Origin of the sequence: Lamprocystis purpurea DSM 4197, assembly GCF_000379525.1 — a bacterium.
GTDB lineage: Bacteria > Pseudomonadota > Gammaproteobacteria > Chromatiales > Chromatiaceae > Thiodictyon > Thiodictyon purpureum.
This window is the reverse complement of sequence record NZ_KB902524.1, coordinates 1-50966: the sequence shown is the minus strand read 5'-3', so window position 1 is coordinate 50966 and position 50966 is coordinate 1. Positions and strand designations below refer to the sequence as shown.

Here is a 50966-nt window from a genome sequence, read left to right as displayed (position 1 = left end):
GTCGCCGCGCGGCGGCGCATTCACCAGACACAGCAGCCGCTCGCGGCCATCGCCTGAAAGGTTGCCAAGATCATCGCGATCCTGCGCGCAGATGTAGACGGTCGCCTCGTCGGGCAGGCGACCGCGCTTGAAGATGGCGTCGAATTCGGCCACATAGTCGCGGCAGAAGAAAACGTTGTGCCGCACCAGCGGTAACCCCGTGGTCCGCGTATACAGGTTCCAAGTCACCGCCGACAACGAGCGCGACGCAACCGGCGTCGCACGCGCCGCGCGCTTGACATCCGGACCGAATAACCCGGCCGCGAGGGTGGCCACATCGGCATTGCAGACGATACCGTCAGCTTCAAGGCATTCTCCGTTGCTCAGTTGAACGCTGCGCGCCCGCCCCCGGCCGACGTCGATCGCACACACGTCAATCCCGTAGCGAAACCTGACGCCGCGCGCGGCGGCCAAGGCTGCCAGCGCTTGCGGTAAACGGTAGGTACCGCCGTCAATCATCCAGACACCGGCTAACTCCACGTGGGCTACGATACCGAGCGTCGGCGGGGCCTGGAACGGTGATGAGCCCACATAAGTCGCGTAGCGGCCGAACAACTGGCGCAAGCGTTGATCGGGAAAATAGCGGCCGAGATCGCGCCAGAGCGTCGAGTAGGGTCTAAGCCTGGCGACATTGAAGAGTCCGGAATCCAGCACCAGCGACAGCGGGGTCGGATTGGCCCGGTGGATAAACGCCTGCTCAAGGGTCCGGTACATGTCGCTTGCACGCGCGCAGAACGCGCGAAAGAGCAGCGCCTGTTTGACGCCCGCAAAGCGGCCGATGGCGTCGGCAGAGCACTCGACATCGGCGTACAGGTCCAGTCGCTCATCCTCGCTCCACGCGTGCCGTGCAAGGATTTCGGCGCGGCGTAACGTCACATGCGCGTCCAGGGAGGTGCCGGCATAGGCAAACAGCTCCTCGAACACGGGCCGCATCGTGACCACGGTTGGTCCGGCATCCATCGCCGCCGCGCCAACCATGACTTGGCGAATCTTGCCCCCAGGGTATGCGGTGCGTTCAACCAGCGTGACATCCAACCCACGCGCCGCCAGGCGCAATGCCGCAGCCAATCCGCCGATCCCAGCCCCGATGACGACAATGCGTTTCTCAGACATCGCTTCGACATTCCCCTTGCGGCCCCTCGATGGCGGCCGCGGTACGTCTGAGTCGGGTTGAGCAGTTCCAACCGGTCGCGCTATCGCTGACCGGGCAGGTTAAAGAGTCTGAGTCCAGCCTCACTGCGACGCCTTTTAGTCCCCAGCAAGATCCTCGAGCACGGTGGCGGCCGCGATGCCGCCCGAGATGGCCGCCATTGGTATACCGGCCCCCGGATGGACGGTCCCGCCCGCCAAGTACAGGCCGGGGATGCGGGTCTTGGCACCGGGGCGGTCAAACGATGCGCGCCAACCATGGGAGGCCCGCCCGAATACGGCACCGCCGGAGGCCGGGTAGCTCCGCTCAAAGTGCGCGGGCGTCGTGATCACGGCCTCACACGTTTGCTCCAAGGTCAGGCCGCAGTGCTCCAGCAGGCCAAAGACCCGCGCTTCGCACCGGCGAATCTCACTGTCGGCAATGGTTTGGGTATCGCCCCGGGCCGGCGCATTGACTACCAGCAGTAGCCGCTCGGGACCTTGGGGAGCGGCAGCGTCGGGATTGTCTCGATCCTGCGCGCAAATGTAGACAGTCGGGTCCGACGGCAGCCGCAGCTCATCGAACACGGCATGAAACTCCTGCGCGTAGTCCGGCGGGAAAAAAACGTTATGGTACTGGAGCGGGAAGCCCTGCGGCTTGGCCACAAGATTCCATGTGACCACCGAATGAGAGCGCTTGCCGGCAGCGACCGGCGGGATCGCACGGCTCACCTGCCGGCCCATCAACCCGGCCCCGATGGCCGCCGCGTCACCGTTAAACACGACCACATCGGCCTCAAGATGCTCACCGCTGGCAAGCCGCACGCCAGCCACCCGCCCGCCCCGCACGACGATTTCAGCGGCCGGCTCGCTATACCGGAACGTCACGCCGTGCTGCGCACCAAGCACGGCCAGCGCCTCCGGCAAGCGGTGAATTCCCCCCTCAATGGCGTGCACGCCACGGCTTTCGACATCCGCGATCAGCATCAGCGTGGCCGGCGAAAGATACGGCGACGAGCCGACATAGGTCGCATAGCGCCCGAACAACTGGCGCAGCCGTTCATCTTTGAAAAAATCACCCAAGGCGCTCCACAGCGACGTGAGTGCTTTGATCTGCATCAGCTCGCCAAGATCACTCACACCAAAACGGCCGAAGATCGAGATTGGGGTCGGCCGCGACGAGAGCATGAACGGGCCCTCCAGCGCGCGGAATACCCGCTTGGCATGTCGGGCAAACCGGAGAAAACCCGCGGCTTCGGCCGCGCCCGCAAACTCACCGATGGCCTGCGCCGAACGTTCGTGGTCTGTGTATAGGTCCAGCCGCTGATCCGGACCCCAAGCGTGGCGGGCAAGCACCACGGCGCGGTTCAACACGACGTGGTCGCGAAACACCGCACCGGCCTCGGCGAAGATCTTCTCGAACACCCAGGGCATGGTCAGGACGGTGGGGCCGGTATAGTAGCTGCGCTCGCCACTTTGCTGCTCGCGGAGCTTTCCGCCGCAGTGCGTACCGCGCTCCACCAGCGTCACGTTGAGTCCGTGGACCGCCAGCTTGAGCGCGGCGGTCAGGCCACCCATGCCGGCCCCAATGATGACGACTCGTTTCTTACCCATTGGCACGCCTTGTCAGGTTACTATGCTGCCCAGTGCAGAGCGTCTAAATTTAGAATCAGGAATTCTCAATCGCCCAGTTTACAGAGGTTGCACCAACTTGGGCAACTGGTAAGCTAGCCAACGTCTGCTTGCAGGTCCGCGGGTATGCCCGTACCACCCTTCGTTATTCGGACGGCGGCCGACATTCTGCGCTTGCGCTCCCGCTGTTATCCAGGAGGGGCGGCGGGGGTAGCGGTCGGTGGATGTTAGCGGGCGCGCCCTACGAACTGCGCAAAGGCGAGCGAAGACGCCTGCCCCTAGGCGCCAGGTCCTGGGAAACGCCGGGGTAGTCCTGCAATCTGAAGGCTAAATTTGAGGCAAGCTACTGACTTTACAGAGATCAAGGCCCGGCAGTTTGCAGCAATATAAATAATTTGAAGGGTTGCATGCCCGATTTAGAGCGAGCACGCAGGACGCCGCCGGCGCATCGTGAGCACGGGGGCCAAATGCCTGAACATTTAAGTCAATGAGGGTTACCAAATGAACTACGCGGGGAGACGTACTTGGCCGGACAAATCCAAGTCCTGGGAATACCTTGGGGCCGCCGAGAGCATCGACGATTTCGCCTTGCGGTTCGCTACCGATTGCAGCCTGGACGCCAACACCGAGTTTGTGGTGATCGAAAAGGCGGGAGCGGAATCCGACATCCAGTTTTTCAAGGTCGCGCGGGTGGCGCCCTATGCCTTGATGCCGGCTGAACCGCGGGTTGAGGGTGCGCACTCGGCTGGGCAGGCGCCCCCCCCGCAACTCACGAGCAGTCACGATATACGCAAGACACTGCTGGCGAACGCACGGTTTTACCTCAAGGTCTGTTTTACCGCCGTCGCGTTCTTCGTGTCCGCCGCGTGGTTGATGCAGATTTTCGGCTTAACCAAGTAAGCACATCCGCCGCCGGCGGGCGGCCAAGTCCCGACCCGCGACACATCACCATCCATCCAGTGATGCGAGTTTATCAGCTCAGATGCCGGGCGAGATCCCGCATGCCCCGGAACGCCGCTGACGAGAGCGCTCCCGGGGCGCAACGGATACCAGACGACTCAGGTCCCGCCCCTGCTATTCGCTGGTTATCGGCGGTTGTGTCTCTGGGCGTCGCGCCCACCCCTTCGGTGTCCACGGCGCCCCCACCCAGAGGATACGCCACTGATCCGCCAAGGTGGTTTCCATCGCGAAGAAGCGGTGGATGACCGGGTCAGGCAGGAGATAGAACCGCTCCATAAGCTTGCGCCTCTGCGCATCATGGAAAAAGCCGAACATCAGCCGATTCAGGAAGGCAAAAAAGACTGCCTGGACACGCATGCGGCGAACGAGTCGCCGCCACTGCGGCCCAAAAACCTGTTCGATCGGCACTTGCGAGAGATGCTCGGCGAGACGGATCGCCGCCGCAAACGAGTAACCGGTACCGGGATTGAACCAGCCGCCCGTGTACCCACCTTGAATTGGACCGCGGGCTTGCGGATTAAACACGTTGCGCGAGGGCATCGGCAGCACGCCGACCTCGGTACGCAAGACCCGCTCGATATCCAACCCCATGGCGGCGGCATCGGCGACGAGCGGGGCGCGTAACGCGTCGGCGTCGATCTCGGGACTATTGGAAAAATAAGTGTCCTCGACAAGCACACGATCTGGCGCGAACGGTAACACATACAGGAAGCGGAAGCCGTTCCTTTGGGTGCAGCGCGTGTCCATCAGGATCGGTGCAGTGATCGGCGTCGGGCGGCGCAGCTTGCACTCCAGGCCCACGAACTTCTGGTAGCCGCCGCCGCTTGCGTCCGTGCGACTTTCCGGCCCACGGGCATCGATCACCAGGCGGCCGCGCAGCACCGTTCCGTCTTCCAGTGTGGCGGACGTTGCGTCGCTCGCCCGTACCCTGACACCGGTGCGGATCCGGATGTTCGGGTTGTCGACTTCCGCCTGCTTGAGCAGTCGCTCGAGGTGCTCAGAGCTCAATGAGCTGTAGGTGCCGTCGACCCAGCGCGACGACTGGTGGAAGTGCAGTTGATACCCCGGCCAGGTGTATTCGGCCACCGGCGCGGCCCACGACCTGGCCGCGACCGGCAGATCCAGCGCCTGAAACGACCAAATGTGATTACCGCCCAGGGACTGGCCCTGCTCCAGCATGAGCACGGTCGCCGTGGGGTTGCGCTTGGCCAACGCCAACAAGATCAGCGCATTCTGTAATCCCCCGCCAATGAGCAGATAATCGGCGTCGCTTTGCTCGTAAAACCGTGATGCCATTTGGTGTACCTGTGACCTTACGTAAAGGGGTCGCCGCCGCGCGGTCCGCGGGGCCAATGCGCCCGGCCCGCGGCAGGGGCGTCGCAGACATCGCCCGGCCTGCGTGGCGCGCCGCCGCGGTCGGCGATTTCCGTGCCATGTTAGCATGCGCACCGTCCGTTTCTCACCGCTGCGGCGACCCACGGTTCGCTTGCTCGCGCTTGACGGGGGTCAACGCTGGCGATCACCGTTTCGCCTAAACTGGCCTGTTGTAGCCAAGGTCCGGGATCCCGAATTGCGGCTGGCACAACGACAGGATCGGCCTCCCCAGATTGGACGAGATCGATCGATGTCATTTGAAGAGAGTAAATAGTTAACTATGAAACGCCGCATTTTCCTTCGAAACGTCGGACTCGCGACATTGGCTGGAACAGCCGTGGGCGCCGCTGGCCTCTCTGCCATTCAGCCGCGCCGGACGATCCTGCCGTTCGCCGTCGCGGACAACGATGCGCTGCCGGAGCGTCCCGCCGTTGCGAAGCGGGTCCTGGTCGTCGGCGGCGGTCTGGCCGGTATCGCCGCGGCGTATGAACTGCTGAAGCGCGGATTCGCTGTGACCTTGATCGAGCGTGCGAACCAACTCGGCGGTCGGCTGACCGGGTGGCAGGTGCAAGTCGAGGGCGAGACCATGGCCATGGAGCATGGCTTTCACGGTTTTTTCAACCAATATTACAACCTGAAAGGACTGCTCGCCGAGACCGGACTGTTAAAAAACCTGAAGCCGGTTCGCGATTACCCGATTCTCTTCAAGAACAAACCAATGGAGAGCTTCACCAATACCACGACCCTGTTTCCGTTCAACCTGCTCGCGGTCGTCGGCCAGGCCAAGTCCGTCTCGCTGTTGGATTTCTATCCGCCCTCCGACGCGCTGTATGAGTTGATGCGCTACCAGCCGGAACGGACATTTCGTAAGTTCGATGACATCGACTTCAAAAGCTTCTGCCGGGATATTAACCGGCCTATGGTCGATACGATCATCGAACCCTTCGCACATACCTCCTTCAATCAGTTCCACCAATACTCGACCGCCGAGGGTATCCGCTTTTTTCACTTTTTCTACCTCGGCAACCCAGACGGTATGGGCTACGACCAAACCATCGACGACGCCATGACCTCGGTAGTCACACCCCTGAAAGACCTACTGATTGCGTTGGGCGGTAAAGTGTTGACCGACATGGAGGTCGAGCGCCTGGTGGAAACGGATGGGCGCATCACCAAGCTGGTCTTGCGGTCGGCGGGGAGTAGTCAGGGTGAAGCACACCAAGTCCCGGCCAACGCGGTAGGGAACGACTGGCAACCGACCCGTTCCAAATCCGGGGAGCTTTACTTCGTCAAGCGGGACGACCGCGGCGACTACGCAGCGCTGTCGAGCCGCTGCACGCACATGGGCTGTCCAGTTGCGCTAGACCCAGCCACCGGCGGTTTCGCCTGTCCTTGCCATGGTGCCAAGTATGATCGGCAGGGCGTGCCGACCGCGGGTCCGGCCATTCTCCCCCTGCCCGCGGTGGCGGCAGAGTTGCGGGGAGATGCCGTGCACCTGACGGCCGCGCCGCTTCAGTCTACTACCGAATATGCCGCGGATTATTTCGTACTGGCCTGCGATGTGCCTGGACTCAAGAATATCCTGGCCCATTCCGAGATCTCCGATCAGACTCTGGTCAGCAGCGTCGCGCGCTTGGGCGTTGCCGACCCCTACATCGTCTGGCGCATCTGGCTCGACCGGGAGCTGCGCCCGCAATATGTTCCTTTCTATACCGTCAGCGGCTACCGTTACGTCGATTCCATCGCCATCTACTCGCAGTTGCAGCCGGCGTACGAGGACTGGGCGCGGCGTCGGCGCGGCGCCGTCGTCGAGTTGCACGCCTATGCCGTGGAAGAACATAACGTCCTGCCGGAAGCCGAGATCAAGCGGCTGATGCGGGCGGAATTGGATGAGCTGATCCCGGAATTGCAAGGGGCCGAGATCATTCACGACATTTACATGATGCAGCAGAATTTTCCGCGCTGGGCACCGGGCGACCATGCGGGGCGGCCGGGCGTCGCAACACCGTTCGACAACCTGTTTCTCGCCGGGGACTTCGTCAGGCTGGAGGTGCCGGCCAATCTGATGGAGGCGGCTACCATGACCGGCAGGATGGCGGCAAATCGTATCCTGGCGGCGGAGCACTTGCGTGAGAACCCAATCCCGGCCGTGGCGCTGGTCGGTCCGTTAACGACAGGCGCCTGACTCCGACGGCGCCCGTCGGATCACACCGGCGCACCTAACCATATTATAATAAAGGATTTTACTGCGATTATCCCGGCTCGGTTTCAGCCGCCTGCATCCTCCGCCTAGTCGCGGCCGAGACGCGTCTGGCGTGCGGATCGCAAGGTCAGGCTTATGTAAGTCAACCTTGACACAAATAAATGTCAGTTGGCCTTGACAGAGGCGGCTGCGGGGTTACAATAAGCCCAGATCGCCGGGCTGTTCCAAGACGATACGAGTCGGGGACCACACAAGTCAGGATGCGATGCGCCAAGGCGTTGCGATCTATAATAGACGGCGGGTGTCTCTGCGGCCATAGTCCGATGGGGACGGTTTTTCACAGCGTCATTTGAGGTTATGAAGATGAATTCTGGCAATATCTCGGGACTGACCAACGAACAGGCAAAGGAATTTCACGAGCACTGGAAGCATGGTGTGTGGAGCTGGGTGATGATCGCATCCGCTGTCCACTTGGTGACTTGGGCTTACCAGCCCTGGTTCTAGTCAGGCATCGTCCAAAATCCACAACCCAAGGTAATTTAAATGAAAGTTCCTTATCTGCTGGCCGATGAGAAGATCGTCAAGATTGAGCATCCGGAAGAAGACTGGAAGATCTGGACCGTAATCAACCCAGCCAACTGGATGGTTCCGTGGTTCATCGTGCTGATGGTCCAAATGTGGATGATTCATACTTATGCCCTGGCCCTGCCCGGCTATGGCTGGAAGGATGCCGCTGCCAACGCGTACGCCGCCAAACAACCCGTCGTGGTAATGGCCCCCGCTCCTGTCGCTCAGTAAGATAAAGCTCCGCAGGCGCTGGCTCGCGTTAGAACGCGGGCCCAAGTGCCCTGATATAAAAAAGCGACTTCGCCCTTGAGGTGAAGTCGCTTTTTTTACGGCTACTTATTATGAGGTATAGCTGAGCTGATAACGCGACGCGTGATCAGGCCGCACCTCTCCCTACGGTAATGGATATTACTGTGCCGTATTAGCCTTCAATCAGAGGCAGCATTTACGCGGCAGTCACTGCGGCTCGGGTAACCGAGCCGCAGTGTTTCTGTTGTCGAACGAAAAGCAGGTTCAGTGCCTTGAAGGCCATGCCGCCGCTCAAGGCCCCGTCACCGATCACCGCGACCACCTGGACGGCGCTCCCCGTGCTGCCGGGCGGCGGCTCGGCGATGGCGCGCAGGCCCGCGGGGCTATCAATGGAATGGAGCAGCGGGTGCCGGTGAGGCAGAGTCCTGAATTTCCTGCGCGTCGTGGTCAGGCGCGGGCGACTAGGAGACGCATCAGCAGGGGCCGCCGCGTGGAAACCTCGCGCACCGTGGTGAAGCCGGCCTGGTGCAGCATGGCGGTGAGCTCCTTACTGGTACGCGGACGCCCGCTGCCCATGGCCCACAGATAGAAACCGAAGTAGGCTTCGCCAATCGGCTCCGCCCCCGGCGTCCCGGCCATCGGTTCGGCCAAGAGTAGGGTCCCACCGTCCGACAACGCCTCACGGGCGGCGCGCAGGAGCCCCACCACTGGACCATCGTCGTGGTCATGGACCACGCGCACCAAGGTGATCAGGTCAGCTCCTGACGGTAGGGTATCGCGAAACAGGTCGCCGCCGATGGCTTGGGCGCGGTTCGCCAACCCCTCGCGCGCCAAGCGCTCCCTGGCCTGCTCAACCACCGCGGGCAGGTCGAAGAGCCGCAAGTCCAAGTGCGGCCAGCGGGCCGCGACCGCCGCCAGAAAGGTCCCATTCCCGCCCCCCAGGTCCAGCAGCCGACGGTGCGGCTCCATGGAATAGCTGTCCAGAATGTCACTACTGACCAGTCCCTGCGAGTCGCTCATCAGGGCGGTGTAGTCGCGGGTGCTACCGGTCTCCAGACGCTCTGGCGCCGTGCTGTCGGCATAGGCCCAATAGGCCCCCAGATGGGTCGTGCGCCGGTCACGCAGCAGACCCACGGGGTCCGCCAAATCGCGGTAGAGCATAGCGTGGTGACGCACCATCTCCACGATCCCCGGATTGCCGCGCAGGGCCGCCCCCAGTTCGCCTAGGGCATAGTGATCCGCGGCAATGCACTCAACCAGTTCCAGGGACTCGGCCGATTTGAGCAAGCGCCAAGTCGCGGGCTCCGGAAGATCTAGACGCCCGGCCAAATCGCGCACGCTCAAAGGACCTTCGGCAAGCAGGTCGAAGAGATCCAACTCGATACAGGCAAAGAGGATCTGCGAGTAGACAAATCCTGCGCACAGGTCGAACAGATTCCGCGCCCGGCGCCGGGCGAGCGGCCGCGTCAGCGGGAACCCGGCCACCCAGCGCTGGAAGCGCGGGGATGCCAGGAGCCGATTGCGCAGGTCCAGCCAGCCTCGATGCCAGCCCGCGACCCGCCCGCCGGGGACCACGGCCGGTTCGATATACCGCATCGGGTCCATACTAAATCCCTACTGGTGTACAGTTTCAGCGTCGGCATGTCGATGATCGCTAACGCTTAAGTTAATCTGAAAAGGATAGACGTTTTCCCCTGCCTCGTCAATTAATTTTCATTCCGAGCCAGTTGCGCCGCACCTACATTTCGTCATCAACCACGACCTTGCAGACAACGGTCGCTGGAGGTTTGCCTAACAGTGCGAATGCCTCGCTGTCAACGCTTCTTGACACGAAGCTATGTCAAGCTACACTAACCACGGCTACGTGGTAGCCGGCCAGCGTCGCCCGGGGCGACTATCCGAATCGCTGCTGTGCGGCACTAACACCCGGGGCGCGCCCAGAAATATGGCTTCGTTCTAAACCCTATAATAGAGGTAGTAATTTAAATGGCTGTGTGGAAAACGCCCAAATCGCCTGGCGTCGCTGGCGGACCAGCGAAGCCCGCTGAGCAGAAAACCGCGAACCAGGCGGCCCCGGTCGGCGGGCTATCAAAGTCCGCTGAGCAGAAAACCGCGAACCAGGCGGGCCTCGTTGGTGGATCAGCGAAGTCCACTGGGCAGAAGGCCGGGAACCTATCGGGCCTCACCGACGCACAGGCGAGAGAATTTCACGAGCACTGGAAGCATGGCGTCTGGAGCTGGGTGATGATCGCTGCGGCCGTTCATCTGGTGACCTGGGCATATCAACCCTGGTTCTAGGGGAGCCGCTTCCCCGCGACCCGGTTACTCTGCAACGCATGCGTGCCCGGGGTGCGATCGGAATGATTGTTCGCGTGTCGGCGACTCGTCGGCTGTCGTTCCGGCCCCAGACCCCGCCGGTCATCGGACCGTGCCGGGGCCCGTGACCCTGACAGGCCCCGAGGGATTCATCAGCCCTGCTCGGCTTGATGTCGGCCGCCACCCTGTTCCGCCTGGTCGCGTCCACGGCGACCTTGTCTTGCGGTCCGCAAGCCCGCTTTATGTAAGCTGGCCCTGACACAATTAAATGTCAGTTAGTCTTGACACGGTCGGCCGACGGGTTAAACTAATGCCGAGATCGCCGGGTGGCTCTAAGACGAGACAAGCGCAACGGTACTGCGATCTAGCGATCTATGCAGCGTGTCCCCGCCACCGGCGAAGGGACACTGGTTTTCACAACATTGTGAGGTTACGAGAATGAATTCTGGCAACATCTCGGGTTTGACCAACGAGCAGGCGAAGGAGTTTCATGAGCACTGGAAGCATGGCGTGTGGAGCTGGGTGATGATTGCATCCGCGGTCCACTTGGTGACTTGGGCCTATCAGCCTTGGTTTTGATTCGGCTTCGCGCAAACTCACACATACAAGGTAAATGAAATGAAAGTTCCCGTTCTGATGGCCGATGAGAGCGTCAAAATCGAGCACCCGGAAGACGACTGGAAGATCTGGACCGTGATCAACCCCGCCAACTGGATGGTGCCGTGGTTTATCGTGCTGATGGTCCAGATGTGGCTGGTCCACAGCTATGCCCTCTCCCTGCCCGGCTATGGCTTCAAGGATTCCGTCGCGAAGCTGCACGCCCCCGTCGCCGTGGTCGCCCCGGCCCCCGTTCAGTAAAGATCGCCCCGCGCTCCGATAGGGGATCGAGACTGCGGGCCTAAGCCCGCAGTCAATCGAGTGCAGCCTTTCCCTCACGGGCAAGGCGATCTTTATCCAAACGCTCTTAAGAGGTTTAGAATATGAATTCCGGCAACATCTCGGGTCTGACCAACGAGCAGGCGAAAGAGTTTCACGAGCATTGGAAGCATGGTGTGTGGAGCTGGGTGATGATTGCGTCCGCGGTCCATTTGGTGACCTGGGCCTATCAGCCCTGGTTCTGATTCTCTCTGCTCTGGTTCACGTCTTACACTAACGGGGTATTTAAATGAAAGTTCCGTATCTGATGTCCGATGAGTCCATCGTCAAGATCGAGCATCCGGAAGAAGACTGGAAGATCTGGACCGTGATCAATCCCGCCAACTGGATGGTGCCGTGGTTCATCGTGCTGATGGTCCAGATGTGGCTGGTTCACAGCTATGCCCTCTCCCTGCCCGGCTATGGCTTCAAGGATTCCGTCGCGAAGCTTCACGCTCCCGTCGCCGTGGTTGCCCCGGCGCCTGTCAGCAAGTAACTGACGGCCTTTAGGGGTCAGTCGACACGGCTCAGGTTTCTGAGTCGTGGTGATTGCGTTCCCCGCACCCTGCCTGCTAAGTACTTCAATGTAATGAATTATATAACAAAATTTTTGCACCTACATGATTGATCAAGGTGTCGCATTGTTTTGGCTCTTATAGCGATTGACGAAAGATACTTACGATCCGTACGCACGGTTGATTCGCTCAGTAGCCGCTCGCATTGTCCTCGGCACTTGCTGCCGCATACTGCTTCCCGTCCTGTAACTGTTCCCGTGACCTCATCGACAACGAGGCGGAATGCGCCCTGAGTCATTAGGTGATCACCCGGCGAATCGTTACGGGCTCCCGCGCCCTTACCCTACCAGCGCCAAGAACCGCCCCTAACGCGGTGCCTGGTCGTAACCTTAGCTCGCGCCCGCGTCGTTTCTGCTCGCAGTCTAGAACCATCGGCACCCCGTCAGGGTCTCCGTTCATTCGGCCAGTTGGAACAAAGCGATGAATCGGATGTCGATATTGTTGACAACAAAAACCACACTGGTATTGTTGCGCGTTTTCCTGGCGGCAGGGGCTGTCTACTTGGTGGATAATTCACCATCGATCGCCAGAAGCACGCTGTTTCGCTGCGGCGCACGGATCGACTGGTTCAACACCAGCAAGCACATTTTGTGAATAGTGAAATCTTCATTGACGATCGAGTTGCTCATGTAAAATAGACGCTCCTCCGCCACCCAGTCAATGCATTTCCGTTCATGCCAGGTGCCAGGTTCAGCAAGCGGGTGATCTTCGGGGGCAAGTTGCTCGACGTCGTCAGCAGCGGCCCCGTGGGCGCACCGGCGGATGGAGTCGCTCCTCTATATGAGAACGGGGGTACCGATGGCGGGGTGGTTGACAGCATCGTGGGTGCGCAAGGACCTCGCGACATTGAGGAGATCGTAGCGCCCATCTCCAGCCGGGTGCGCGGGCAGGTGCGGGTTTACCCGACGACCATCACGCGCCGGGATTTCCAGTTGGACGCCGTCGGCCGTCACCGCTGGTGGCTCATCGCTTCGATGGCGCGCGTTGAGGTCGCCTTCAAGCGGCCGGACCTACGCACCAGTACCGGCTATCTCGACACCAACTCGGGCAGCGAGCCCCCGGAACAGGGCTTCGGCCGCTGGGACTGGTCGCGGGCCGACCTGCGTGACAAGACCGCCATCCTTTACCATGCCCCGTCCCGGAGCGGCAAAGAGACCTCGCTGGCCCGGCGCATCGATCGCCCCGGACGCATCGAGCCGTTCATCGCCCCGCCCCGCATTACCCTGCCGCACAGCCGAATCTGGCGCATCGGGCGAGGCACCCGTCGCGAGCCGGAATGCTGGGCGCACATCGACCGCACCCTGGAAGACACGCCACTCTATGCACGCTCCGTTATCCGGACACGGTTGCTCACACGCGAGATACACTTGATCCATGAGCGCCTAAGCTTGGATCCTTTCTCCTCGGTGTGGGTCCAGGCCATGCTGCCGTTTCGCATGCCGCGAGTCATCAGGTAACCGTTGCGGCGCGGCCGTTGGCCGCACCCGAACCTTAGAGAGTGCGACATCACCGCCATGAAAATCGGGCACACAGACCCTCCTAAAGACGACGACTCACGGGAGACCGATCGCTGGACGGTCGCTGACCTTATCGACCTGGAATATTACCTGGGCGCCGACGAGCAGCTGCTGCACGAAGGCACCGCGGCCCGCAGCGCACTGACGGAACGCGACCGCACACTCTATCTGAACCGGATTGCCCCGGCCGTCGCCACCATATTGCCCCATACGACCCTGCACCGGCGTCGGAGCCTGCGACGATGGCTGCGCGAACGTCGCGCCGCGGAACGCCCCGAACGACGTCTGTTGCTGCCCGGGCGCACCTTCGTCCAGGCGCAGCGACTCACCGCGCTGGGGCTGGCGGTGCTCGGATTCCTGATCGGCATCGGCGCAGCCTCCGCCCTGCTGAGTTACGATGGTCATCGCCCGATCAATGTTGCCCTCTATATCTTTCTTTTGGTTTTCGTCCAATTTCTGTTGGTGGGGGGGGCCACGATCGCCTGGCTGGTGCGCCGCGCACGGCCAGTGGGCCAAACGGTCCGGGATCTGAGCCTGCTCGGACGCCTGATCCGACCCCTGGTGACCCAGGTGAGCCACTTGCTGCTACGCCAGCACCTCGCCTCCACTCGCCAGGAGGTCAAGGACGGCACCGCGACCCAGGTCGGACGCCTGCGCTCCCAATTCGCACTCTACGGACCTGTCTCCTTCCTCCCGATGCTGATCCCGGCGCAGGTCTTCGGCGTCGCCTTCAACCTAGGCGTGATCCTGACGACGATCGGGCTGGAGTCGTTCACGGACCTGGCCTTCGGCTGGCAAACCGCGCTGGACCTCAGCCCCCAGTTCATCCATGACTTGGCCCGCGTTGTTGCCACGCCCTGGGGTTGGCTGTTCGGTGAGGGGGTCGGCTATCCATCGCTGGAGCAGGTCGCGGGCTCTCGCATCCTGCTCAAAGACCCGCTGTACCTACTCGACGCCGACCACCTGCGCTCCTGGCGCTGGTTCCTGGTACTGGCGGTCTGCACCTATGGCCTCCTGCCGCGACTCCTGCTGCTCGGCGTCTCGCTCCTGACCCAGCGGCACCTGCTGGAGCGACTGCCCTTCACCCAGGGCCGCACCCAGGCCCTCTATGCCCGCCTGCTGACCCCCACGGTCGAGACAGCCACCCACGGCAGCGGGCATGGAACCGCGATGCCGATCCCTGCCCCCGTCACGCACCAAGGCCCACTGGCACGACCGATCGCCGCCCCCCCAACGCGCCCGACAACCCCGCACTTGACCGACCAGGTGGCGCTGACGGGATCCATGGGCGCGGCACTGCAGAGCACCCCCGTGCCGGTTGCGGAACGAGGAAAGTCGGCACCCGAATGTCAGAACCCCGAGCCGACACCGCTCCCCACGACTACACACTTAGGCGCAGCGGCCTCGCGGCCCGCCACACCCAAGCCCGCACCAGCGGCCGCGGCCGAGCAGCGACGCCCGGCTCACGAGGTGCTGCCCCGGCCTGGGGCCGGGCCGAAAACCAAGTTCAAAACCGAAGGTCCGCCGCATCCGGAAACCAGGCCCACCACCGACAGCGCACCAGGACCAGCGCCCGACAGCAGACTGAAGCCGCCGCCCCAACCCGACCTGCAGCCGGCACCGAAGCCAATACCGGTACTGGCTTCGGAACCGGAGCAGCAAGCGAGGTTTGCTCCGGGGTCGCGGCCCCCACCCACGAGTACGCCGCAACCGATAGCCAAGCCGCAAGCCCAGTCTGAACCGGCGGTTGAGCCCGCACCCGAGCCCACGGCAGCACCGTTAAAACCCCATAGGACTGAGGTTCCGGGCAGCATCGCCGCCGACGCCTGCCTGGTGCTGGTCCAACTCGATGTGGACGAACTGATTGAAGAAGCACAGCGCCCCCGCATGGCGGAACTGGTCGGGGCACTCACCGGCTGGCGGGTCGCCGCGTCCGCCTCCTTTGGCTCGGGCAGCGCCATGACCGCCGGGGTGGTGAACTGGGTCGAGGGCCAACGCTGGCAGGCCCCTCCGGCACGGGTCGCGGTCATCATGGACGGCTCCCAGCCGCCGATCACCGAGAACCTGCACTTCCTGCGCGAGTTGCGCGCCGCCGCCGGCACCCAGGCGCAGGTGCTGCTGGCCCTGGTCGGCGACCCCCAGGACGACGACCCCCTGCCGCCGGTGCGCGCCTTCGACTTCACCGATTGGCAGCGCAAGATCGCCCAGTTGGGTGACCCCTATCTGCGGCTGGACATGCTGGCCCCCGGGGGCGGTGGCGGAGATGCATGATGGCGCTTGAGATCCCACGCCTGGCGATTATGGGACACCCCAACGCGGGGAAGTCCTCCGTGGTCGCGACCCTCACCGAAAACGACCGCATCGCCATCGACAAACGGGCCGGTACCACCACCGAATCCGATGTCTATCCGGTCATCATCGACGGCCAAACGGTCATCGAGTTCATCGACACGCCGGGCTTCCAGAACCCCAGCGCGATCCTGGAGTGGTTCCAGGCCCATAACGCCCAGTCGGACCTCGCCGGGGCCTTTGTCCTGGCCCATCGCGCCGATCCGCTGTTTGCCCACGACTGCGCCCTGCTGGAACCGGTCGGGGCCGGGGCCGGTATCATCCTGGTCGTGGACGGATCCAAGCGCATCAAGGAGAAAGACCGCATCGAGATCGAACTCCTGCGCCTGACCGCCCGTCCGCGCATGGCGATCCTGAACAACCTCACCAAGCAACCCCGTTACATGGAACAGTGGCAGGACGCCCTGAGCAAGGCCTTCAACTCGGTGCGTGAGTTCAATGCCCATCGCGCCACCTACGCCGAGCGGATCAAGCTCTTGAGCGCACTCAAGAGCATCGACCAGCGCTGGGAGCCTCGCCTGGAGCAGACCATCGACGCCTTCGCGCGGGACTGGGAGCGGCGCATCGACCAGGCCGCCACCACCATCCTGGACCTCTTGCGTGAGAGCCTCTCATTTCGCTACAGCGAGAGCTTCAAGAACAACAAGCTGGTCTTCAAGAGCGGCCAGGAGCGGGCCAAAGACGACGTGATGGCCGCCTTTGGGGATGGCCTGCGGACCCTGGAGGTCAGGGCCCAGGAACAGATCCGCGCCAACTTCCGGCACAACGTCTGGAACCTGGCGCCGGGTTCGATCCTGGACCAGGACCTGCTGTCCGAGGAGGTCAGCAGGTCACTGGGGATCTCCCGCGGCCAGCTCGCCCTGGCCGGGATCGCCGCGGGGGCCGCCTCCGGGGCCACGATCGATCTGGCCACCGCCGGGAGTTCCCTGGGTGCGGCTGCCTTTCTCGGGGCTGCCGCCGGGGGCCTGCTGGGATTCATGGGGGGTAATGCCCTGGCCAAGCTCGATATCGAACAGGCGGCCGGCACCCAGCGCTTCACCGTGGGTCCGGTCACCAACCCGAAGTTCCCGTTCATACTGCTCGATCGGATCATCCTCTACAGCGCCCGGGCCATGAACTGGGCACACGGCCGCCAGGCCGCCGATGAGGATGCCCCCGACCGGGTGCCCGACAAGGAGATCCCATCCAAGGGCTTCACCGAGTCCCTGAGCGCATCACAACAGCGTGACTTGGCGCGGTTCTTCAGCGCGGCCCGACACGGCAAGTCATCGGACCGTGAAGACATCTGCCGAGAGCTTATCAAAGTGATATTGCGCGACGTCGCGGAGGGCCGCATCGACAGCCGGGCCAATCTGTGAGCGGCGCCGCCCCCTGCTGGACCTGTTCTTAACTCAGATAGGCTGCGACAACGATGCCGTTGAGCGCTGATTTGGCATCGGGCGTCAGTATTCTGGACCAGAATTTGAGCACGTTCCGTTCCTGTTTGATCAATCCGAGGGGGAGTTAAAACCCAGCACCAGTACATCGGGGGAAGGTAGATCATCCCGACTATCAGCCCTCCGCGGCAGTCGCCAGAAGCGCGGAGAGACGCTGACTCAGGCAGCGCCCCTCAGGTCGGACCTCGGGTCTCGACCCGAGGGTCCAACCTGACCCCTTATAGCAGGCTCATCCTGGAGTTGACAGTATCACGCGCAATACTCCCATGCACATAGGCCCCGGCGAGGTGGATCGCAACCAGACCGAGCAACACCCAACCCACCACCATGTGGTAATGGAAGAACTGCTCACTCAACGCCTTGTTCTCGCTGACCAGTTGAGGTAAGGACCAGTCAAAGAACGCCACTGGGTATCCGCCGGCGATCGTACCGATCAGCCCAAGGATCGGCATGGCGATCAACGCCAGGATCATCAGCCAGTGAATCAGCTTGCTCGGCAAACGCAGCAACATCGCCAACGGCGGGTCGTAGGGCGGAACCCCCCCGCGCTTGCGCATGAAAAAAACAAGCAAAGCCAGCACCAGGACAACCAACCCGAAACTCTTATGGTACGTATAGAGCATACTGGTGGTTTCCGCCCCGAGCTTGGCTTGAAGCCCTTGGAAACCGAAAAAATAGAAGATCATGCCAACGCCAAGCAAGCCGAGCCCAAACAGGGCGATAGCCGCATGCACTAAGCGTCGAAAATAGCCGTAACGATTCGTCTGCATAAAAACCTCCGAAAGCGTTTGGTGAACAGGCCAGCAACACCGACCCTTGCTAAGGCTAGCACGAATCGCTGTTAGTATGCAGCCCCTATCGCTGGGAAATTGCGATTGAAGAGTGGTTATCGAACTTGCCTCGCAGCACTTTCCAAGTGCGGCTTCCGAGTCGATCAAGGCAGATCAATAACAGGTTCACCGAACTTTCCGCTAGTACTATTTATGTAAATAATAGGTTATTTTGCATTCTCAGTGATCGTGGTTCACCATAAGGCGACCGGTGAATGCAATCCTGTTCGCGCGACCGCATTCAGAGTCTGCACGGCGACTCGTGGACTGACGAGGCCTGGAAAGATCGACAGCGGAAAATAGAGGGTTGGATACGACGACCCCTTCCCTGCAACGATGAGAACAGTCCCCGACCCATCGGTCAGCCTGAGCCAGTCAACCAGGGCCTGTGGCAGCGACCCCGGCCAAACTGGTGAGGCCGCTGCCGACCGATAGGAACGCAATTCGATCCCAGCATCACCCTCATCCGATCACACTTTCGATTTAGCCCAGTTTGATGCCAGGGTCTGTTGGGAACAACCGGCGCTAGCGACTGTGCCTACCTTGAACGCTGAGGAAGCAAGAACGGCTGAGACAGCCCACGACCAGGGACTACAACCACCGCCGAGTCACCACCATCACGGTTGCTAACTGCCCGATGCCAAGTTCCGCTTATAAACGATCCAGGTGGCCAGGAGCGCCAGCGGAATGGTTACCAGATAAATCGAGAACTGGTCAAGGTACCCCAGTCCCACTGCAATCACGGCGAGAATGCCGCCCAGCAGCATGAAGGTCCAGTCGAAATGAACCCCGGCCAAGTAACAACTCAAGGCGAGAACCAACAGAGAATAATCTGCTGCAGGGCCCCGATCGGATACGCCGGCAGACTCGAACAGGAGAATGATATTGATCGCGATCAGTACGCCGACCCAGTGCAGGACTTGGGCGCCGATCATGCTCCACAGTGATTGCGCTTGATCTCGTGCGCGGAGGTAAGTTCGGGTGATGCTGATCGCCGCATAAATCAACACGAGGGCGAGCCAGTAGTACCGACCACCGGTCTCCACGGCTTGCGACACCGCCGCGCCGAGGATCGCAAGCGCCAGCATGAAAACGAAGATCCAGAAGTCTGTTCGCGTGAGGGAAAAATTTCGCGCAACTGTCTTGCCATTCGACATGAATTTATCTCCCGACAGGGTTGATCAGTTATTGTGCGACCATGGGAAATCATGGTGCCTTGCTTAACCGGACGGTGGGCGCGCAGATTTTCGCGAACGACCAGGATAACAATCCACACACGCGCTACCGATCTCGCCGGTTGCAGCGCGATTGTATGCGCACCTTGGGGGGGCATGGGAATAGAAATCGTACGCGAGGTCGATCCCGTCAAGGTCTCCAGATCAAGCCCCATTTTTCAGGCGAGTAAGATTTGGTTTCCGGTACATTGCCAGGTGGCAATAACTTTGTTGAATCTTTCATGGCTAAAGATGCCAAGAACCTCACGGTAGAGCGGATCGCAGGCAGAACAGACCCGCCGGCATGGGCGGACTTGAACACATCGGCACGGAACGGAAGCCCGGTTACCCATAAAAGGAGGCAGCGCAAGACATCGTCGTGGATCACCGGACACTGTCGCGTTACGGATCAGAAAAATCTGGCAATTAAGCGATTTTATTTAACATATTCATAGTGTTATGTGAAAATTGTCAGTTGACAATTGCATCCAAAGAGACGCCTATCCTCATCTGCCTGGCGCGTAGTGTCGCTCCACCAACTCCTTCAGCGCATCCAATACTTCTTCCTTGCTAGCCCCGGATCGTTCGTCAATCTGAACCAACAATCCCCCTCGTCCATGGCGACGCGCCACGACCAAAATCTTTCCGGTATCCTTCGCCGCTACCGTCGCCAGTGTTGCGGTACTCCTCGCCACCTTCGGCTCCATAGCAACCTGGGTGAGCACACGAAACACTTCCTGGGCACCTGATTTTTCAGCTAGCCCCGCAAACTCCCTCGCCTTCTCCAGTACCACTGCACGCGTCTTGCCGACCAGCAACGGCTTGATCACCCGCGCCTGGTTGACCGTAACCTCCCGAACATCGCGCACTGCCTCCAGAATAACCGGGTCCAACCTCGCCAGATCCAAATAGCGACTCAGCCAGCCCTCAGAGCGTTCAAGGTTCATCGCCATCTGCTTCTGGCTCCCTTCATAATAGAGATCCAGCGCCTGAAGGTAGTCTACTGCCCGCTCATAATCACTCAGATCCTCCCGATGTCGATTCTCTACGTCTGAGAGACGGAACGCCTCCAGATCGTTCAGTTCACGCTCTTCAACCAAAAACTCGTACTTCAGAAATCGGGCTGTCCAGTGCCGTCGTGCCCCAGAGATCACCTCATAATCGAACGGCGTACCGTCCGTCACCCGTCGTACAATTGCAGGAAACTCTTGTCCCCCTTGTTGCCTGAAGCCCTCAATGAGATCCGCACAAGACTCGGGCGAAAGAAGATCGTAACGACGATTGTGCCGCGTCCAGATTCGGCACCGATTCGGATCGACTCGCCGCACCACCCGCGTCACCTTCTTGCCGGACGATACCTCCCAAATCGCTCCCTCGCGTCCCGCAAGTATTCCTATCGAAGACCCGGACTGTTGAGCCCGCAACGGCGGAACCTGCTCCGGGACCTGAACGTCTCCCCCGTCGACGTCTGTTCCTTTCGCCAACGCCTTGAACATCTCACCTGTTGACCCTTTCGCTACCATCATTGCCTCCCCCACCAGAAAATTACATTAGACCCTGCGCCCGTAACGCCTTATGGTGACTTGGCCAAGTCGCTCGAATCAGACTCAGAATCTCGGCGTTTACCAAATCGAACAACATCGTTGCCCGGATCAGCGTCTTCCGATTCGCGGACGTCTTATCGAGTTCATAGACTGTCCTCATCATGACGCCCGCGTTGTCAACCGCCGCTGAGTCGTGCATTCGCGCCTTCATCAGGTAGGTCCCGAAACTCGCCTGGAGATGATCGGCCAACTGAATGTGCACAGGCTTCCCCTCGTTCACGCGCGTCATCAGCACTTTGACGAATTTCGAACGGAAAATCCCTACCCGCTGCTCAATCACGTCCAAGGTCTCGTTGAGCATCTGGATAAAAGATACCGTGCTGTAAAAATCCAGCAAACCAAGAGACATCGGGATGATCAGCGCATTGCTGGCGTAGAGCGCGTTCAAGCTGATCATGCCAAGCGAGGGGGGAGGATCGATCACTACCACATCGAAACCCGCCGCGATGGTATCGATTCCCTCTTTAAGCCGATCAAGCTTCGCAGTGCCTGAGGCCAGGGTGTACTCGGACCGATAGAGATGAAGATTGGACGGCACCAAGTAGACCCCGTCAAAATAGGTTGCTCTCACCGAGTAGACCAAGTCGTCACGATCCCCCTCAAGAAACGGCAGAAGTGTTTCGTCCGGACTGAGGTCAGCCTCCGGGACATAGCCGAAGATCGCCGTGGCCGACGCCTGCGGGTCGCAATCAACCAACAAGACCCTGAGACCTTGTCGCGCAAGATACTGTGTCAGGTGTACCGCGGTCGTGGTCTTACCGGACCCACCCTTGAAAGACTGGCATCCAATAACCACCGGCTCCTCGTCAGTTGCCCGCTTCAGCCGGGTACCCAAAACATCACGTGCATCATTAATCTGCGCAAGCGTATAGCCAACCCGTTTCCCGTTCGGTCCGATTTCCGGAGTAGCCAGCCGACCGTCGGCCTCTGCATCCCGGATCGTCTGGTCACTCCGACCGATCAGTTCCGCTGCTTCGCGCATCGCGTAAAGGCGGGTGTCGCGTTTCACATGATCGGGAGCCAGATTGTAGTCTTTGAGCTGCTCTCGCACGCCTTGAATCCGGTTCAGCAAATCCTCGATCGATCGCTTCGCACGCATGCCTTTTTTCTCTGTTAACAGATTTGGCCTAATTAGAACATTTTCCTCTATTTTGGCCAATCCAGGCTTGACGAAACCATTTGTTAATGTCTATCTTATACACTGAAATTTCGAGATTTTTTGTTTATCATGCTTGACGAGCCATCAGACGGCGCGCCCGTGGATCTAAAGCGGACTCTGGAGCGTCTCGAGCGCCAGGTGCGCGAACGTGCCGCCAAGCAAGCCCCTCCCTCATCGGCGGACGCCGTTGTCCCACCTGCACCGAAGAGTCACCGGTCACGTCGACCCGGTAACGGTGCGCCGGCACAAAAAATCATCGCCCAGGCTAACGCCCGCTTGGAGCACTTTCTGCGTGAGCGCGGCGTGGAGCAATTCGAACTCTTCCCATCGGCTGAATATCCAACACCCCTGACGCGTCTTCCGCTCTTTCCGCCCGTGCAGCGCAGCACAGCCAGGGAGTTAGCCGCGGCAAGCGACTGGATTGCCCTTGAGTCTCGGTGGGACGGCGGCGGCGTATTCAAAGCCGGTCCAGCGCTGACTGTTTACGACGAGGACACACTGTTTGGCTTGATGAACATGCGGCAGCAGGGCATGAGCGGACCGGCCGACCGTCTGCCGATCCCAGCTCCGCCAACCGTGACCATGAGCGGGCTTGCACCGGGCAATCAGGTACGAGTTCACGCCTTGTATTGCCTGGTGTCTCAGCTCGAGTCAGTCATTCAGGGCTACACTCCCCGGAAGGGATGGGGCGGCCGGGCCATCTCCAAGCGCCGTGAAAGTATGGAGAACCTGGCAGCGATCACGCTGAAATTCCAGAAACCCAAGGGCGCCGACGCCCTGCACGGCAAACCCATCCAACTGATCTTCATCGAGTACATCGCAACCGCTGAGGATGCCTGCTATTACGTGCAGTTTCATCCGTTGGTATCGCAATGGCTGGAGGAGTACCGGACCTTCCTGGACTTCGACATCCGTCGGCAGTTGTCGCCTCTCGGCAAAGCGATGCACCGGTCACTCGCGAGTCAACGCAGCAACCAGACCTTCTCGATCCCGCTTCCGGAGTTCTTTGCCAGCATCGGCGCTTTCGGTGAGTTACGTGACCGCAAACGCGAGGCGATACCGCAACTCCAGAAGCTCAAAGACCTTCAGTTTCTCAACGCTTTCGCCATCTCCGGAACCGGCCGCAAGACGCCCTGGATACTTGAAGTCACGTTTTTTTCCGAAGATGACGATTCCGGCACCGGTTCAGTTCGACTCTAGATTTAACCTTTTTTATCAATTATTTACTGACGCGCTCACGTATTTCTTTCTCATGTCGGCATCACGTATCCTATTGTTTTCACTAAGATTGTACAGAGACTCCCTCGGGGAAAACGAGCGAAGACGCACCGCAAGCCTATGATAAAAAGCAAAACTGACAAGGAGTTGAACTGAACCAGTGCCACGATTCTCGCCGCCGGACAGCACCGTCTCGTTTCCCACGGAACCCTTTGGCATCGCCAACAAAGCACCGTCTACTTTCCCACGAAACTATCGTCCGTCGTCTGAGCGACTCACTCTTACGCACGGTGACTTGCACACGGTGGCTTCCACACGGCCTGGCGGATCTGCCGGGTGGCCTTGCGCCACTCACTGACGCCCGAACGTCACTCCATTGTAGAGACAAAGACTACTTATTTTTCAAATTTTTACGTGACTTGCTAACCCGTTCATTGGTCCCGCCAGCCCGTCCCTTTTCCCACTAAAGCCACTGACGACAGACCGAACCCACACCCCTGATCTCACCGGCCTTAAGCTCCGTCCGTTTTCCCACGAATTACACGCGTATCCGCCAGAGATACCCCTCAAACTGCTTGCTTTGTCTTTCCCTTAAGCCGTCCTTTTTCCCACGGAGCAACACAACGCGCAGGCGTAGACTCACCCGACAGCCTCGCGTTCATTAGATCAACCAAGCAAGGTGTCCACGATTCGAGAAAAGCCTTGTCTGTTTCCTTACAATAGAATTGATAAATTCTAAAAACAGTGGCTTCGTTGTTTCGAGCCTCGAACCAGCCGCACGATCCATTCACCAGCGCCGTTCAGATGCCGTCGCGATTCAACCTTCGCAGGACCTCATGACCCGGTCCCGCACCGCGGCGTCCAAACATCCAACGCCGTCATCCGCCCAACGACCTCCGCCCTTTTTCCCACGGAGCAATCGCTGTGGGACCAGTCACTTATCCACAGCACCACCGTCCACTTTCCCCCGAACCACCGTCCTTTTTCCCCGTAAACGCCGTCCTCTTTCCCACGGAATGCCGTCCTCTTTCCCACGGAATGCCGTCCTCTTTCCCACGGAAGAATCAAAAATTTTTCTATAACCAACTGTTAAGATTGAGTTTTTTTTCTTCAGGTAACGCTCTAGTATTTCTTTAGTATTTATTTAGTATTCTTCTAGTACCGCGGCAGTGGCCGCAAAATCTCTTTTTTTAATGAATCGGGGACCCCCCAAGACAAAATCGGACGCCCGGTAGCCGACACCTTTTGAGTCACGGATTTTGAATTTTTCTGACCTTGCATGCCCCCCATGACTCCAAGTGTCTCTGCAGCCCGATTCTCGGAAAATTGCGCGCAGCCTTCCGATCTGCCGGACGGATACGGTTGAGCCAATGCTGAATCGCGATTCTGATACACCCGGTTGGTTGCCGCCGATCTCGACATAGCGGGCGTTGGTCAAAACAACGCCGATCGCCAGGTCGGTCTCGCACCAGCAAGGGCAACCGCTAGTCGCTATCCTGGCCCCACAGGTGGAGGGCGTTGCGTAGCCCCACACGCTCCAGCGTCCGGCGGGTGGCGCCATTGTTGCGCATCCGCTCGATCATGTGGTCGATGTGGCGTTCGGCATTGATCCAATCGTCGAGCGCACCGCTGCCGGGAAATCCGCGCTGCTCCGCCAGGTAGTAAGCGGCCACGGCGATCATCGCGTGGCGCTCTTCCGTACTCACGTCCAAGGGGCCATCGGCTCGGTCAGATTGCATCGATAGAGTCCTCTTTCGAAAAAAGGGCGCACGACGCGTGCCCTTGTGTAATTATCCAGGATCGACGGCCGGTCATTTTATCGATTGCGGAGCTGCCCGGCCCGCGGAATCCTCACACGGGAGTCGAGCCGAGCGGGCGGGCGCGGTACCATGGACAGCCTGCCGCGGCCGACTGGTGCCGCACCTTCCGGCATCCATGAGGACTCCCCCAATGCCTGATCAAAAAATGACTTTTGTTGCACGGCTGATCGTCGCCGCCAAGTGGACCGGCCGGGTCATCCGGCGCATCGCCATTGCCCTCCTGGTCTTCGGTCGTGCACTGTGGGACGCAGAGTATGCCCGCGCATTCAACCGTGGGGCCAAGCTGCCGCGCCAGACGACGGTCCCGGCGGCGACCTTGGATCATGCACTTCCCGATGCGGCATTGCTGTTGCTTGGATTGCTCCAGAAAGAGGGTCGCCTGATCGATTTTCTACAACAGAATGTCGGTGATTTTTCGGACCAACAAGTTGGTGCGGCGACCCGCGTCGTGCACCAGGGCTGCCGCAAGGTGCTCGATGAGTATATGACGATTGTCCCAGTGCGCGCCGAGGCCGAGGGTGCGCGGGTGCTGCTGGAGCCGGGCTTCGACCCGACCGCGGTGCGGCTGACCGGCCAGGTGGTTGGTCAGCCGCCCTTCAGCGGTACCTTGGTCCACCGCGGCTGGCGCATGGCCGAGCTACGTCTGCCCCAAGTCGCGAGCGGGCACGACCTGACCATCTTGGCAGCGGCGGAGGTTGAACTGTGAGTGCCGGCCGTTATTCCATTGGCATCGACCTGGGGACAACCCATTGTGCCCTGGCCTACATCGACTCGCAGGAGAGTCATGAGGACCATTTGGTCGAGGCCGTCTTACCTGTGCCTCAACTCACCGCCCCCGGCTCGGTGATGCCCAAGCCGCTGCTGCCTTCATTTCTTTATTTACCTCATCCGGACGAGTTCAGGCCGACCGATCTGACGTTACCCTGGACCAGCGATCCGAGCCGGATTGGCGGCGAACTGGCGCGTGCCCAGGGTGCCACGACGCCGATCAGGCTGGTCTCCAGCGCCAAGAGTTGGCTTTGCCATCCGGATCTGGATCGCCGCGCCGCGATCCTCCCTGACGGTGCTCCGGACGAGGTACCCAAGGTCTCACCCTTTCAGGCCAGTGTTCACTATCTGGCACACCTGCGTGAAGCCTGGAACCTCAACCACCCCCAGGATCCCCTGGAAGTCCAGGAAGTCACGGTCACGGTTCCCGCGTCTTTCGACCCGGCGGCCCGTGAATTGACCGCCGAAGCGGCGCGGGCTGTCGGTATCGCCAATCTGGTCCTGCTGGAGGAGCCTCAGGCGGCGCTCTACAGTTGGGTCAACGACAGCCACGGTAATTGGCGCGGCCAGGTCAGGGTCGGGGACATCATCCTGGTGGTCGATGTCGGTGGCGGTACCACCGACCTGTCGTTGATCGCGGTCACCGAGAATCAGGGTGCCCTGGAACTGACCCGTATCGCGGTCGGCGACCACATCCTGCTGGGCGGCGACAACATGGATCTGACGCTGGCCCACCTGGTGCGTACCAAACTCCAGGCCGATGGGGTGGAATTGGACCGCTGGCAGTTCCAGGCTCTGACCCACGGGTGTCGTCAGGCCAAGGAAGCATTGCTTGGCGACCCGGATCTTGGTGCCGTCCCGGTCGTGGTGCCAAGTCGTGGTGCGCGTCTGATCGGCGGTACCGTTCGCACCGAACTGACCCGGGACGACGTGGCCAGGACCCTGGTCGAGGGTTTCTTTCCGGATGTGCCGGCAACCAGTCGACCGACAACACGTGCGCGCAGTGCCCTGACTCAGGTCGGCCTGCCCTATGCCCAGGATCCCGCGGTGACCCGTCACCTGGCCGCTTTCCTGGCCCGTCAGGCTGGCGCGACCCTGGATCTGGCCGGCTTTGCGGCGCCGGTCATCGGGGCCAGCTTTCTGCATCCGACGGCCATCCTGTTCAACGGCGGCGTCCTCAAGCCGAACCTGCTGCAGGATCGGGTCCTGAGAATCATCAACGCCTGGCTGGAGGCGGAGGGGGCCCCGCCGGCCCGTCTCTTGAGCGCGCGCGACCTCGACCTGGCGGTGGCCCGCGGTGCCGCTTTCTATGCCCACGCCCGCCACCACGGCGGGGTACGCATCCGCGGCGGCACTTCGCATGCCTATTACGTCGGGGTCGAGGCGGCCGCACCGGCCATCCCCGGCCTGGAGCCCGAGATCCATGCCCTGTGCCTGGTCCCCTTTGGTCTGGAAGAAGGCTCAGCGCCGGTGAGCCCGCACCAGGAATTCGGCCTGGTGGTGGGCGAGCCGGTGCGGTTCCGATTCTTCGGTTCCAATGTGCGCCGCGACGATCAGGTCGGCGACCTGTTCCAGGATTGGCCGGTGGACGAATTGCTGGAAATGGAAGAGATCCAAACCGAACTGCCCGCCGAAGGCCGCAATGCCGGCGATGTGGTCCCGGTGCGGCTCCAGGCCGCGGTCAGCGAGGTCGGCACCCTGGAACTGACCGCAATTCCGACCGCCGGGGGTGATGAGCGTTGGAAGGTCGCATTCAACACGCGCGGTAACGCGGGATGACGAATCCCGCCTGGGGGACGGTCTGCGGATCGTCTCCTTTATCGGTTCGGAGTCTGTTCATGATGTCCATGCGGCGCTCGCTGGCGCTCATTGTGGTTGTCTCACTGACGATGGTTGGCTGCGATAAGCCGACCGGTTCGGCACCAGGACCCGGCGGCAGTCCAGGTGCGGCACCACCTACGCCGGAGGTGTCGGTCCTGGTGGCCAAGGCCGAAACCGTACCGATCACCCGCGATCTGGTCGGTCGGCTGGCCGCGACCCGTACGGCTCAGGTGCGGGCGCGGGTCGCTGGCATCGTGCTTGAACGGGTCTATACGGAAGGGACGGACGTGCAGCGGGGTCAGGTCCTGTTCCGCATCGATCCGGCTCGTCTGGAGGCCCGGTTGCGCGCCGAAGAGGCCGCGCTGGCCAGAGCCGAGGCGGATGCCGCCAATGCGGCGCTGACGGCCAAACGCTACATGGACCTGCGGGAGCGCAAGACGCTCTCCCAGCAGGATCTCGACACCGCCCAGGCGGCTGAGCGCACCACCGCCGCAGCGGTCAAGCAGGCGCGGGCCAACGTGGAGATGGCTCGCCTGGACCTGGGTTATGCCACGGTCACCGCGCCCATTGCCGGCCGAGCCGGGCGCGCGCTGGTGACTGAGGGTGCGTTGGTGGGGGAGGGCGAGGTAACCCCCCTGACCATGGTGGAGCACATCGATCCGATCTATGTCAATTTCGGTCTGTCGATGCAGCAGGTCATCGAGTTGCAGCAGGCTGTTACGCCCGCGGGCATGGCGGGTCCTCGGTCGGCGTCCAAGTTCCAGGTGCAGGTCCTGTCGCCGGACGGCACGCCTGCGGGTTCGCCCGGGTCACTCGATTTCTCCGATCTGGCGGTAGACCCGAACACTGGAGCGCTGTCCCTGCGGGCGACGCTTCCGAACCCGGACAAGGCGCTGTTGCCCGGAATGTTCGTCAACCTGCGCCTGACTGCCGGCGCCTTGGAGAACGCCTTCGTCCTGCCCCAGGCCGCCTTGGCGCGCGATCTGCGGGGAGCCTATGTCATGGTGGTCGATGCAGAAAATACCGTGCAGCAGCGCCGGGTGGACACCCACGGTATGACCCGTACCGACTGGATACTGACCGGCGACTTGAAGGACGGCGATCAGGTGATCGTTGCCGGGCTGCAAAAGGTCAAGCCGAACGCGCTGGCCAAGGTGGCGCCGATGACTGGACCTGCGGCCGGGCCGGGCGCGCCGGCGGCGGGTCCCAAAGGGTAGCGCAGTGCCACGTTTCTTTATCGACCGTCCGATCTTCGCCTGGGTCATTGCGATCCTGATCACCCTGAGCGGCACCGTCGCCATCTTCAAGCTGCCGGTCTCGGCCTATCCGCCGATTGCGCCGCCCCAGATCAGTATTACCGCCAATTATCCGGGGGCGAGTGCGGAGGTCGTCGAGAAGACGGTCACCTCGGTCATCGAGCAGCAGTTGACCGGGGTGGATAACCTGCTCTATTTCGATTCGACCTCGCGTTCGGTGGGTGCGGCCACGATCACGCTCACCTTTCAGACTGGTACCGACCCCGATATTGCCCAGGTCCAGGTGCAGAATCGTCTCAGCGTGGCCGAGCCGCGTCTGCCGCGGGACGTGGTGCAGAACGGCATCGTGGTGGCCAAATCCAATGCTGATTTCTTGATGGTGGTGGCGCTCAAGTCCAGCGACCCCGCGATCGACAGCAATGCGCTCGACAACCTGATCTCCGCTCAGGTCCTGGACCCGATCCGCCGTCTGCCCGGGGTCGGCGGGGCCACGCAGTTCGGCGCCGGCTATGCCATGCGCATCTGGTTGGACCCTGACCGGCTGCGCGGTCATGGTCTGAGTGCCGCAGCGGTGCTGGACGCGGTACGCGCCCAGAACATCCAGGTCGCCGCCGGTGCCATCGGTGCCGAGCCGGCCTTGCCGGGGCAAGGCTTCACGGCCTCGGTGAGCGCGTCCAGCCGTTTCACCAGTGTCGAGGAGTTTGGCGACATCATCCTGCGAGCCGACGCCGACGGCAGTCACCTGCGTCTTGCCGAGGTCGCGCGCATTGTGCTGGGTGCCGAGTCCTTTGGCCGTCGGGTGCGCCTGGGTGAGGACGCGGTCGCGGGCTTCGCCATCCAACTCGCCCCGGAAGCCAATGCACTGGATGTCGCCGCGGCCATCCGGGTCAAGATGGACGAACTGATCGGCTATCTGCCGGCTGGAGTCAGTTGGATCACGCCTTATGACAGTACCCAGTTCGTGCGGATCTCGATCCAGGAAGTGGTCAAGACCCTGTTGGAGGCGGTGGTCCTGGTCTTTCTGGTCATCCTGCTGTTCCTGCAAAATCTGCGGGCCACGCTGATCCCGACTCTGGTCGTACCGGTCGCCATCACCGGGGCCTTCGCCGGGATGTACCTGGCCGGCTTCTCGATCAACGTGCTGAGCCTGTTTGGTCTGGTGCTGGCGATCGGTCTGGTGGTGGATGACGCCATCGTCGTGGTGGAGAACGTCGAACGGCTGATGAGCGAGGAGGGACTTTCACCCAAGGAGGCGGCACGCAAGGCCATGGATCAGATCACCGGTGCGGTCATCGCCATGACCCTGGTGCTGGCGGCGGTCTTCATTCCCATGGCGCTGGTGGGCGGCAGCGTGGGGGTCATCTACCGTCAGTTCGCACTCACCATTGCTATCTCCATGGGCATCTCGGCGCTCATGGCCCTGAGCTTCACCCCAGCCCTGTGTGCCACCCTGCTGCGGCCGGTGCATACCCCGAACTGGTTCCTGCGCGGCTTCAACCGCGGCTATGGCTGGGTGGCGGGCGCCTATCTGCGGCGGGTCGGCCAAGCCATCCGTCACACTCCGCGCTGGATCGTCGCCTTCATCGCGCTGGTGGTTCTCGCCGGGTATCTCTACGCGCGGCTACCGACCAGCTTCCTGCCGGAAGAAGACCAGGGCTATGCTTTCGCCATCATCCAGTTGCCGCCGGGGGCCACGATGCAGCGTACCGGCGCGGTGCTCACCGAGATGGAGTCGATTCTCAAGCGGAACCCGGCGGTGGACCGGGTGCTCATGGTGGCCGGATTCAGCTTCGTCGGGCAGGGCGAGAACGTCGGCCTGGGCTTCATCCGACTCAAGGACTGGAGTCTGCGCACGCGGCCGTCCGAACAGATCAAAGCCTTCATTCCGGCCGCCAATGCGGCCTTGCAGGCGGTCAAAGAGGCACGTATTTTCGTCGTCAATATGCCAACCGTGCGCGGACTCGGACGCTTCGGCGGCTTTGACTTTCGTCTGGAGGATCGCGCCGGTCTGGGCCATGCGCAGTTGATGCAGGCGCGCAATGTCTTGCTTGGGGCCGCCGCCAAAGACCCGGTGCTCACTGGCGTGCGTCCCAATCAACTGGAAGACGGTCCGCAGGTGCAGTTCACCGTGGACCGGATTCAGGCGCAGGCCATGGGGTTGCCCCTGGCGGACATCTATGGTGCGATCCAGCTCATGCTGGCGCCGGTCTACGCCAATGATTTCAACTACCAGGGGCGGGTGCTCAAGGTCCTGCTCCAAGCCGATGCCGCTTTTCGCGGTCGCCCGGAGGATCTGGGCCGCTACTACATTCCCAGCACGCGGGGAGGGGCCGACGCCATGGTGCCCTTGACCAGCGTCGTCACTGCCGGCTGGACCACGGCCCCGCCGGCGATCGACCACTACAACGGTTTCGAGGCGATCCAGATCAACGGCAGTCCAGCACCCGGTCACTCATCCGGTCAGGCGATGATGGCCATGCAAGGGATCGTCCAACGCGACTTGCCCCAGGGCATCGGTTATGAGTGGTCCGGCTCATCCTTGCAGGAGCTGATCTCCGGTCAGCAGGCACCGATCCTCTTTGCACTGTCGTTGCTGGTGGTGTTCCTGGCCCTGGCCGCGCTCTACGAGAGCTGGTCGGTGCCGGCGGCGGTGATGCTGGTGGTGCCTCTGGGTGTCTTGGGAGCCTTGAGTTTCACCTGGTTGCGAGGCTTGGAGAACGACGTTTATTTCAAAGTCGGGCTCATCGCCGTCATCGGTCTCTCGGCCAAGAACGCCATTCTCATCATCGAGTTTGCCAACACCGCGCGCCAGGCGGGCAAGAGCGTTCTGGATGCAACGCTGGAGGCGTGTCGGCTGCGTCTGCGGCCCATCCTCATGACCTCCATCGCCTTCATTCTGGGTGTCACCCCGCTCGTCATCTCCAGCGGCGCCGGCGCCAACAGCCGCCATGCCATCGGTACCGGCGTCATGGGGGGGATGGTCGGCGCCACCGTGCTGGGGGTCCTGTTCGTGCCGGTTTTCTACGTGGTCGTACGACGGTTGTTGGGGGACCGGCTGGAAGGGCCAACAGCGCGGGCGGCGAGCGACAGCAAGTGATCGTCGGTGACGCGCTCGAGCGGGAGATCAGACGCGCTTGATCCGCGGTGGGAAAACCTGAGATTGGCTAAACTGAGAAAGACTGTCCTGTATTCCAGACCAAGAGGGGGAGACCAGTATGTCGAACAGACGGACCGTGGGGATCATTGGTACCGGGCAGGTCGGGATGGCGGCGGCCTATGCCCTGTTTCAGCAGCGCATTGCCGACGAGTTGGTCTTGGTGGATCTGGACCGGCGGCGCGCGGAAGGGGAGGCCATGGACCTGATGCATGCGCAGGGTTATGTCGGGCGCCAGCGGGTACGGGCCGGGGATTACGCGGATCTGGCGGAGGCGCAGATCATCGTCATCACGGCCGGCGTGGGTCAGAAGCCCGGCGAAGATCGCCTCTCACTGCTGAACCGCAACGCCGTTGTGTTTCGCGCCATCGCGGAGCAACTGGACCGGCATGCACCGGATGCCATCTTGCTGATCGCGAGCAACCCGGTGGACGTGCTGACCTTTACGATGCAGCACCTGAGTACCCGGCCGGACCAGCGGGTCATCGGGACCGGCACCATGCTCGATACCACCCGGACCCGCTCACTGCTTGCCGAGTATTACAACGTGGACCCGCGTTCGGTCCATGCCGTCATCCTGGGTGAACACGGCGACTCTGAGGTTGCGGCCTGGAGCCAGGCGAACATCGGCGGCACCCCCATCGTCGGTCACCGGATCTGCGGCAAGTCCTACGATCCGGCGGTGCTGGACCATATCCTCACCCAGGTGAAGCGCGCCGCCTACGCGATCATCGAGCGTAAGGGCTACACCAACTGGGCCATCGGGCTCGTCATTGCCCATCTGGTGCGCACCATCCAGTCGGACCAGGGCAGCGTCCTGCCGGTGAGCGTGCGGCTGCACGGCGAGTACGGGATTCATGACGTGTGCCTCAGCATTCCAGTTGCGATCGGCGGCGGCGGGGCCGGGGAGCGTCTGCCGATCCCGTTGAACGCGCTGGAACTTGCAGACCTGCACGCCTCCGCGGGGACCCTCAAGCAAAGCCTTGCAGAGATTGGACTCGGCGCCGGGCCGCTGCCCGGATAATCGCAATGGGGATAATCCGGCCGCCGTCGCGGAAGATTGCATCACCCTCCCGACTGGCCGCGTCGCAGTAGTGGCTCGATCAAGTCCAGCGGCAGCGGGAAGATGATGGTCGATGACTTATCACCGGCGATCTCGGTCAGGGTCTCCAGGTAGCGTAACTGGATCGCCTGCGGCTGCTCGCCCAGGATACGTGCCGCCTCCGCCAGTTTCTCGGCGGCCTGCTGCTCGCCCTCGGCGTGAATCACTTTCGCCCGGCGGGCGCGCTCGGCCTCCGCCTGACGGGCAATGGCGCGAACCATCGACTCGTCCAGGTCCACGTGTTTGATCTCCACGTTGGCAACCTTGATTCCCCAGGCGTCGGTTTGGGCATCGAGAATCTCACGAATATCATGGTTGAGTCGTTCGCGCTCGGCGAGCATCTCATCCAACTCGTGCTGGCCCAGCACCGAGCGTAGCGTGGTTTGGGCCAGTTGGCTGGTCGCGTTGCGGACATCCTCCACTTGAATAATGGATTTCTCCGGGTCGATCACCCGGAAATAGACCACCGCATTGACCTTGACCGAAACGTTGTCACGCGAGATGACATCCTGGCTTGGCACATCCATGACCTGTACCCGCAGGTCGACCTTCACCATCTTCTGAATGCCGGGGAACAGGAGAAACCAACCAGGCCCCTTGACCCCGGTGAAGCGGCCCAGCGTGAAGACGACCCCGCGTTCGTATTCACGCAGAATCTTGAGTGCGGCCTTCAGTAAGCCGAGGAGCAGCGCACCGAGGATAATGAAGGTGATGGTATGGACGCCGAGTGACATGGCGATTACTCCTCGGATTGCGACAGGGGCTCGACCAACAGGATGAGGCCGTCGCGTGCGCACACGCGGATCGGCCGGCCATGCGCAATCGGCTCCAGACTCCGGGCGCTCCAGATCTCTCCGTGCACCCGAACACTGCCCGCGCCCGGAAAACCGGAGACGGCGGTCCCCAGGGCATCGTGCAGTTCCTCCGCGCCGCTCGCGACCGGGCGGCGCTGGGCCTTGATCGCCAGGCCGACAACGAAAAACAGGAGGAGGGCGCTTACGGCCGCGAAGCCGATGATCAGCGCGACGGAAATCCCGGCGCCCGTGGTCTCGGTATCGATCAGCGTCAGTGAGCCGAGGATGAACACCGCGGCCCCGCTGAGGCCCAGAGCCCCGAGGCTGGGTGCGAAGGCCTCAGCGAGCATCAAGCCCAGCCCGATGACGAGCAGAGCGAGTCCCGCCCAGTTGACCGAGAGTAACTGAAAAGAGTACAGGGCCAACACCAGGCACAGGGCACCCAGGATGCCGGGCAACAGTGTCCCTGGATTGACGAGTTCGTAGACCAGGCCGTAAAAGCCGATCAACAGCAGGACAAAAGCAAGATTGGGATCGCTGAGAAGACGCAAGGGTCCGGCCTGCCAGCCCCGCTGGTGCTCGACGACCCTGAGTCCCGCGGTATCAGGCACCTGGACCTCGGGGTGAACACTCGGCTCAGTCGTTTGAGCCAAGGGGCTCTCCACGGATGCCATGGGGGCCGGTCGCCTGCTTGTGTCATTGAGGTCGACGAGCAGCGTCTCACCGGCCGTCGCGCCGCCCCACTGGGGGACGAGCAAGGCGATGACCAGGATCAGGAGCCATGAGTGGATCGGCATTCGGGTCATCTCGGGTCTCCGAGTCTCGGATACCTTTAAGCTTAGACCCAAAAACGCCGCACTGTTGCAGTCCCTTCCTGACCGCGAATGCGGGTTATTTCGCATTCAGCAGTGAACACTCCACACTGAAGCTGGAGTCTTCCCCGTCCCCGCCGAAGCGATGCACGATCGTCCATCCGGCGTAGTGCCAGTCACGCTGACCTTCATGCACCTTGGGTTTACCCACATTGGCACCGAGCCACACCACAAGCCGCGTCACGGTGGGATTTTGCTCCTTGGTGTAGGCATCAATCGTGAGGTTGATCAAATTTCCTTTGCCGTCGAAATCAAAGACGAAGGACACGGGTGCCTGATCCGGCACCAGCACCTTGTCGTACTGGATCCGCTCTGTGGTATCCACCGACGGCTCATCTGCAAAGAGGGTGCTAAGTTGCTTCTTGACCGAGTCCCAGGAGAGTCCGGTCTTGAGCGCGAATATCTTCCCCTGGATCACAATAGGGATCGACGCGTTTGGTGATTCAGCAGCGAGCGAAGGACTCAGGCCGATGACCCATCCAGCGAGAATCGTCAGCATCAAGACAAGGGCGTGCCAGGCCCTGAAGCCCTGGCCCATGGATCTGTCGCTCATGGCGTGCCCTCAATCACCGCATATTCAGTCACAATGATAAGCCTGATTTTGTAGGTCATCTAGATTGCATCGCTGCCATTGTGTTCACTGATGGTAGCACGCAGCGCAGTCACCCGTGATAGCGCGTTGCGAGCCGCCCGCTGGGCCTATAAATAGCCGGCCAGGATTCCGCCGAGGTCGACTTTGGCCCGCAATCGGCGGCAAAGCATGAAAGTGCCCATGAATTTGCGGTGCAAAAAGAGCGTGGCCGGATCGGGTAGTTGATTGAATGTGTCGGCGAGGAACAATGCCCGCCCGCGGTCGAAGACCCGCTCGAAAAGATCGGAACTACCGAAGTCGTATGGACCTTGATGACGTAGCGGTTCCCCGGACATCAGCATCAGCCCCAACAAGGCGTCGGCTTGATCCGGCGCGGCGTCGGCGGCCAGATAACCCAGCGCCTGAGCACCCCGATGCAGTGTTGCCCGATCCCCGTCGATCGCAGCCCGCGCCATGGTCCGGTAATGGTCGGTCAGGCTCGGCGCGACCGGCTGCACGGCGCCGAAGTCGAGCAGCACGATGCGGCCGGTTTGCGGGTTGTAGAGATAGTTGCCGAAGTTGGGATCGGTCTGCACCAGGCCGAACTCGAACAACTCCTGCATCATCAGTCGGGCGAGGAGGGTGGCGGCCCGGTCCCGTTCGGCGTGGCGGTACGCACGCTCGGCCAGCCGGTCTACCGGGATGCCGTCGGCAAAGTCCATGGCCAGCACGCGCGTCGTCGACAGGTCCCGATGGACGCGCGGCACCAGGAAGTCCGGGTCGTCGCCCACCAGGGCCGCATAGGCCTCCATTGAATCCGCTTCCGCCCCGTAATCGGCCTCCCGATGCAGTTGGCGGCGCGCTTCATCGATCATGGCCACGGGGTCCATTCCCTTTGGAATCACGCCGAAGGTTCGGCCCAGGAACGCCAGGTTATCGATATCACTGTCGATGCTCTCACGGATTCCAGGAAACTGAACCTTCAGAGCCAGATGCCGGCCGTCACGGGTCTCCGCCCGGTGAACCTGGCCGATGGAGGCCGCCGCCACCGGCGTAAAGTCGAAGCGGCGAAACTGCTTATCCCACTGGGGCCCGAGCTCCTGGGTCATGACCTGGTGGATCTGACCCAACGGCATGGGTGCGGCGCGGTCGCGCAGGGTTGCCATGATCTGTGCCGCTTCCGGAGTGAACACATCGGAGCCGTCCATGGACATCAACTGACCCATTTTCATGACCGCCCCGCGCATTTTGGCCAGGCGGTCGGTGAAACGGCGGGTGTGTTCCGGGGAGAGGCGGATGCGGTTGGTCGTCGCCCCCCGGTTCATCGCCATCTCCAGCAGACCGCGCATCCCGATACCCGCGGCCAGATCACCGGTGGCACGGCCCAGGTGCCATAGCCGGTTCAGGCGGTTGCTGGGGACGGCGAGCCCCTGCGGGCGATTGGTCTGATCCATGTTGTCGAGCCTTTGAAGAATAACGGAGCAAGATTGCCCAAGCATTGTCCGTAATATTGTAACAAAAAGCATCGGCTGCAACCCCGGCGATCCGGTCCGCTTGGTGCCCGCCCGAGCCTCTGTTACTGTTGCATCAGGTCATTCAGTCACCGGAGTGGATCCCAGGATGCACGCCTTGTTGCGCCTCTCGACGGCTATCGACACGCTGAACCGCCGCATCGGGCGCGCCGCCACCTGGCTGGTGCTGGTCTGCGTCTGCCTCTCCGCTCTTACCGCTACGCTGCGCTATCTGCTCGACTGGGGTTCGAACGCCATGATCGAGGGCCAGTGGTTCATGTTCGGCTTGATCTTCCTGCTCTGCGCCCCTTGGACGCTCCAGGAGCAGGGTCATGTGCGTGTGGACATCCTCTATACCCGTTTGCCGCCCCGTGCCCGGGTTTGGATCGACGTGATGGGCGGACTGCTGTTTCTGCTCCCGGTTTGTCTGTTGATCGTCTGGAATGCCTGGGGTTACTTCCTGCTGTCCTTCCATCAGAACGAGTCGTCGTTCAACCCCGGAGGACTCTGGTGGTGGCCGATGAAACTCGCGATCCCGATTGCCTTCAGCCTGCTTGCGGCCCAGGGCCTGTCGGAGATCATCAAGGGTGTCGCCGCGCTGCTGGGGCTGAGGCCGCTGCCGGCCGTCGCCGAGGGACGCTGAGATGGAAGCCTGGCTGGCCGTCAACCTGGCCCCGGTGATGTTCTCGGCGCTTGTGCTGTTCCTGCTCAGCGGCTATCCCGTCGCCTTCGCACTGGCCGCGGTCGGGTTGGTGTTCGGTCTGATCGGGATCGAGCTCGGGCTGCTGACCCCGGCACTGTTGCAGGCACTCCCGGATCGGGTGTTCGGCATCATGCGCAACGAGATTCTGCTCGCGGTGCCCTTCTTCACCTTCATGGGTCTGGTTCTCGAGCGCAGCGGCATGGCCGAGGACCTCTTGGACACGGTGGGACAGATCTTCGGCGGGGTCCGCGGCGGGCTTGCCTACGCGGTTATTTTCGTCGGTGCTCTGCTGGCAGCCACCACCGGCGTCGTGGCCGCCTCGGTCATCGCCATGGGATTGATCTCGTTGCCGATCATGCTGCGCTATGGCTACCATCGGCCATTGGCGGCCGGGGTGATCGCGGCGAGCGGAACCCTGGCACAGATCATCCCGCCCTCGCTGGTCCTGATCATCATGGCCGATGTGCTCGGCCGCTCGGTCGGGGACATGTATAAAGGTGCGCTGATCCCAGGGCTTCTGCTAACCGGGCTTTACACCCTTTACATATTCGGGAATACCCTGGTGCGTCCCGCGGCGCTCCCGCCCTTGCCGCCGGCCGCGCGCACCCTGCATGGCCGTGCCTTGGCCCTGCGTGTCATCGTGGCGCTGATCCCGCCCCTGGCGCTGATCTTCCTGGTGCTCGGGACCATCTTCATCGGTTGGGCGACCCCCACCGAAGGCGGGGCCATGGGTGCGGTGGGCGCGCTCCTGCTGGCGCGCGCCAAGGGTCGACTCAACCGGGACGTGCTGGTGCAGTCCATGGCGAGTACGGCCAAGATCACCAGTTTCGTCGTCTTTATCCTGATCGGCTCAAGTGTTTTCAGTCTGACGTTCCGCGCGGTGAACGGAGACCTGTGGGTGGAGCATCTCCTGACCGGTCTGCCGGGCGGAGTCATGGGATTCCTGATCTTTGTCAATATTCTGGTCTTTCTGCTGGCGTTCTTCCTGGATTTTTTCGAGATTGCATTCATCATCCTGCCGCTGCTGGCTCCGGTTGCCGAGAAGCTCGGCATCGACCTGGTGTGGTTCGGGGTGCTGATCGGGGTCAACCTGCAGACCAGTTTCATGCATCCGCCATTCGGGTTTGCACTTTTCTATCTGCGCTCGGTTGCCCCGCCGGCGGTCCGCACCTCCGAAATCTACTGGGGGGCGGTGCCCTTCCTGGGCATTCAGATCCTGATGGTGGCCCTCATCGTCATCTTCCCCGAGTTGGTGAGTTGGGGATTGGACGCACCCGCTGACGCCGGCAACCCCACGCAGATTACCATCCCTGATCAGGACGGCGGCTCCAGTCTGCTTGACAGTCCCGATTTTGAAGGGGTATTTCCAGTGGGCCAACCTTAGCGCGGGACCTGTTATACACTGAATGTTTGATTCATCCTCTGGCCCGGAGCAAGTACCATGCTGACTGCCATCATTTTGATCAACGTCGAACGACACAAGGTCAACGCCGTCGCGGAATGCCTCGCGGGTCGCGACGAGATCTCCGAGGTGTTCTCGGTCAGCGGCAACTATGACCTGATCGCGATCGTCCGCGTCGAACGTAACGATCAGCTCGCGGAACTGGTCACCAACCACTTGCTGCAGATCGACGGACTGGAGAAGACCAATACACTGCTTGCTTTCAAGGCGTACTCCCGACACGATTTGGAGGCCATGTTTGCCATTTGAGTGATAAGCGCTCGACTGGTTTGTTCATGGCTCGGTTATTGCAATTGATGTTTCAAGTCACCGTTATGTCATTTTTGCATCCGGAGCGTGCCCGTGGATTCAACCGATATCGACAGCCCGCCAGAAGGCGATCTGCTGGTGCTCCAGCAGATTTCCCGTATCGTCTCCCGCGGCGATGCCGCCGAGTCACGCATTCAGGATATCTTGCGCCACCTCGCGGGTGCGCCGGGCCTCATGCGCGGCCGGGTGCTGCTGGCAGACCCTGATGCCGGCACCATCTACATCCGTTATGCCCACGGCATGACCCCGGCCGAGCTGGAACGGGGTCATTACCGGATCGGCGAGGGTATGTCCGGACGCGTGTTTCAGACCGGCGAGGCCGCGCTCGTTGCCAATATCCACGATGAACCCGGCTACCTGGCGCGCGCCACGGCGCGCGACACATTGCCTGAGCAGATCGCGTTCCTCGCGGTGCCGATCGTCTGCGCTCACCTCCCTGTTGGCGTGCTGGCAGCGCATCGGCTGCCCAACAGCGCCCGTTCCGCCAGGGCCGATCTTGCACTGCTGGAGGTCATCGCGACCTTGATCGGGCAGATTCTGAGCACCGATGAGCAGTCCGAGCCGCGGCTCGCGACCGCTCAAGCGGTGCTGCGGTCAGCACCGGTCGCCGCCGGGCGCGACGCCGTTGAGGGTGAGCACGACGGCGTCCACCGCGATCTGCTGCTGCGCACGGCCGAGCAGTTGTATGGGCAGGGGCGCTTACATCTGGCCGCCGATCGGTTCCTGCGTGTCGCGGCGCTGCAACCGGCCAGTGATGAAACGCGCGCGGCCCAAAACCGATTGCTGGAGATCGCCGGCTACTACGAGAAGCGGGGCGCGAATCGACTGGCCCTGGATATCCTGGAGCGCTTGCGGCGGGCGCGCGGGGTGCAGAGTGCGTCGGACGGGGATAGCGTGTGGGAGTCGCTGTCCGACCAACAGCAGACTCAGGATGATGATGCCGAGCACTGGGATACCTATGACAGCTCATTGCACAAAAGCGATATCTCGCGATACCGGCTCGGGGCCGACGATCGCTGAGCGACGGCGCGGGGCGACGCCCAGGGGCTGAGCCGCCGTTCCTTTGTCTCCCGCCGGATGTTGGTGTGCCACCGCGATGGATACGACGGGCCTGTTTGTTACGGATTTGTGCACGCAACCGCCGTAGTGCTATTCTCCGAACACTGATCGCTGCTTCAGGAGCGATCAGGCAGGTGATCGGCACCAACACTCGGCAGTCAACCGCGGCTGGATCGCTGACTGGATGACGCGGCAATCCGTCATCACAGCCGCTCCGCTGAATGCGTGGCGACAAGCATCACCTCCTACTACAACACGAGGGGGATGATCATGAAAATGGCGAGATCGGCGGTTCTCACGATCGCCGCGACCATGGCGATCGGGGCGGCCATGCCGCTCGCGGCCGACAAGGATCACCGCGAGGGTCACCACAAGGAACACCACCGCGGTAAACGTCCAACACTGAACCAGCAACTGATTCATGACCTGATGGAGGGTGAAATGACCCTCAAGGGTGATCACGCGGCGGTCGATGAGCTCATCCTCAAGCGCCACATCCCGATCTCCTACGACTATATCGCTACGCTGATGCGGACCCCGAACGCCTTTGGCGAGGGTGTCGCCTGTATCGTTTGCCACTCATCGAGTGATCCGGCCAAGAGCTATCGCGGGCTCGACCTGTCGACCTGCAATGGAATCAAAGTCGGTGCCACCGAGGCCCCCGCGCGCAAACTCTTCGAGCCGGGCCAGGAGCCCAAGAAAACCATTCTCGGACGGCGGCTGCGCAACAACCGGATGCCGTTCGGTGTCAACTTCAACGTGCCCACCGACGGTCCAGCGAGTCAGGCAGTGCGCGACTGGATCGCCTCCGGTGCACCGAACGATGACCACTTCCGCACCAAGGTGTTGCCCCTGTTCAGCAACGGCAATGCCTTTGCGCCCAAATGGCAGGCCTGCACCGACTGCCACATGGCCAATGCGGAGCCGCCGAGTTTCCACGAACTCAATCTGAAGACCTTTGAAGGCATCATGCTGGGCGCGGACTCGGTCGCCAAGGGTGTGGACGGGGCCACCAAGATCGTGATCCCCGGTAAACCAGAGGACAGCCCACTCTACCAACACCTGGTGGAGGATCGCATGCCCCCCGGGATCTCGCCGACCGCTGATCGCGACCATCCCAACACCCGCATCCTGCTGCGCTGGATCGAACAGGGGGCTAACTGCAAATGAGGCTCGACCGGCGTCGGCTGCTGCTGGCTGCTGCTGCCGGTTGCCTGGTCGGGCACCCGGTCCGCGCCGCGCCAATGGCGGTCGAAGCCGGACGACCGCTCGCCGTCATGCGCCGCTGGCCGACCCGTGACAACAGGTTGGCACCCTTGGCGTTGGACGGTGTACACCTTGCGTTCGCGGGGGAGTCCACCCTTGGGATCATCCGACTCGCCGGGTTGGGGGAAACGTCGGCGGATACGGTCGGGCTGACCTGGCAGCAGGTGCATGGCTTATCGGGCGGTGCCGCATTCCGACCGCGTTTTAGTGGTGATGTAGTGGTGTGCGGCGGCCCCGCTGGTCTGGTCGCCTGGGAGATCGCGACCGGACGGCCGCGTTGGCGCTATCCCGCACGGGTACAGGTCGGGGTACCCTTCGTGGATGGGCAACGGCTCTATTGTGGCGATGGCCATGAGATCGTCGCTCTGGACCTGGCTTCGGGCAGGCCACTCTGGCGGTTTGCCGGCACCCCCGACACCCTGGCGAACTATGCCCCGGCGGGGGCTGGGGAGCAACTGTTCGCGGGACCGGGCGACGGGCGTCTCTATGCGCTGTCCATTGCCGACGGCACGCCGCTCTGGATACTCGACCGGCGCGAGGATTGGCAGTATCTGCGCCAATTGCACTGCAGCGGCGACCTGCTGGTGGCCGGGAGTTATCAGGAGGCGCTCTATGGTCTCGAGGTTCGCGATGGGCGTGAGCGCTGGGTCTTCCACGCCGGCAACTTCATCAACTCCCATCACGTGGCCGATGGGACCGCGTATCTGTGGTCGCCCACTGGATGGGTCTACGCTATCGACGCCCAATCGGGTCAAGTGCGCTGGCGTCATCGGACCACGGATTTTACGGGGGACAGGCGTAATTGGGCGCCGCTCATGGCCGAATTGACGACCTGGGATGACTCGCTCTATGCCCTGGCAATGGACCAGGTCGTACACCGGCTCGACCGCGCAAGCGGCAAGGAGATCAATCGACTCCTGTTGCCCGAGCCGGTCCAGCCCGCGCTCCTGCCGAGCGCGGCCGGTCTGCTCTTCGCCGGTACCGGCGGAGATGTCCTGCTGGTCAGCTAAACCGCGCCCAGAGCGGTATGCGATGTTTTTGGATGAGATCGGCCCCGGCAGAATCGACGACTACTGGATCTGGCGCGGTTTAAGAAACGAGTCAAGAACTACTTCTTCCGGCGCATCGCGGCCAGGAAGTTGGTCATGGACGACTCCGCCACCCCCCACCAGACGTCCGAAGTCTGCTGGAAGGCGAACATCGAGTCATAAAGCCCCTTGAAGGTCGGGTTCTTGGCGGACTCCTCCGCAAAGACCGCCTGTGCGATCTCATAGGCTTTCAGCAACACATCGTCCGGGAAGCGTTTGATCACCGCGCCGTTCTGCTGAAGCCGCTGCAGGGCCGGCGGGTTTTTGGCGTCATAAGCGGCCAGCATCAGCAAATGCGCCTCCGCGGCCGCGGTCTGAAAGGCCGCCTGGTAGGCCGGGGGCAGGGCGGCCCACTGGTCTTTGTTCACATAAAAGACCAACTGCGTTCCCGGTTCCCACCAGCCTGGATAGTAATAGTATTTCGCGACCTTATAGAATCCGAGCTTCTCGTCATCGTAGGGCACCGTCCATTCGGCCGCATCGATGGCACCGCGTTCCAGTGCCGGATAGATCTCGCCGCCGGGCAATGATTGCGGCACGGCACCCATGCGCGAAAAAATCTCCGCTCCGAACCCTGGAATACGGATCTTCAGCCCCTCGATATCCTTGACTGATTTGATCTCCTTGCGATACCAGCCGCCCATCTGGGCGCCCGTACTGCCGCCCGGAAAATTGATGATGTTGTAATCGGCAAACATGGCGCGCAATAAATCCATCCCGCCGCCAAACCAGGTCCAGGCGGTGAGTTGGCGCGTGTTGAGCCCGAAGGGCAGGGTGGTTTCCAGCGCCAGTGCCTTATTCTTTCCGAAATAATAATAGGATGCGGTGTGCCCGCATTCCACCGTACCCTGCTGCACCGCATCCAGCACGCCCAGCGCCGGGACCAGTTCCCCGCCGGCGAAGACCCGGATCTCAAAGCGGCCATCGGTCAGTTCCGCCACGCGCTTCGCCATGGTTTCGGCACCGCCATAGATGGTGTCCAGACTTTTCGGGAAGCTGGAAGCCAGGCGCCATTTGATGGTCGGAGTCTCGGCCCGCGCCGGCTGTGCCAGGCCCACTGCCGCGGCGCCGATCCCGGCCGTCTTCAGGAAATCACGTCTCTGCATGGTATGTCCTCGCTACGGGTTGATCAGCATTCGGGGCAGTAGCTCCTGCCCGCGGCGCCGGGTTGCGCCGGCGTGTCGGGAATTGTAACCGCAACGTTCATTCGTCTCAGATCATTGACGAATCGATCTGTTGAATGCGCTCATCGGATATCGTTCAGGCCGATGCACATCTTTGGTGCCTGGACCCCGCACCGTCGCACGAACCAGCGCACCGCCGCGGCGATCTGTTCCCGGCAATCCGCGCTCAAGGTGTCCATGGGGCCATCACCGGTCAGGGCGCAGACCAGGTCCTGCTCACCCGGCGTCAAACGCAATGTCAATGTCACCGGCAGGGCCGCGTTGGCCGGAAGCAGCCGGGCATGAAACACCACCGACTGGGTCGCGATCCTTGGTGCCTCGATGATCACCGCTTTCAGACCGCCGCCGCACGCCTCGCGTAACGGCCCCCCCAGTTCCCGTTCAGCGAAGCGGGCGAGCAGGGCACGATAGTCGTCGAGGCGGCTCAGGAGGCGGCGCAGTTCATGAGGATTCGGAGTCTCTTCACGGACCTGGCGGTCCAGCGCCTGGCGCAGTCGGTCAAACGCCTTGGGCAGGCCGCCGCCATGAAAACCGCGCCGCACCAGCGCGGCGACCGTCTCGCCATGATCACCCAAGCGGGCCGCCGGCACCGGATCGGTGCCGACGGCTCCCCGATTGGAACCATAGAGCCGCCAGTTCTCTTTCAATTCCCAAAAGAGAAAACCGAAAAGCCCGGGCAGCAGGAACACGGTGACGGCCACCAGTGACACCGCGAGCGCATCCGGCAGCAGGGGTGAGGTCGCGGCGAAGAGCCCGCTGCTCAGGGCCGGCAAGAAGGGCAGCATCAGCTTATGGCCCAGGGTGACGACCGGAAAGTGTTTGATCGGATTGGTTTGCGGCTCGATCAAGACCACCACATAAAACTCGACCACCGCCTCGCAGAAGGCCCAGGGCAGTGCGGCCAGGGCCTTGAGCACGCTGGTTCCCGGACGCTCCTCCAGACGTGGGCTGAGCCGGGTGCGGATCCGGTGCAAACCCTCGGTCAGCGCCCGCGTCGCCTGCTTGAAGAACTCCATCACCGGCGCGATCAGGCCGGCCAGGCGCTCCTGACGCAACAAATCCAGGAACCGGCGCCAACCGGTCACCAGATCGTCGAGCCGCCGTCGGCCCGCCGGGGTATCACGCAGCAGGGTGCCGAACGCGTAGGCCAGCGCCAGCACCGGCAGCCAGGCCGTGACTCCGGGTGCCTGCGGCATGGCCAGTGACCAGAGCGCGGCCACCGGCAGAAGGGGCAGCAGACCCAAGGCCAGCGGGGCGAGCAAGCGATCGAGCAGGGTGCGCACCAGGCGCCGCGTCAGAAACCAGACGACCGGGGGCCAGCGCAGGAACCGCGGCAGCCCGGTAATGAACAGAAAGCGGATCAATCCCGTTGCCAAGCGCCACGTCAGCACGGCCGCGACACGACCCCGTCGGGTGTTGACCGTCGCACTCAGGGCCGCCCCCAGGAGCAGCACCGGCCAGGTTCCGGTCAGTGCGGGGTACAGATCGAAGGGTGTGAAGAGTTTCCACACGAGACGGGTGACCTCGATAGCCGCCCAGGCCGCCAACCCCGGCAGCACCACCAGGCGCAGCAGGCAGCGCCCCTTGCGGCTCCCGAACAGCGGGGCGCTGAGTCGCTGGAGCCCCTTCACGTAGAAGGCACCGGGTTGATAAACACCCGGCAGGGCAGGGGCGGCGGCGGCATCGAAATGGCCGAGGTGATCCCCTTCCCAGATCTCGGCCAAGCGCAGATCCGGCAGACTCAAGGCGTCCTGATTCAATAGATCCCGGACGTCGGTGAACTTGAGGTGCTGACGACGGCGGATCAGTTCGGCCATCGCCGCCGTGAGGCGTCCGGCAGCGAGTCGGCCGCGCGCGGACGATGGGACCAGTCCGGCCGTTTCCAGTGCGCCCGCAAGCCGGGGCCGCAGTTGGCGCTCCAGGCGTTCGCTGATCTGTGTCGTCAATTGGTTCAAAGGTGCGCCGAAGCGGTCCAGATCCTCGACCGGCCAGGGCAAGTGCGTGAGCAGGCGGCTCGCGGTGTCCAGGGCCGCGAGCCCTTTCAGCGTGCTCAGAAAAGGCAGAATCCGGCGCGCCCGCCCGCGGCTCAGCCAGGTGCGCCATTCGATCCGATAATAGGTGTGGTGCTCCTCCTGGAGCGCAATCTCCAAGTGTCCGAGCAGGTCCTGAGCCAACGGAGCCGCCGTTCCGTGCTCTGTCGCCAGACGCCACAGCAAGGCCCGGAGGTCGCTCGCCGCGGCGGCCGGCAATCGCCAAGTGACGACGATGCGATCGGCGAGCGATTCCGCTGCCGTTCGTTGGCGCTGCTCCAGGAGCAGCGCCACCGGGTCGTCCGGTGCGGGCTCACCCGCGATGCGGACATAACAGGCACGGGCCGCGCGCAGGGACCCCAGGGCCGCGGCGAAACGTCCACTCCATTCAGCACTTTGGGCCGCCGCGGACAGCGACTGCAAGCGCACCAGACGCACCCGTGACCAGCGGTCTCCTGGCCGGCCGCGAGCGGGAGGAGGGGACCGTCCCTTCCATGGGGCCAGCAAAACGGACTCCAGTGCCCGCACGAGACGCGTCAGTCCCGGTGGGCGGCGGCGGATCGCGGTGCCGCGGCCTAAGGCGTCCAGGCAACGCGCCTGGAGGTGGGTCGGCATCCCTGGCGGGTTCGGGATCGGGCCCGGAAGCAATGCGGGCGCAGTCGGCTGATCAATCGAGTCAGCCCCGTTTGACACGTCGGCGTCCAGGGCGTTGGACGCTGTTGTTCCACCGTACCCATCGGCGTCAGGCGCGACCCGCGGTGTCGGGCCGGACCGCTCCACGATCTGACGGTCTGGATCGCAACGGCCGAACGGCAGGTCCGCGGGCAGCGGCAGCCGCACGCCGGGCAGGCCACAGTCGGCGGACGGTCGACCGCGCTCCAGTGCCTGGGGCAGTCGGCCGCCGGGGCAGGGTACCGGCAGATCGAGCCCGCTCTCCTCGAACCAGTGGTCCACCGCGGCCCAGTCCGTCACCGCCGGGAAGCAGCAGCCGCGCGTCAGTGGAGCGCAATAGCGCAAGCGGACCACGCGGGCGGCGAAGCTGCGGCACAGCGCCGTCTCGCCCTCAGCGGCCCCGGCCACCCCCTCGCGCATCAGCACGTCCCGCGCCTCCGCCATCGCGGTGCAGCCGATCAGCGACGCGAGGGCCGCCGGACCAAAATGCGCCGCGTCCTGGTTGTCGTCGCGCGCCGTCTGCCAGGCGCGGGCCACCTCACCCTCGAAGCGTCTGGCCCAGTAATCGCGCAGCAGCGTGCGTTCAGGCGTGCTCTTCAGAGCGGGTGCGCCGGGCATCGGCAACAACAGAATCCACTCCGGCAGGGGTAGGCCCTCGATGACCGAGAGCGCTTCCGGATTCTCCGTCTCCAGCCGCTCCAGAAAGCAGCGCCGCGCAAGCAGGTGATAGCAAATCTCGACACCCGACTGGACAGCGGACCGCCCCGGTTCCCGCTGGAGCCGCTCCAGCGCGCGCGGATGGAACAAAAAGACCCCTTCGGCCGGCCCCAAGACCCACTGGCGAAAGACAGCGGCAGTGACCGGACGCATGGCCGCGGCGGCGCTTTGGTCGGTGCGTGGTGCCTGGTGCAGGGTGAGCGTCCGAGACGGTGGAGATGATCAGGAGATCCTGGGCAATCGGGCCGATCCTGTCTATCGATTCTCGACCGGCGAGCCCAAATGGCCGGAATTTGGATCGAGGCCCCGGTTTGCGTGCCAGCCAGATGGCGCATATAGTTTTGCCATGTGGCTTCATTCACTGAAGAGGTGTCTCCATGGCACAGGCCGCGATGCGCAAAGAAACCTCCGGCGGAACCGACCCGCTCGCCGACTACCTCGGCGTGCTACAGATGCCAACCGAACGTTTGGTCGAGCGGGTCCGTGCCGGGTTTCCCTTCTCCGAGTTGGAGGCGTTACGGGTGCGACTGGGGATGACGCTACAAGAGGCCGCTGGCCTGGCCGGGATACCAGGGCGAACCCTGGCGCGCCGCCGACAAGCCGGGCGGCTTGACCCGAGCGAGTCGGAGCGGGTCTTAAGGATCGAGCGGTTGTTCGCCCTGGCAACCCAAATGCTGCGCGACGGCGACCGGGCGCGCGACTGGTTGAAGTCGCCCAAGGCCGCGCTGGCGGGACAGACGCCCTTGGACTATACAGACACGGAAGTGGGTGCGCGCGAAGTGGAGCACCTGATCGGCCGGCTGCGCCATGGGGTCTTCGCGTGACGTGTTTTCGATTAGTCGACGAGGACTATCTGGAGTCGGCCTTCAGCGGGGACGGGGCGCGGCTCTACGGCGGACGTTGGAATACGCCGGGCGTGGCGATGGTCTACACGGCACAGTCGCTCTCCCTCGCGCAACTGGAACTGCTGGTCCATCTTGAGGCGGACGATGTGCTGCGTCGGCATTGGCGGTATTTTGCCGTGGAGGTGGCCCCGCAGGCCATCCTCGCGTGTGAGTCCTGGGCCGACCTCCCGCCGGATTATGCCGCTTGGCCGGCACCGGCCTCAACGCGGGCGCTCGGTGACCGCTGGATCGCGGAGTCCGTCTCGGTCGGTCTGTCCGTCCCGAGTGCAGTGACGCCGGGAGAGCACAACCTCTTGTTGAATCCAGCCCACCCCGAGTACGCCGCCGCCGTTGTCGTTGGTGCCCCGCAGCGCTTGCGTCTGGACCGGCGATTGGTCAAGGGTTGAGGCCAGATCGTAACCGAATCGTTTGCGAACCTGCACGATCTGACCGTGATGATCGGTCGAGTGGCCGCACAATTGGGTGTTATCGGGTATCTTTATGGCTTGGTAAACGGGTATAAAAGGAACTCCTGGATAACGCCCAGCGTGAACCCATCACGATCACCCCTCGGGCTGGTGACGGTCATGGAAGTGTCCGCGCTCAGGCTTGATCTCCAGTTGACGGTGGGGTCCGAGATGACTTCGGTGGCAGCCGCACGAGCAGGTGTTCCGTCATCAGTCATCGGTGGGCTTCAGTCGGCCGATCGCGACGAACATAGCCACGCCGCATAGAAGACCGCGTAGTAGGCACGGTTGGCCGCGGCATCGGCGTCCGCGTTGTCGAGATCGCGTCGCGCGGTCGTCAGCGCCTTGGCCAGCAGCCGCGCGATCACAACACCACGCCTTCACGCCGGATGACCGCGACGAGATGAGCGGCGCGATGCGGCGCCGTATTCGTCAGACTGGCCTGCTCGAAGACCCAGGGCTGAATGTTCACGCCGGTCTCCAGCAGGATCGGGTAGCCCTGATCGATCAGGTCGAGTTGTTCCGCCAGCGGATCTGTCACTTGATCGAGAAAGACCGCCACATCCGCATCGCTGTCCGGACGATGGTCGCCGCGCGCCCGCGAACCGAAGAGATACAGTGTCTTCAAGTGCGCCCCGTAACGCGCGCTCAGGATCGCCTTGAAAGACGTGAGGGCGGATCGGGTCACCGGATCGATGGCGGTTTGCTCTGGCATGATTGGCGATCTCCCGGAGTTGTTGGACACGCGGCGGGGGTCAAGCCGCCGGCGCTGCGGCTTGGCTGTCAGACCTTCAGGTACTGGTAAACGGTTTCGCGACTGATCCCGAGTGCGCGGGCCAACGTCGCCTTCGGCTCCCCGGCCGCGGCCCGCTGTCGCAGTTCGGCCACCTGCGCGGGGCCGAGTGATTTCTTGCGGCCCCGGTAGACGCCGCGCTGCTTGGCCAGTGCGATCCCCTCGCGCTGCCGTTCGCGCAGGAGTGCCCTTTCGAACTCGGCGAACGCGCCCATCACCGACAGCATCAGATTCGCCAGCGGCGAATCCTCGCCGGTGAAGGTCAGCTGCTCTTTGACGAACTCGACCCGCACGCCGCGTTTGGTCAACGTCTGCACCAGGCGGCGCAAATCGTCGAGGTTGCGCGCCAGGCGATCCATACTGTGTACCAGCACCGTGTCGCCCTCGCGCACGAAGCCCAGCAAGGCATCAAGCTGTGGTCGCTGGGTGTCCTTACCGGACGCCTTGTCGGTGAACGTCTTGTCCACCGGCACGTCCTCAAGCTGCCGATCCGGATTCTGATCGAAGCTGCTGACCCGGACATAGCCGATACGCTGACCCTGCATGATGCCTCCAATGCCAAAAGTGTCAGGAAAAGATCTATGATCTTTCAATGCAGGTGTCAAGAAATATCGGCGACAACCCTATCCTGACGTGCTCAGCAGGATACCCTGACATCAGGATAGGGTATACCCCAGTGAGACGACAAACCGAAAGTAACATAAAATCCATCTGTTCAAACCTTACATAGGTTTTCTGTTCCGTTGCACCCGAGACCCCTAAAAGTACCGATCCGGGCAGAACCGTGACACGGATCGACCGCTATATGGAAGTAGCGGGCCAGCAACTTATTCGGGGGGGGGGGCGAGAAGAAACTGAACTGATTACGCCCTGCGCTTTTCGCAGCATACATCGCCTGATCAGCTTTTTTTAAAAGGTCTTCAGACGTGTTTGCATCCTGCGGAGAAAACGCTATCCCGATGCTGGCAGAAAGATGAACCATGTTATTTAGCACATGAAAAGGACTTGCCAACGCCGTCAGGATTTTCTCGGCGACCCGTTCGACAGGCTTGGCGTTGATCAATTCTCGCAAAATGACACAGAACTCGTCCCCGCTGTCATTTTCAGAAGTCGTCTGCACCAAATATCAGAAGTTGCCTGCACTACCTATTGTGACACGAGGAATTCCGGCGCTGGCTCCTAACGAGTCGCGCAACAAAGCCTCGACTCTACAACTGGATAGCCCTTGAGGGGTCGACTTGGCGATCAAAGATGTTTCTGACCCCATGATAAACCAGCATTTTGGTGCAGGGCACTTCTGAGCAAAGGCAAAGATCGTGCAGGCGACTCCTGAGCAAATAGGAGGATCGTGCAGGCGACTTCTGAGCAACGCGTGTCA

At 62.1% G+C, this 50966-nt stretch carries 46 protein-coding genes and 1 pseudogene; 26 read left to right on the top strand and 21 right to left on the bottom strand.

Annotated elements, in window-relative coordinates; all coding sequences use genetic code 11:
• Both A39O_RS0123045 and crtD read right to left on the bottom strand, forming a co-directional pair.
• The coding region (locus A39O_RS0123045) for a phytoene desaturase family protein (protein WP_020507030.1) at window positions 1-1152 on the bottom strand (1152 nt) is incomplete at its 3' end.
• Window positions 1153-1287: 135 nt separating this feature from the next.
• Window positions 1288-2745, bottom strand: coding sequence for a 1-hydroxycarotenoid 3,4-desaturase CrtD (gene crtD / locus A39O_RS0123040; RefSeq protein ID WP_020507029.1), 1458 nt, complete (start codon window positions 2743-2745; stop codon window positions 1288-1290).
• A gap of 555 nt (window positions 2746-3300) precedes the next feature.
• On the opposite strand from crtD, the gene A39O_RS34760 reads away from it, so the two are divergent.
• On the top strand, window positions 3301-3699 hold the full coding sequence (locus tag A39O_RS34760; RefSeq protein ID WP_020507028.1) for a hypothetical protein: 399 nt from the start codon (window positions 3301-3303) through the stop codon (window positions 3697-3699).
• 174 nt (window positions 3700-3873) lie between these two features.
• Here the strand turns inward: A39O_RS34760 and crtY are convergent, their stop codons facing one another.
• On the bottom strand, window positions 3874-5055 hold the full coding sequence (crtY, locus tag A39O_RS0123030; RefSeq protein WP_020507027.1) for a lycopene beta-cyclase CrtY: 1182 nt from the start codon (window positions 5053-5055) through the stop codon (window positions 3874-3876).
• 358 nt (window positions 5056-5413) lie between these two features.
• On the opposite strand from crtY, the gene A39O_RS0123025 reads away from it, so the two are divergent.
• From A39O_RS0123025 to pufA (A39O_RS0123015), 3 genes are all read left to right on the top strand, one after another.
• Window positions 5414-7318 carry an FAD-dependent oxidoreductase gene (locus A39O_RS0123025; RefSeq protein WP_026199674.1) on the top strand — a complete coding sequence of 635 codons (1905 nt, stop codon included), beginning with the start codon at window positions 5414-5416 and terminating at the stop codon, window positions 7316-7318.
• A 381-nt stretch (window positions 7319-7699) separates the two neighbouring features.
• The gene (pufB, locus tag A39O_RS43665; protein WP_020507020.1) at window positions 7700-7840 is read left to right on the top strand and encodes a light-harvesting antenna LH1, beta subunit; all 141 of its coding nucleotides are present in this window, start codon (window positions 7700-7702) and stop codon (window positions 7838-7840) included.
• A 39-nt stretch (window positions 7841-7879) separates the two neighbouring features.
• Window positions 7880-8134, top strand: a complete 255-nt coding sequence (pufA, locus tag A39O_RS0123015; RefSeq protein ID WP_020507024.1) for a light-harvesting antenna LH1, alpha subunit — start codon at window positions 7880-7882, stop codon at window positions 8132-8134.
• A 214-nt stretch (window positions 8135-8348) separates the two neighbouring features.
• On the opposite strand, the gene A39O_RS43660 is transcribed toward pufA (A39O_RS0123015), so the two are convergent.
• A complete protein-coding gene (locus A39O_RS43660; RefSeq protein WP_407635661.1) occupies window positions 8349-8465 on the bottom strand; it encodes a 1-deoxy-D-xylulose-5-phosphate synthase N-terminal domain-containing protein in 117 nt (38 codons plus the stop codon).
• A gap of 134 nt (window positions 8466-8599) precedes the next feature.
• Window positions 8600-9757: a methyltransferase gene (locus tag A39O_RS0123010; RefSeq protein WP_020507023.1), complete on the bottom strand. Its 1158-nt coding sequence runs from the start codon at window positions 9755-9757 to the stop codon at window positions 8600-8602.
• A 564-nt stretch (window positions 9758-10321) separates the two neighbouring features.
• On the opposite strand from A39O_RS0123010, the pseudogene pufB (A39O_RS42900) reads away from it, so the two are divergent.
• From pufB (A39O_RS42900) to pufA (A39O_RS0122985), 5 genes and pseudogenes are all read left to right on the top strand, one after another.
• Window positions 10322-10450 (top strand): annotated as a pseudogene (gene pufB, locus A39O_RS42900) (light-harvesting antenna LH1, beta subunit); the annotation flags it as partial.
• A 456-nt stretch (window positions 10451-10906) separates the two neighbouring features.
• A complete protein-coding gene (gene pufB / locus A39O_RS0123000; protein ID WP_020507020.1) occupies window positions 10907-11047 on the top strand; it encodes a light-harvesting antenna LH1, beta subunit in 141 nt (46 codons plus the stop codon).
• Window positions 11048-11086: 39 nt separating this feature from the next.
• Window positions 11087-11326, top strand: coding sequence for a light-harvesting antenna LH1, alpha subunit (gene pufA / locus A39O_RS0122995; RefSeq protein ID WP_026199672.1), 240 nt, complete (start codon window positions 11087-11089; stop codon window positions 11324-11326).
• Between the two features lie 122 nt (window positions 11327-11448).
• On the top strand, window positions 11449-11589 hold the full coding sequence (gene pufB, locus A39O_RS0122990) for a light-harvesting antenna LH1, beta subunit (protein WP_020507020.1): 141 nt from the start codon (window positions 11449-11451) through the stop codon (window positions 11587-11589).
• A 44-nt stretch (window positions 11590-11633) separates the two neighbouring features.
• Window positions 11634-11879: a light-harvesting antenna LH1, alpha subunit gene (gene pufA / locus A39O_RS0122985; protein ID WP_020507019.1), complete on the top strand. Its 246-nt coding sequence runs from the start codon at window positions 11634-11636 to the stop codon at window positions 11877-11879.
• Between the two features lie 576 nt (window positions 11880-12455).
• Here the strand turns inward: pufA (A39O_RS0122985) and A39O_RS43250 are convergent.
• Window positions 12456-12587 (bottom strand): hypothetical protein, encoded by a 132-nt coding sequence (locus A39O_RS43250; protein ID WP_020507018.1) that lies wholly within the window; start codon window positions 12585-12587, stop codon window positions 12456-12458.
• Window positions 12588-12632: 45 nt separating this feature from the next.
• Between A39O_RS43250 and A39O_RS34750 the strand changes: the two genes are divergently transcribed.
• The 3 genes from A39O_RS34750 to A39O_RS0122965 are packed head-to-tail and all read left to right on the top strand — an operon-like array spanning window position 12633 to window position 17182.
• Window positions 12633-13415 (top strand): hypothetical protein, encoded by a 783-nt coding sequence (locus A39O_RS34750; RefSeq protein ID WP_020507017.1) that lies wholly within the window; start codon window positions 12633-12635, stop codon window positions 13413-13415.
• A 57-nt stretch (window positions 13416-13472) separates the two neighbouring features.
• Window positions 13473-15746, top strand: coding sequence for a DUF2868 domain-containing protein (locus tag A39O_RS0122970; RefSeq protein ID WP_020507016.1), 2274 nt, complete (start codon window positions 13473-13475; stop codon window positions 15744-15746).
• Window positions 15746-17182 carry a GTPase/DUF3482 domain-containing protein gene (locus A39O_RS0122965; protein WP_026199671.1) on the top strand — a complete coding sequence of 479 codons (1437 nt, stop codon included), beginning with the start codon at window positions 15746-15748 and terminating at the stop codon, window positions 17180-17182. Before A39O_RS0122970 ends, A39O_RS0122965 begins: the two co-directional genes overlap by 1 nt.
• Before the next feature lie 296 nt (window positions 17183-17478).
• Here the strand turns inward: A39O_RS0122965 and A39O_RS0122960 are convergent, their stop codons facing one another.
• From A39O_RS0122960 to A39O_RS0122945, 4 genes are all read right to left on the bottom strand, one after another.
• On the bottom strand, window positions 17479-18030 hold the full coding sequence (locus tag A39O_RS0122960) for a cytochrome b (RefSeq protein ID WP_020507014.1): 552 nt from the start codon (window positions 18028-18030) through the stop codon (window positions 17479-17481).
• Window positions 18031-18716: 686 nt separating this feature from the next.
• On the bottom strand, window positions 18717-19247 hold the full coding sequence (locus tag A39O_RS0122955) for a hypothetical protein (RefSeq protein ID WP_020507013.1): 531 nt from the start codon (window positions 19245-19247) through the stop codon (window positions 18717-18719).
• A 563-nt stretch (window positions 19248-19810) separates the two neighbouring features.
• Complete coding sequence (locus tag A39O_RS0122950) at window positions 19811-20800, bottom strand: ParB/RepB/Spo0J family partition protein (protein WP_157640354.1); 990 nt, start codon at window positions 20798-20800, stop codon at window positions 19811-19813.
• 49 nt (window positions 20801-20849) lie between these two features.
• Window positions 20850-22007 (bottom strand): AAA family ATPase, encoded by a 1158-nt coding sequence (locus A39O_RS0122945; protein WP_020507011.1) that lies wholly within the window; start codon window positions 22005-22007, stop codon window positions 20850-20852.
• Window positions 22008-22343: 336 nt separating this feature from the next.
• Between A39O_RS0122945 and A39O_RS0122940 the strand changes: the two genes are divergently transcribed.
• Window positions 22344-23267, top strand: a complete 924-nt coding sequence (locus tag A39O_RS0122940) for a hypothetical protein (protein WP_020507010.1) — start codon at window positions 22344-22346, stop codon at window positions 23265-23267.
• A 1502-nt stretch (window positions 23268-24769) separates the two neighbouring features.
• Here the strand turns inward: A39O_RS0122940 and A39O_RS34745 are convergent.
• Window positions 24770-25024, bottom strand: coding sequence for a DUF2934 domain-containing protein (locus A39O_RS34745; RefSeq protein WP_040528543.1), 255 nt, complete (start codon window positions 25022-25024; stop codon window positions 24770-24772).
• A gap of 211 nt (window positions 25025-25235) precedes the next feature.
• Between A39O_RS34745 and A39O_RS0122930 the strand changes: the two genes are divergently transcribed.
• From A39O_RS0122930 to A39O_RS0122910, 5 genes are all read left to right on the top strand, one after another.
• Window positions 25236-25811: a DUF2760 domain-containing protein gene (locus A39O_RS0122930; RefSeq protein ID WP_157640353.1), complete on the top strand. Its 576-nt coding sequence runs from the start codon at window positions 25236-25238 to the stop codon at window positions 25809-25811.
• Window positions 25808-27652 (top strand): Hsp70 family protein, encoded by a 1845-nt coding sequence (locus A39O_RS0122925; RefSeq protein WP_020507007.1) that lies wholly within the window; start codon window positions 25808-25810, stop codon window positions 27650-27652. Before A39O_RS0122930 ends, A39O_RS0122925 begins: the two co-directional genes overlap by 4 nt.
• Window positions 27653-27714: 62 nt before the next feature.
• Window positions 27715-28911 carry an efflux RND transporter periplasmic adaptor subunit gene (locus tag A39O_RS0122920; RefSeq protein ID WP_245561963.1) on the top strand — a complete coding sequence of 399 codons (1197 nt, stop codon included), beginning with the start codon at window positions 27715-27717 and terminating at the stop codon, window positions 28909-28911.
• A gap of 4 nt (window positions 28912-28915) precedes the next feature.
• Window positions 28916-32047 (top strand): multidrug efflux RND transporter permease subunit, encoded by a 3132-nt coding sequence (locus A39O_RS0122915; RefSeq protein WP_020507005.1) that lies wholly within the window; start codon window positions 28916-28918, stop codon window positions 32045-32047.
• A gap of 118 nt (window positions 32048-32165) precedes the next feature.
• Complete coding sequence (locus A39O_RS0122910; RefSeq protein ID WP_026199668.1) at window positions 32166-33128, top strand: L-lactate dehydrogenase; 963 nt, start codon at window positions 32166-32168, stop codon at window positions 33126-33128.
• A 41-nt stretch (window positions 33129-33169) separates the two neighbouring features.
• Here A39O_RS0122910 and A39O_RS0122905 read toward each other — a convergent pair whose 3' ends face one another.
• The 4 genes from A39O_RS0122905 to A39O_RS0122890 all read right to left on the bottom strand — a co-directional run bounded on the left by A39O_RS0122905 (window position 33170) and on the right by A39O_RS0122890 (window position 36897).
• Window positions 33170-33940 (bottom strand): slipin family protein, encoded by a 771-nt coding sequence (locus tag A39O_RS0122905; RefSeq protein ID WP_020507003.1) that lies wholly within the window; start codon window positions 33938-33940, stop codon window positions 33170-33172.
• Window positions 33941-33945: 5 nt separating this feature from the next.
• Window positions 33946-34806, bottom strand: coding sequence for an NfeD family protein (locus A39O_RS34740; RefSeq protein ID WP_211211689.1), 861 nt, complete (start codon window positions 34804-34806; stop codon window positions 33946-33948).
• Window positions 34807-34891: 85 nt separating this feature from the next.
• Window positions 34892-35425, bottom strand: a complete 534-nt coding sequence (locus A39O_RS34735; RefSeq protein WP_157640352.1) for a hypothetical protein — start codon at window positions 35423-35425, stop codon at window positions 34892-34894.
• A gap of 146 nt (window positions 35426-35571) precedes the next feature.
• Window positions 35572-36897 (bottom strand): ABC1 kinase family protein, encoded by a 1326-nt coding sequence (locus tag A39O_RS0122890; RefSeq protein WP_020507000.1) that lies wholly within the window; start codon window positions 36895-36897, stop codon window positions 35572-35574.
• 166 nt (window positions 36898-37063) lie between these two features.
• Between A39O_RS0122890 and A39O_RS0122885 the strand changes: the two genes are divergently transcribed.
• The 6 genes from A39O_RS0122885 to A39O_RS0122855 all read left to right on the top strand — a co-directional run bounded on the left by A39O_RS0122885 (window position 37064) and on the right by A39O_RS0122855 (window position 42763).
• Window positions 37064-37597, top strand: a complete 534-nt coding sequence (locus A39O_RS0122885) for a TRAP transporter small permease subunit (RefSeq protein ID WP_020506999.1) — start codon at window positions 37064-37066, stop codon at window positions 37595-37597.
• Between the two features lies 1 nt (window position 37598).
• On the top strand, window positions 37599-39041 hold the full coding sequence (locus A39O_RS0122880; RefSeq protein ID WP_020506998.1) for a TRAP transporter large permease: 1443 nt from the start codon (window positions 37599-37601) through the stop codon (window positions 39039-39041).
• Between the two features lie 57 nt (window positions 39042-39098).
• On the top strand, window positions 39099-39368 hold the full coding sequence (locus A39O_RS0122875) for an Lrp/AsnC family transcriptional regulator (protein WP_020506997.1): 270 nt from the start codon (window positions 39099-39101) through the stop codon (window positions 39366-39368).
• Window positions 39369-39461: 93 nt separating this feature from the next.
• The gene (locus A39O_RS37015) at window positions 39462-40448 is read left to right on the top strand and encodes a GAF domain-containing protein (RefSeq protein ID WP_020506996.1); all 987 of its coding nucleotides are present in this window, start codon (window positions 39462-39464) and stop codon (window positions 40446-40448) included.
• Window positions 40449-40757: 309 nt separating this feature from the next.
• Window positions 40758-41657 (top strand): hypothetical protein, encoded by a 900-nt coding sequence (locus A39O_RS0122860; protein WP_157640351.1) that lies wholly within the window; start codon window positions 40758-40760, stop codon window positions 41655-41657.
• Complete coding sequence (locus tag A39O_RS0122855; protein ID WP_020506994.1) at window positions 41654-42763, top strand: PQQ-binding-like beta-propeller repeat protein; 1110 nt, start codon at window positions 41654-41656, stop codon at window positions 42761-42763. The genes A39O_RS0122860 and A39O_RS0122855 overlap by 4 nt, the downstream gene beginning before the upstream one ends.
• 98 nt (window positions 42764-42861) lie before the next feature.
• On the opposite strand, the gene A39O_RS0122850 is transcribed toward A39O_RS0122855, so the two are convergent.
• Complete coding sequence (locus A39O_RS0122850; protein WP_020506993.1) at window positions 42862-43947, bottom strand: TRAP transporter substrate-binding protein; 1086 nt, start codon at window positions 43945-43947, stop codon at window positions 42862-42864.
• Between the two features lie 140 nt (window positions 43948-44087).
• Entirely contained in the window at window positions 44088-47597 is a 3510-nt protein-coding gene (locus A39O_RS34725; protein ID WP_020506992.1) for a hypothetical protein, read from the bottom strand.
• A 224-nt stretch (window positions 47598-47821) separates the two neighbouring features.
• Here A39O_RS34725 and parS point away from each other — a divergent pair, with 224 nt between their 5' ends.
• Together parS and A39O_RS0122835 are read left to right on the top strand one after the other, a co-directional pair.
• Window positions 47822-48268 (top strand): type II RES/Xre toxin-antitoxin system antitoxin, encoded by a 447-nt coding sequence (gene parS, locus A39O_RS0122840; RefSeq protein ID WP_020506991.1) that lies wholly within the window; start codon window positions 47822-47824, stop codon window positions 48266-48268.
• A complete protein-coding gene (locus A39O_RS0122835; protein ID WP_020506990.1) occupies window positions 48265-48735 on the top strand; it encodes an RES family NAD+ phosphorylase in 471 nt (156 codons plus the stop codon). The genes parS and A39O_RS0122835 overlap by 4 nt, the downstream gene beginning before the upstream one ends.
• Window positions 48736-49022: 287 nt before the next feature.
• Here A39O_RS0122835 and A39O_RS41170 read toward each other — a convergent pair whose 3' ends face one another.
• From A39O_RS41170 to A39O_RS39075, 4 genes are all read right to left on the bottom strand, one after another.
• On the bottom strand, window positions 49023-49163 hold the full coding sequence (locus A39O_RS41170) for a hypothetical protein (RefSeq protein WP_020506988.1): 141 nt from the start codon (window positions 49161-49163) through the stop codon (window positions 49023-49025).
• On the bottom strand, window positions 49160-49510 hold the full coding sequence (locus tag A39O_RS0122820) for a nucleotidyltransferase domain-containing protein (protein ID WP_020506987.1): 351 nt from the start codon (window positions 49508-49510) through the stop codon (window positions 49160-49162). The genes A39O_RS41170 and A39O_RS0122820 overlap by 4 nt, the downstream gene beginning before the upstream one ends.
• Before the next feature lie 68 nt (window positions 49511-49578).
• Window positions 49579-50133, bottom strand: a complete 555-nt coding sequence (locus A39O_RS0122815; RefSeq protein WP_020506986.1) for a recombinase family protein — start codon at window positions 50131-50133, stop codon at window positions 49579-49581.
• Window positions 50134-50303: 170 nt separating this feature from the next.
• Window positions 50304-50708 (bottom strand): diguanylate cyclase domain-containing protein, encoded by a 405-nt coding sequence (locus A39O_RS39075; RefSeq protein ID WP_157640350.1) that lies wholly within the window; start codon window positions 50706-50708, stop codon window positions 50304-50306.
• Window positions 50709-50966 lie beyond the last annotated feature (258 nt).

What these genes read in the sequence shown, in the direction of transcription:
- pufB (WP_020507020.1), top strand. Translation starts at nt 10,907, where the DNA reads ATGAATTCTGGCAACATCTCGGGTTTGACCAACGAGCAGGCGAAGGAG.
- pufA (WP_026199672.1), top strand. Translation starts at nt 11,087, where the DNA reads ATGAAAGTTCCCGTTCTGATGGCCGATGAGAGCGTCAAAATCGAGCAC.
- A39O_RS0122880 (WP_020506998.1), top strand. Translation starts at nt 37,599, where the DNA reads ATGGAAGCCTGGCTGGCCGTCAACCTGGCCCCGGTGATGTTCTCGGCG.
- A39O_RS43250 (WP_020507018.1), bottom strand. Translation starts at nt 12,587, where the DNA reads ATGAGCAACTCGATCGTCAATGAAGATTTCACTATTCACAAAATGTGC.
- pufB (WP_020507020.1), top strand. Translation starts at nt 11,449, where the DNA reads ATGAATTCCGGCAACATCTCGGGTCTGACCAACGAGCAGGCGAAAGAG.
- pufA (WP_020507024.1), top strand. Translation starts at nt 7,880, where the DNA reads ATGAAAGTTCCTTATCTGCTGGCCGATGAGAAGATCGTCAAGATTGAG.
- A39O_RS0122930 (WP_157640353.1), top strand. Translation starts at nt 25,236, where the DNA reads ATGCCTGATCAAAAAATGACTTTTGTTGCACGGCTGATCGTCGCCGCC.
- A39O_RS0122885 (WP_020506999.1), top strand. Translation starts at nt 37,064, where the DNA reads ATGCACGCCTTGTTGCGCCTCTCGACGGCTATCGACACGCTGAACCGC.
- pufA (WP_020507019.1), top strand. Translation starts at nt 11,634, where the DNA reads ATGAAAGTTCCGTATCTGATGTCCGATGAGTCCATCGTCAAGATCGAG.
- A39O_RS0122850 (WP_020506993.1), bottom strand. Translation starts at nt 43,947, where the DNA reads ATGCAGAGACGTGATTTCCTGAAGACGGCCGGGATCGGCGCCGCGGCA.
- A39O_RS0122860 (WP_157640351.1), top strand. Translation starts at nt 40,758, where the DNA reads ATGAAAATGGCGAGATCGGCGGTTCTCACGATCGCCGCGACCATGGCG.
- A39O_RS34760 (WP_020507028.1), top strand. Translation starts at nt 3,301, where the DNA reads ATGAACTACGCGGGGAGACGTACTTGGCCGGACAAATCCAAGTCCTGG.
- A39O_RS0123010 (WP_020507023.1), bottom strand. Translation starts at nt 9,757, where the DNA reads ATGGACCCGATGCGGTATATCGAACCGGCCGTGGTCCCCGGCGGGCGG.
- A39O_RS0122945 (WP_020507011.1), bottom strand. Translation starts at nt 22,007, where the DNA reads ATGCGTGCGAAGCGATCGATCGAGGATTTGCTGAACCGGATTCAAGGC.
- A39O_RS0122890 (WP_020507000.1), bottom strand. Translation starts at nt 36,897, where the DNA reads ATGGATCAGACCAATCGCCCGCAGGGGCTCGCCGTCCCCAGCAACCGC.
- A39O_RS0122875 (WP_020506997.1), top strand. Translation starts at nt 39,099, where the DNA reads ATGCTGACTGCCATCATTTTGATCAACGTCGAACGACACAAGGTCAAC.
- A39O_RS34740 (WP_211211689.1), bottom strand. Translation starts at nt 34,806, where the DNA reads ATGACCCGAATGCCGATCCACTCATGGCTCCTGATCCTGGTCATCGCC.
- A39O_RS0122820 (WP_020506987.1), bottom strand. Translation starts at nt 49,510, where the DNA reads ATGCCAGAGCAAACCGCCATCGATCCGGTGACCCGATCCGCCCTCACG.
- A39O_RS0122955 (WP_020507013.1), bottom strand. Translation starts at nt 19,247, where the DNA reads ATGTCGAATGGCAAGACAGTTGCGCGAAATTTTTCCCTCACGCGAACA.
- crtY (WP_020507027.1), bottom strand. Translation starts at nt 5,055, where the DNA reads ATGGCATCACGGTTTTACGAGCAAAGCGACGCCGATTATCTGCTCATT.
- A39O_RS0123025 (WP_026199674.1), top strand. Translation starts at nt 5,414, where the DNA reads ATGAAACGCCGCATTTTCCTTCGAAACGTCGGACTCGCGACATTGGCT.
- parS (WP_020506991.1), top strand. Translation starts at nt 47,822, where the DNA reads ATGGCACAGGCCGCGATGCGCAAAGAAACCTCCGGCGGAACCGACCCG.
- A39O_RS34725 (WP_020506992.1), bottom strand. Translation starts at nt 47,597, where the DNA reads ATGCGTCCGGTCACTGCCGCTGTCTTTCGCCAGTGGGTCTTGGGGCCG.
- A39O_RS0122950 (WP_157640354.1), bottom strand. Translation starts at nt 20,800, where the DNA reads ATGTTCAAGGCGTTGGCGAAAGGAACAGACGTCGACGGGGGAGACGTT.
- A39O_RS34745 (WP_040528543.1), bottom strand. Translation starts at nt 25,024, where the DNA reads ATGCAATCTGACCGAGCCGATGGCCCCTTGGACGTGAGTACGGAAGAG.
- A39O_RS0122910 (WP_026199668.1), top strand. Translation starts at nt 32,166, where the DNA reads ATGTCGAACAGACGGACCGTGGGGATCATTGGTACCGGGCAGGTCGGG.
- crtD (WP_020507029.1), bottom strand. Translation starts at nt 2,745, where the DNA reads ATGGGTGGCCTGACCGCCGCGCTCAAGCTGGCGGTCCACGGACTCAAC.
- A39O_RS0122965 (WP_026199671.1), top strand. Translation starts at nt 15,746, where the DNA reads ATGGCGCTTGAGATCCCACGCCTGGCGATTATGGGACACCCCAACGCG.
- pufB (WP_020507020.1), top strand. Translation starts at nt 7,700, where the DNA reads ATGAATTCTGGCAATATCTCGGGACTGACCAACGAACAGGCAAAGGAA.
- A39O_RS0122970 (WP_020507016.1), top strand. Translation starts at nt 13,473, where the DNA reads ATGAAAATCGGGCACACAGACCCTCCTAAAGACGACGACTCACGGGAG.
- A39O_RS0122960 (WP_020507014.1), bottom strand. Translation starts at nt 18,030, where the DNA reads ATGCAGACGAATCGTTACGGCTATTTTCGACGCTTAGTGCATGCGGCT.
- A39O_RS34750 (WP_020507017.1), top strand. Translation starts at nt 12,633, where the DNA reads ATGCCAGGTGCCAGGTTCAGCAAGCGGGTGATCTTCGGGGGCAAGTTG.
- A39O_RS0122815 (WP_020506986.1), bottom strand. Translation starts at nt 50,133, where the DNA reads ATGCAGGGTCAGCGTATCGGCTATGTCCGGGTCAGCAGCTTCGATCAG.
- A39O_RS0122855 (WP_020506994.1), top strand. Translation starts at nt 41,654, where the DNA reads ATGAGGCTCGACCGGCGTCGGCTGCTGCTGGCTGCTGCTGCCGGTTGC.
- A39O_RS34735 (WP_157640352.1), bottom strand. Translation starts at nt 35,425, where the DNA reads ATGAGCGACAGATCCATGGGCCAGGGCTTCAGGGCCTGGCACGCCCTT.
- A39O_RS0122905 (WP_020507003.1), bottom strand. Translation starts at nt 33,940, where the DNA reads ATGTCACTCGGCGTCCATACCATCACCTTCATTATCCTCGGTGCGCTG.
- A39O_RS0122920 (WP_245561963.1), top strand. Translation starts at nt 27,715, where the DNA reads ATGTCCATGCGGCGCTCGCTGGCGCTCATTGTGGTTGTCTCACTGACG.